The organism is Actinoplanes sp. NPDC000266 (genome assembly GCF_042899005.1).
In the GTDB taxonomy this organism is placed as follows: Bacteria; Actinomycetota; Actinomycetes; order Mycobacteriales; family Micromonosporaceae; genus Actinoplanes.
This window is the reverse complement of sequence record NZ_JBIAZI010000001.1, coordinates 113832-171502: the sequence shown is the minus strand read 5'-3', so window position 1 is coordinate 171502 and position 57671 is coordinate 113832. Positions and strand designations below refer to the sequence as shown.

The following is a 57671-nucleotide window of genomic DNA, read 5'->3' as shown; positions in this document are numbered from 1 at the left end:
GTCAACGCTGGATCATCGCTGACCCGAGAAGCCCTGGAGCTGAACCATGCTGTCCACCGACCCGCACGCGAAGCTGTTCGAGCGCGTCTACAGCCCGACGCTGAGCGGCCAAGGCCCCGCCCCGCTGGACGAGGCGATCACCGAGCCGTTCGTCGCCCACACCGCCGGGCACGCCCCGATCGGCGGGCCCGGCCGGCTCGCCGAGCACTGGGAGGCCGTCACCGAGGAGGCCGTTTGGGACGCCTTCTGGAGTTCACCGGCCGGCTGACCGCTCAGGTTCGGGGCTCCCCGCCCGATCAGGCATGCGATGTCCCGCGCTTTCCACGACCGTACGTGCCGCCGTTGGGTGATTTCGACCCTCCTCTGGCTGGCCGGATACGTCGCCCTGCTCGCCGCGACGCGGCACTCGGAAGCCGGGCGCCTGTTCGTCGGCGACATCGTCTACCTCGTGCCCATCGCGGCCGGTGTCTGTGCCGCCCTGATCGCCGCGCGTCGGCTCACGGGGCGGCACCGTACTTTCTGGTCTCTGCTGACGGTTGCCTTCACCGCCCAATTGCTGGGCGAATGCGTGTGGGCCGGCTACGACTATCTGTCCGGCAGCGACGCGCCCCAGCCGGTGGCCGCGGATTTCGGCTATCTGACGTCATCGGCGGTGACGCTGGTCGCCGTTCTGGTCGGGTTCGGCGGCGCCAGCGTGCTCCGGCGGCTGCGCGGCTTGGTCGACACCGCGATCATCCTGCTCGGCGTGGGCGCGGCCGCCTGGCACACCGTGATCCAGCCCCAGCTGTCGCCCGACCTCGGCCTCGCCGACTGGATCAGCCTCGCCTATCCGGTGCTCGACACCGCGATGATCTGCTGTGTGCTGATCATCGGCGCCGGCGGTCACACCCGCATTCCTTTGGCCGTACGCCTGGTCGGGCTGGCCTGTGGTCTCAACGCGCTCTGCGATCTCGCGTACACGTACGTCAGCATCAACGCCGAGTACGAGAGCGGAGGCTGGCTCGACGTCGCTTTCACGGTGGCCATCGCGTGCAACTTCGTCGCGGCGATCGTCGCGATCCGCCAGCCCGAGCCGCCCGCCGAGCCCCGCTCCTTCGACCACGGGCTGACGCTCACGCCGGTCCTGATGGCCAGCGCGGTGGTGTTCACCCTGCTGGCCTCGCAGAAGGCCCGTACCGGCAACGTCGACACCGCCACCCTGGTCATCAGCGGCGCGCTCTTCATCGGCGTGCTCTTCCGCCAGCACCTGTTCGCGGCCGATCGTGCGGCCCTGGCCGAGCAACTGCGCCAGGCCGTAAGGGAACAGCAGCGCCTGGCCGTGACCGACAGCCTCACCGGCCTGCACAACCGGCGGCACTTCACGGAGAAGCTGGCCGGCCTGCAGGCCGGCGGCGCGCTGCATCCGGCCGGCCTGTTCGTCGTCGACCTCGACCATTTCAAGACCATCAACGACACGTACGGGCACCTGCACGGCGACGTCGTGCTCCGCGAGGCCGCGGCGCGCCTCTCGGCCGCTCTGCGCCCGGCCGACCTGGTCGCCCGATGGGGTGGCGAGGAGTTCGTGGTCCTGTTGCCGCAGACGACCGAAGCCGAAGCCGCCGCCATCGCCGAACGGGTCCGGCAGCAGATCGCCGACCGGCCGGTGCTCCTGCCGACCGGCCCCGTGCCGATCACCGCCTCGATCGGCGTCGCCAACAGCCGGCACGGCGGCGATGACGACATGCTGGTCGAACGGGCCGACCAGGCCCTTTATGAGGCGAAACGGTCGGGGCGCAACCGCGTCGCGGTGGCTTCACACCATCACGTGAACGCCGCGAGGTGATCCGTCAGGAATCGGTGGAAGGTCCGCGCCGGCCGGCCCAGGATCGCGGGCACGTCGTCGGTGACCCAGTCGGAGTCGCCTTGAGCGAACAGGGTGATGGCCTGGGCGTTCATCGCGGCGATGTGCTCGGGAACCCCGACGTCGACCATGTCCTGCCGCTGCTCCTCGAAGGTGAGCGGGCGGTAGGTGATGGTCCGGCCGAGCACCCGGGAGAGCTCTTCGGCCGCTTCGGCGTAGGAGATGCTCGCCGGCCCGGTCGGCCAGTACGTCCGGCCCGCATGCGTCGCGGGCGAGGCGGCGACGGCCGCGGCGACGGCCGCGACGTCCCGGCTGTCGATCATGCCGATGCGCCCGTCGCCCGCGGCCGATCCGAAGCCGCTCGCCGCCCTGACCGCGGGACCGAGCAAGAGCAGATTCTGCATGTACGCGTTGTTCCGCAGCATTGTGTAGCCGAGCCCCGAGGCGATCAGCCGGGCCTCGATCTCCGCCTGACCGCGCCGCCGGGCGATGAGCGAGTCGGCCGACGCCTTGCTGGTGACCTTCACGACGTGGGGGACGCCGGCGCGGGCGGCGCTGTCGATGACGGCGATCTCCTGTGCGGGGATCGCCGGGCTCACGAGGATCACGGCCGAGACGTCCCGCACCGCCGCATCGATGCTGTCCCGGTCGTTCAGGTCGCCGGCGACGACGTCCACGCCGGCCCGCGCCAACGTTGAGGCCTTCTCCGGGTTGCGGACCAGGACGCGTGCCGGTGTTCCCTCTTGGGCCAGCAACCGCGCCGCCTCGGCGCCGACCTTGCCGGCGGTCGTCACGAGGATCATGCGAGCTTCGCCAGGATCTGCTCGGCCTCGGCGCTGGAGCGCAGCGACACTTCACGGCTCGCCTCGCCCGGCGAGCGGGACAGCGCGACGGTGACGGCGCCGATCTGCTCGGCGCTGACCCAGGCCGGTTCGCCCGGCACGACGCGGGTACGGACCGGGCCGAGCACCAGAGCGTGGATCCGCTGCCGGTCGCCGGCTTCGGCGGCGAGGACCCGCTGCATCATCAGCACGGCGGCCTGCTCCATGCTGACCAGCCCGCTGCCGGGGATCGGATGAACCGCGGACTCCCCCACGACGATCCCGTACGAGCCGCGGCCGCTCAGCCGCGGCAGGACGGCCCGGGCAACCGCCATGTGGGTCGTGGCCAGCCCGGTGAAGGCCGTGTTCCAGTCCATCGAGTCAACGTCCCACAGGCGCTTGCCGGCCCACCAGCCACCGATCGGGGCCACCACGTCGTCGATGCCGCCGAACCGCTCCTGCATGGTGGCGGCGAGGATCTCGGCGCCCTCGAAGGTCGAATAGTCGTGCGCGAACAGGTGCAGACGGTCGCCCGCCACATCGCCGAGCAGCGTGCGGAACTCGTCCGCGCGCTCCTCGGTCCGGGCCGGCACCACGACGACGGCCCCGGCCGCGAGATGAGCGCGCACCACGCCTTCGCCGACGGCGCCGGTTCCACCGGGAATGAGGACCCGACGGGTCTTTTCCTGCGTCATGACAACTCCTTGGTCGAACCAATGTTGGTAGGACCAACGTATAGCAGTTCCGTTGGCGACACCAACAAAGTGACTAGGATGACGTCATGACCGAATCCGGGCCGCCGGCCCTGCTCCGCAATCTGGCCAGCTGGCAGACCGGCCGCGTCTCGACCCTCGGCGCCCGCTTCACCGCCGCCCGGATGCCCCTCGAGGCGCGCTCCGACTTCGCGGTCCTGGCCGCCCTGCAGGAGTACGGCGAGCTCAGCCAGGCCGACCTGGGCCGCCACCTGGGCCTCGACCGCAACAACGTCAACGGCATCGTCACGCGCCTGGAGAACAACGGCCACATCGAACGCCGCACCGACCCGGCCGACCGGCGGCGCAACATCGTGGCCGCCACCGAAATAGGCCTGACCTACTTGAACGACCTGAACGCGCTGGCCCTGGAAGTACAGGACGAATTGCTCGCCGCCCTCGACCCCGCTGAGCGGCGCCAGCTGCGCGCCCTGCTGGAGAAGGTCCTCACCAGCCACCCGCCCCAGCCGGCCTGATCAGCGAACGTCCGCCCCGGCCGACGACGGCGCCAGAGCCGCGAAAGTGAGGTCGGTCAGGGCGTCGAGAGCCTCCCGCCCCTCCCCTTCGACCCAGCTGTCGACGGCCACCATCACGCAGCCGAGCGCCGCCACCACACGCGTCCGCAGGGCCAGCGAGGGCTCACCGCCGGAGCGCTCCGCCAACCGGTTCACCAGAGCTGGCCGCCAGCCCGCCTGCTTCTCGTGCAGGCGAGCCCAGAGCGCGGGCGTGGTCCACACGAGCCGGATCAACGCCAGCCCCTCACCGGGCTCACGCGCGAGCAGGGCGACGAACGGATCGACCGAACGCCGCAGCGCCGTCCATTCATCCTCCGCGACGGGCCGGGCGGCCAGGGCCGCGACCAGGGCGTCGCCTAGCGGGTCGAAGACGTACAGAACGACGTCCTCCTTGCTGCCGAAGTACCGCAAGAAGGTGCTGCGCGAGACGCCCGCCGCGGAGGCCAGGTCGTCGAACGTGACGCTGTCGAAGCCGGCCTCGACGAAGCGGGGCAGGGCGACACTCGCCAGCTCGTCCCGGATCGCGGCCCGTCCGATGGCACGCGTGCTCACACCCTTCATGCCTCCAGGATACGGAGATCGAACTCACTCGCCGATGTGAGCTTCGGCCTCTAACGTGATACTCAGTTTCACAAACGAAAGAGAGTGTCATGACGTACGACCTACCCGCGCTCCACGTCGTCGTTGCCGACGGAGTCGCCACTGTCACGATCGACAATCCGCCGCTGAACTTCTCCGACGGCGTGCTGCTTCCGTCGCTGCGCCGCTTCGTCGCCCGGGTGCGCGACGACGCCGACGTGCGCGTCATCGTGTTCGAGAGCGCCGACCCCGACTTCTTCGTCGCGCACGGGGACATGCGCTTCGTCACCGAGCCCGAGGTCTTGGCCGCCGCCGGCGCGGCCACCATCGCCGCCAACCCGGACGCCGCGTTTCCGCCGTCGCTGAACCTCATGCAGGTCGTGCACGAGGAGGTGCGCTCGCTCCCCCAGGTCACGATCGGCAAGCTCACCGGTCTCGCCCGCGGCGGCGGCAACGAGTTCCTCATGGCGCTCGACATGCGCTTCGCCGCGATCGGCCGGGCCGGTCAGGCGCAGCCCGAAGTGCAGCTGGGGATCATGCCCGGCGGTGGCGGCACGCAGTACCTGACCTCACTCGTCGGGCGCGCCCGTGCCCTGGAGCTCATTCTCGGCGCTCAGCTCGCCGACGCCGAGCTGGCCGAGCGGTACGGGCTGGTCAACCGCGCCCTCCCCGCCGACGATATCGACGAGTTCGTCGGCACCTTGGCGCGGCGCATCGGGGCGCTGCGGCCCGAGATCATCGCTGCGGTCAAGATCGCCGTGAGCGCGGCGGCGGCTCCCGTCACCCTCGAAGGGCTCGGCACCGAGAACGCGCAGCTGACGCCGCTGTTCAGTGCCGAAGCGGCCGCGCTCGCGCACAAGCTGCTCGCCGCCGGCATGCAGACCCGTGAGAGCGAACGCGATCTCGAAGGCTTCCTCGCCCGGTTCTGACCGCGCGGGCGGCGCGAGGCGCTGCACCCGTACCCCGAAGCCCTGCACCTGGTGACCGAGGTCGGCGCGGCCCGGGACGCGAAGGGCGGCTGGCCGCCGGCCCGCAACCACGAGAGCCTGCGCCGATCCGTACAGCAGAATCTCGAGCTCCAGCCGAGGCCCAGTCGCTCGCGGCCGATCGTCTGCGTGCAGAACGGGTACAACCTCGCCAGCATCGACCGCGCGGTGCGAAGCCGCTCGACCTCGGCGTCGGCGAGGGTCCGCTTCGTGGTGTCGCCGCGCCCGCGGCAAGGGCCGTTGAACACGTGTGGTGGTGCCATCACGCTCGGCGGGATCCTGATCAGCAGTAGCCCGCGGGCGGATCGGAGTGGGTGGGGATGGGGCGGCAGCGTACGTGGAGAGGGCGGCCGCAGCGCGACCTGATCGATCCGCTCCGGCAGGCCTTTCAGATCGACCGGTTACGGCGGGCGATCGGCCCCGTGCTGGACACGGGGCCGATCAAGGGTGTCACGGGCAGTTGACGTACGTCTCGCCGGCCGTGCAGATGTCGGTTCCGGGACCGCCGTCGATCTTGTCGGTGCCGGGCCCGCCGGTCAGCGTGTCGTTGCCGAGCCCGCCGTAGAGGGTGTCGTTGCCGGTGTCACCCTGCACGGTGTCGGTGCCCGAGCCGCCGTAGACGATGTCGTTGCCGCCGAAGGCGTTGACCGTGTCGTTGCCGCCGAGCAGGCAGATCACGTCCATACCGGCCCCGCCGGCCAGGAAGTTGTTGCCCGCGGTGCCGATGATCGTGCAGCCGTTGGCGTTGTTGACCGTCGTGTTCTGCACGGCGGTGTTGTTAGCCGCGGCCGGGTCGGCCTGGGCGCCGGTGACCTTCGCGGTGGCGATGGCGGTGCCGGTGGCCTGCGGCTCGACGGTCAGCGTGATGGTGGCCGTCGCGTTCTTGGCCAGGTTGCCGATCGTGCAGGTCGCGACCGGGCCGGCGATGGTGCAGGCGCCCTGGCTGCTGGTCGCCTCGAGGATCAGGGCCGCCGGTCCGGTCAGGGTCACCGTGGTGCTGACACCGGTGGCCGCGTCCGGGCCGAGGTTGGTGACCTTGCTGGTCGAGACGAACGTGCCGGCCAGAGCGACCGGGTCGGGCGAGTCGGTGGTGACCACGCTCAGGTCGGCCGCCGGCGGCGCCTTGATGGTCGTGCTCACGCTGCTGGTGTTGTTCGCCGTGGCCGGGTCGGCCTGGTCGGCCTCCACGGTGGCGGAGGCCTCGATGGTTCCGGCCGCCTCGGGCTTGATCGTCACCGTGATGGTGGTGTCGGCGTTGTCGGCCAGATCGCCGATCGGGCAGGTGACCGTGGCGCTGTTGATGGCGCAGGTGCCCCCGTCGCGGGTCGCGGACTGGATCGTCCGGTCAGCGCCGTCGATGGCGATCGTGGCCTTGACGCCGGTGGCGGCGTCCGGGCCGTTGTTCTTGACGACGGCCTTGTAGGTGTAGGGGGTGCCGATCTCGACCGGGTCGGCCGACTCGGTGGTGGTCACGCTCAGATCGGCCGAGGGCAGCGCCTTGACGGTGGTGCTCGCCGCGCTGGTGTTGTTCGCCGACGCCGGGTCGGCCTGGTCGCCTTCGACGGTCGTGGTCGCGGTGATCGTACCGGCGGCCTCGGGTTTGACTGTGACGGTGATCGTGGTGTCGGCGTCCTTGGCCAGGGCGCCGATCGGGCAGGTGACCGAGGCGCTGTTGATGGTGCAGGTGCCGCCGTCGCGGGTTGCGGACTGGATGGCGCGGTCGGCGCCTTCCAGCTCGATGATGGCCTTGACGCCGGTGGCGGCGTTCGGTCCGTTGTTCTTGACGACCGCTTCGTAGGTGTACGGGGTGCCGACCTCGACCGGGTCGGCCGAGTCGGTGGTGGTCACGGTCAGGTCGGCCGTGGGGGCCGGGTTGACGGTGGTGGTCACCTTGGCGGTGTTGTTCGCGGGGACCGGGTCGGTCGGGGTGGCCTTCACGGTGGCGGTCGCCTCGATCGTCCCGGCGGCCTGGGGTTTGACGTACATGGTGATGGTGGGTTTGGCGTTCGCGGCCAGGGTGGGCCAGGTGCAGTGCACATCACCCGGGGTGATGATCTCGCAGGAGCCGTTGAGGCCGGTCGACGCCAGCTCGATGGTGCGGGCGGCGCCGGTGTAGGTGACGGTGGCTTCGGGGTTGGTGGCGGCGTCCGGGCCGTAGTTGGTCACCGGCACGTCGACGACGTAGTTGGTGCCGGCCTCGGCCGGGCTCGGGGTGGCCGAGATGGTGAGACCCAGGTCGGCCCAGGGCGTGGTGACGGTCGCGACCGCCACGCCGAACGTGGTGTCGAGCCCGGTGTCGATCGGGGCGAAGCTGTTGGTCGCGGCGGTGAACACGCGTGAGTTGCTACCGAGACCGGCGAAGTAGACCCGCCCGCCGGACGCGGTCGACGCGGCGCGCAGGAAGCCGGGGCTGGCCAGAGTGGTTTTGGAGTTGTCGGAATTGATGATCGTCAGGCCGCCGTTGCCGTGCCCGATGTAGAGGGCCCCCGCGCTCATCAGCACCGCCTGGGGGTCGGTGGCGTCGGGGATCTGGCCTTCGACCTCCAGGGTGGAGGTCTTGATCATCGTCACCTGCCCGCTGGTCAGGCTGGTGACGTAGACACGGCTGCCGTCGAACTTGACCGCCGAGTAGGAGGGGTCCGCGACGGGGATCGCCTTGATCACCTCGTCGGTCACGGTGTCGATCACCGAGACCGTGTCGGAGCCCAGGTTGGGGACGTACGCGAAGCCGTGCGGCGCGATGTACACACCCATCGGCTGGCTCCCAACGGTGATCGTCTTGGAGACCGCGTCGGTGGCCGTGTTGATCACCGACACGGTGCCGCTGTTCGAGTTGGCGACGTACAGCTTCTGCCCGTCGTTGGCGAAGTCGACCTGTCGCGGGCCGTTGCCGACCGTGATCGTCTTGACGACGGTGTTGGTGGTCAGGTCGATCTTCGACAGCAGGTTCGTGGACCACTGCGAGACGTAGGCGGTCTTCGCGTCGGGCGCGATCGCGATGTTGAGCGGCCCGTCGCCGCCCGGAATGGTGCCGATGACACTGTTGTCGGTGGTGTCGACGACGCTGACCGTGCCCTGGCCGTTCTTCACGCCGGTGAAGTAGGCCAGGGTCCGGGTGACGGCGGCGGCCGGGCTGGCCGGCAGCACGGCGACGACAGCGCCCGCGAGCAGCACCGCCGCCGCGAACAAAGGCCGGGAACGGCCCGGCGCGGCAGATCGGGTAAATGACATGACGCTCCCCGTTTAGCATGATGGAACGCCCGAAATATACCCATAATTGGATAAAACACTCATTTCCGTACGGCATGTCGCGCGGCCCCTGCGCGGGAGAGTGATAGGCCGGCCGGGTCGGCCGAATCGTCAAAAGAGCGTATTCCGCAGCGTATTGTCGGGCCCGTTCCGAGCCTTCCGACATTCACCGAAGGTTGGTCGGCGATGTCCTTGCTCGATCGACTTCGGGCCCCGGATATGTCGCGGGTGGACAGCATGGGAATGCAAAACTGATTGCGCTGGAAGACCGCCTCTGGTGACACCGCTTCTCGCCCGCAACCCGCGGTCCTGCAGTCGATCAGGTGGTCGCATTCGACGGGCTGGAGCACATTGACGACGACAAGCAGGTCGTCTCCCGCGCGTTCTCCGGCCTGGCGCCAGCGCGCTGATCACCGTTCCGTGCGACATGAAATTGTGGTCGCCGACGCCGTGGCGGTCGGGCATGTGCGGTGGCCTGCGGATGGAGCGGATGTAGAACGATGATCACGACACGGGAACGGGGAGGATGTTGATGACCGGGAAGAGCACGTTCGGTGTGCTTCTGCGGCGGTTCCGCGCGTCCGCCGACCTGACCATCGAGCAACTGGCCGAGGCGTCCGGTGTCAGCGACCGGTCGATCAGCGACATGGAACGCGGCGTCAGCCGCCGCCCACGCCCGCGCACAGTGGAGGCGCTGGCCGACGGGCTGAATCTCGACGAGGCCGACCGCGAGGCGATGCTGACGTCGGCCCGGGAGGGTCGCAACGCCCCACCGGCGGCGCCGGCCAACCGCAGCCCGCTACCACGCCAGGTCGCCGACTTCACCGGCCGGGCCGCCGAGCTGACCCAGGTGACCGCGTGGGCCGACGGGACGAACGACCGATCCCCGGCACCGGTCGTGACGATCAGCGGCACCGCCGGCGTCGGCAAAACCACCTTCGCCGTCCGAGCCGCACAGGCCTGGCCGATCGAGGAACAACTCTTCGTCGACCTACGCGGCCTCGACACCAAACCCCTCACCCCACTGACCGTGCTGAGCCGCCTCATCCGGGCCGTGAACCCCGACATACGGGCCGTGCCCCGCGACGTGGACGAATCCTCCGCCCTGTGGCACAGCCTGATCCGCGGCCAACGCCTCATCATCGTGCTCGACAACGCGATCAGCGAAAGCCAAGTACGCCCAGCACTGCCACCACACGGCCCCGCCGTCGTCCTGGTAACCAGCCGCCGCTCACTGAGCGGCCTCGAAGACGTCCACCGGCTGCGCCTCGACCCCCTACCCGAGAGCGACGCCACGGCACTGCTCGGCGTCATCGTCGAACGCTCCGGCGCCTCCGAGGAACAACTGCGCCGCATCGCCGACCTGTGCGTACACATCCCCCTCGCCATCCGGATCGCCGGCAACCGCCTGGTCAGCCGGCCCGGCTGGACCGCCGACGACCTGATCGCCCGGCTCACCGCCCAGGAACGCCGCCTGGAAGCCCTCTCAGCAGGCGACCTCCAAATCAAGGCCGCCTTCGACCTCTCCTACCAGCAACTGTCCGGGGTGACACGGCGCCTGTTCCGGCGACTCGCCCTGATACCAGGCTCCTCCACCGGCGCCGAACTAGCGGCCGTGCTGGTCGAGGAGCCGCTGCTGGCCACCGAGGACGCCCTGGACGACCTGATCGACCTCAGCCTGCTCCAACAGCGCCCGGACGGCCGCTTCGAATTCCACGACCTCCTCCGGCTGTACGCCTCATCCGCCCTCGACCGCGAAGAAAGCACCACCGACCGGGCGACCGCGGCCCGCCGCCGCGACGACTGGCTGCTCGACACGGTCATCGTGGCCGGACGGCACTTCGAGCCGGACTACGGCCCCGGCAAAGCCGGCACCACCGAAGTACTCGAGCTGACCTCATCAGCCGAAGCCGCCGCCTGGCTACGCGCCGAGGCCGAGAACTGGCTGCCGGCCCTGCACGCCACAGCCGAGGCCGGCGAGGATCAGCGAGTCATCGACGTGGCCGAAGCGCTGCACTGGTTCGCCGACAGCTGGATCCGCTGGGCGGGCTGGGAGGAGGTCTACACCCTCTCGGCCCGGTCCGCCGATCGGCTCGGCGACGATCGTCTGCGCGCCATCCACCAGTCGCATCTGGCCTGGGTCTACAACGTGACCACCGAGGATTTCGCCCTGGCCGAGACCCACGCCCGCTCGGGCCTGGAGTTCGCCGTCCGTTCCGGCGACCGCCGGCAGATCGGCTGGGCCAACTACTACGTCAGCTGGACGCTGTGGAACCTGGGACGGCACTCCGAGCAGATCGGCTTCTCGCGGTCGGCGATCGCCGATCTGCGGGCCGTGTGCGACATCGAGGGAGTCCCGAACGCGCTGATCCAGCTCGGGATGGCCCTGATCGGCAGCGACGCGGGCGACGACGCGATTCCCGTCTTCGAGGAAGTCATCGCGGTGGTCGGCGATCCGGCGACGGCCCCGCCGGTCCACATCAGCCAGCTGGTGAAGCAGGCGGCGCTGTCGTACCTCACCGGGATCGACATGAAGGCCGGACGGTGGCCGGAGGCGTTGCGCCGAGCCGACGAATGGCTCGCCTCCACCGAGCCGCTTCCGAACTCCGGCGCCTACCGGCTCAGGGTCCTGGCCCGGCGGGCGCTGATCAACGTCGCCCTCGGTGACTTCGAGGCGGTACGGGCCGACCTCGCCGCGACGGAGCTGCTCCTGGGGTCGGTGAGCTGGATGCCCAGCCAGAACCGTGAGCACCGCGGATGGCTGGAGGAGGCGAAGCGCGCGCTGGCCGCTCACGACGCGACCCCATCGAGCAGGTAGCGGTTCAGACAGGGACCGTCCAATCACGACTTCCCGGCCCCGTTCCGGCCGCCCGCACTTCAAACCTCATCTAAATACTTAAGATCATCTCTGTTGGGTAACGAAGGAGATCGTTGCGGACAGCAACGACGCGTTCACCCTTAACGTATGTGCCGCCGGGCCAAGATCGACCGGCTTCACGGGGGAGGTCTGCGGCATCATGCTGTCCAAGAACGGTCAAGGTGTGGGACGGTGGCGACGGGCGATCGTCGCCGCGGCACTGGTTCTGACGGCGCCGGCGCTGACGAATGTGGTGGCCGGCCAGCCCGCTCTCGCGGGGCCGAGCGTGCCCGAGCCGCCGAAGCTCGAGCGGGTCAAGCTGGGCGAGGCGAAGAAGCAGGCGACGATCCGGGCTCGCCCCAAGGTCGCCCAGTTCGATCCGTCGCAGCGCGCGGCGCTGCCGGGGGCGCAGACCTCGACGGTTGAGTTGTCGGCCTCGGCCAAGAGCGCCGCCTCGACGTCACCGATCAAAGTCGGCCGCGCAGCGACGGGCGCCGCGCCGGATCGCGTACAGCTGAAGACCACCGACCCCAAGACGGCGGCCGCCGCGGGCGTACGGGGCGTCCTGTTCTCGATCACTCCCGAGGCCGGCGCCGGCGCGGTGCGGGTCGACGTGGACCCCTCGACCTTCGCGAACGCCTTCGGCGGCGGCTACGCCTCCCGGCTGCGGCTGGTGCGGTTGCCCGCGTGTGCGCTGACCACCCCCTCGCGTGCCGAGTGCCGGACGCAGACTCCGGTCAAGACCGCGCCGACCACGCCGCTTTCCGCCGAGGTGAGTGTTTCGGGCGTGACGGTGCTCGCCGCGGCGTCGGGCAGTGGTGACTACGCCGCGACCAGTTTGTCGCCGGGCGGCACGTGGTCGACCAGCGGCAACACGGGCGGGTTCACCTACAGCTACCCGATCGCCGTCCCTCCGGCGATCGGCAACCTCGCTCCCAGCGTCGATCTGGCCTACAGCTCGGCGAAGCAGGACGCGCGGACGGTCGGGACGAACAGCCAGTCGTCGTGGGTCGGTGACGGCTGGTCGATGGGAGAGAACTTCGTCGAGCGCACCTACCGCAGCTGTGACGACCTGGACGACTCGGGAGCGCCCGAGCACTCCGGTGACCTGTGCTGGTCCGGTCAGATTCTGACGTTGTCGCTGAACGGCTCGTCGACGACGGTCGTCTACGACGACAAGACCAAGACGTTCCACCCGCAGAACGACAGCTCCACGACCCAGATCGACAACCTCTTCGACGCCACGAACCGTACGAAGAACAAGGAGTACTTCCGGGTCACCCAGAACGGGATGCAGTACTACTTCGGTCTGAACCGGCTGCCCGGCTGGTCGGACGGCGCCGAGGAGACCAACTCGGTGCAGACGGTCCCGGTCTACAAGAGCCACGAGGCGTTCAGCACCTGCCCGGACGGGTCGTTCGCCGACACGGCCTGCAAGCTGGGCTACCGGTTCAACCTCGACTACGTGGTCGACCGCAACGGCAACGCGATGGCTTACTACTACAACGCGCCCGAAGTGGGTTACTACGGCGCGAACATGAAGGACACCGCGGTGGCCTACGACCGCGCCACCACCCTCGAGCGCGTCGACTACGGCCTGACTGCCTCGACGGTCTACTCGGCGCCCGCGCCCGAGCAGATCATCTTCACCACCGAAGAGCGGTGCTTCCCCGGGCAGCCGGCCGGCAACACCTGTGACGACGACCAGTTCACCGTCTCGCATCCCGAGTACTGGCCGGACACGCCGGTCGACCTGAACTGCAAGTCGGGCGAGGACTGCACCAACCACTCGCCGAGTTTCTGGTCCCGCAAGAGGCTGACGTCGATCCTCACGCGGGTGCGTGTGGGTGGGGCGGTGAAAGAGGTCGACCGCTACAACCTGAGCCACTCCCTGCCGGACAACGGCGATCACGCGCCCACGCTGTGGCTGCAGTCGGTCACCCGGACCGGCCTGGACAGGCTCGGTGGCGCTGCCGCGAACGAGGCCGGCGGAACGGTGTCGTTCTACCCGATCCAATACGCGAACCGGGTCGGGGTGCTGCCCGGCCTGCCCAAGATGTACTACAACCGCATCCGCACGGTGATCTCCGAGACCGGCGCCGAGACGGTCGTCGAATACTCCACGCCGACGTGCGCCGGCCTGCCGCCGGCGAACCCTTCGGGGGACAAGACGTTGGACAAGGCCGCACAGGCCTTCGCGTCGACCAACACCACCGGATGCTTCCCGGTCTACTGGGCGCCGGAATACCAGCCCGAACCGCTGATGGACTGGTTCTACACCCACCCCGTCACGTCGGTGACCACGTACGACAACGCCGGCAACCACATGCAGGACGGTTCTCAGCCGAAGATCGTCACCCGGTACGCGTACAAGGGAAAGCCCGGCTGGCACTACGACGACAACGAAGTGACCGAGAAGAAGAACCGGACGTGGGGACAGTTCCGCGGCTATCCCGAGGTCGAGGTGAGCACCGGTGATCCGAGCGTCTTCCACTACACGAACCAGCAGGAAGTTCACGACCAGAAGACGCTGAGCAAGACCTTCTACTTCCTGGGCATGGAGGGCGACACCATGCCGGACGGCAAGACCCGCGACGTTCCCGATCTGCGGAGCAGCGACGGCGCGGTGACCGTGGCCGACAAGCCCGAGTACACCGGACAGACCTTCGAGCAGGTCACCTATACCGGTGCCGCGGCCGACGCCACGATCGATTCGGCCACCGTCACCGTCCCGACGGTCATCGTGACCACCGCGTCGCGGGCCCGGGAGGGCCTACCGGCGCTGAAGTCGTCCATGATCGGGACGGCGCGAAGCCTGGTGCGCAAGAAGGTGTCGTACGGCTGGCGCCGGACGGAAACCGCGACCTTCTACGACACCACCGCGGGCCGGAGCACGACCGGAAAGCCGATCAAGACCGCCGACCGTGGCGAGACCGGGCGCGTGGGCAACGTCGCCAAGTGCACCTTCACCCGCTACCTCAGCAGCAGCATGTCATTGCCCGGCGGCAAGACCGCGCCGCTGGTGCTGCCGGCCGAGGTGATCACCACCGACCAGGACTGCACCGCCGCCAACGCGACACCGGGCGGCACGCTCCTGTCCGACGAGCGCACCTCCTTCGACGGCCTGGACTTCGGCTACAACGGTGACGGGCAGGCCACCCCGCCTCGGCCCTCGCGAGGAAACGCCACCCGCGTCCAGAAGGCGTCGGCGGCCGGCACGTTCCTGACCACGGCCGTGACGACGTACGACAGCTATGGCCGGGCCACCTCGGCGACGCGTACGCCGGACTCGCTGGCGCCCGACGGCACGAGCCTGGCGCAGAAGGTCATCACCAAGATGACACCCGCCAGTGGCGCGTTGCCCAGCACGGTAACCACGATCAAGCCGGTCAGGGCGGGCGTGAACTGCGAGACGGTCACGGTGTCCAGCAAGGACTGCCAGCTGTCCACCGTCACGATGGACCCGGCCCGGCAGCTGCCGATCGCCACGACCGACGAGGCCGGCCAGCTGACCTCGGTCACGTACGACGCCCTGGGTCGTACGACCGCGGTGTGGCTGCCGAACAAGAGCAAGGCCGCGGGTGCGCCCGCCAACATGATCTACACGTACAAGCCGGCCACGACCGGCCCGAGCGTGGTGACCACCAAAAAGCTGCTGGACAACGAAACGGCCAGTACGACACCGGTGTACGGCGTGACCAAGGTCCTGCACGACGCCATGCTCCGGCCCCTGGAGACCCAGGCGACCGGTGAGAACGGCACCAGCGTCGTCACGGACACGCAGTACGACTCGCACGGCCGGACCGTGCTGACCAACAACTCGTACGCGGTGGCCGGCGACCCGGTCGACCGGTTGCTCACCGACCAGTTGTCGCAGGTGTCGTTCCCGTCCACCACGGTCACCGACTACGACGCGATGGGTCAGGTCACCCAGACCACGGAGCACCACAGAGCCGTCGCGACCTGGTACACCCGGACGGCCAATGCCGGTGACAGGACGACCGTCGTCCCGCCGGCCGGGGGGATCGCGACCACGAAGCTGACCAACGCGCGGGGTCAGCTCACCGAACTCGTGCAGCACACCACCGCGCCCACGCTGAGCGGCAGCGCGGCCGGCGGTTTCACCGCGACGGGCGGGGCGGGCAACAGCACCAAGTACGAGTACAACGCGGCCGGTCAGCAGTCGGCCGTCATCGGCCCGGACAATGCCGTGTGGCGGGACACCTTCGACCTGCTCGGCCGCAAGACCGTGCACGAGGACCCGGACACCGGCACCAGCTACAGCAGCTACGACGACGCCGGCAACATCACCGCCACGAAGGACGCCCGCGGCATCCAGCTGACCTACAGCTACGACCTGCTCGGGCGCAAGCTGACCGCGGTCGACAAGACGGCGAGCAACTTCAAGTTCGCCTCGTGGACCTACGACACCCTGCGGATCGGCAAGCTCACCTCCTCCAGTCGCTACGTCAGCGGGGTCACCGGCGCTTACACGGTCGCCACCACCGGGTACACCGTGCTGGGCAACCCGCTCGGGCAGACCGTCTCGCTGCCGTCCGCCGAGCGGCCACTGCCGGTCTCGTACACGACGAAGCGCACCTACAGCCCGAACACCGAATATCAGACGTCGCAGGAGGATCCCCAGGTCGGCACGCTGCCCGGGGAGACCATCACCTACTCGCACAACCAGCTCGGCACGCCGACCAAGACGTCCGGCATCGACCTGTACGTCTCCGGGACCGTCTACACCGACTTCGGCCAGCCCTCACGGCTGACCATGGGCGCCTCCACGAACGAGGTGCAGGCGCTCTACGGCTACGAGGCACACACTCGGCGGCTCGCGTCCCGGTCGATCCACCGTACGCAGGGCATCGGTCCGATGATCGACGAAACCCACTACACGTACGACGACGCGGGCAACCCGCTGTCGGTCGTCAACAAGCAGTCCGAGACGGGCAACATCGTCACCGACGCGCAATGCTACCGCTACGACACGCTGGCTCGCCTGGTCGACGCCTGGACCGCGGCCGGTGCCTGCCCCGCGGAAACGGTGAAACAACCCGCGGCGGCGGAGCTCGCGGCCGGGGCCGGCGCCTACTGGCAGACGTTCGGCTACAACGCGATCGGCAGCCGGGAGAAGTCGACCGAGCACTCGGTGACCGGTGGCGCCGAAGCGATCACCGGTTACTCCCATGGCAAGACCGGTGGCGCTCAGCCGCATACCCTGACCGAGACCACAGGTGGCGCCGACCCGACCAAGTTCGTCTACGACAACACCGGCAACCTGCTCACGCGGACCGCGACCAGCGGGAACAACCAGACGCTGAAGTGGGACAACGAGGGGCACCTGTCTCAGGTCACCACGGTCGGGGCCAAGGCCGGAACGACGAAATACCTGTACGACGCCGACGGCGGCCAGCTGATCCGGCGTGACCCGGGCCGGACCAGCCTGTTCGTCGGCGACACCGAGATCGTCATCGACACCGCGGCCAATCCCGCGGTCACGCTCGGCGCGGTCCGCACCTATACCCACGGCAGCGTGGGCAAGGTCGCGGTGCGGTCGACCCTTCCGGGCGGCGGCACCCACTACCTGTTCTCCGACCCGCACGGCACCGGGAGCCTGGCGATCGACACCACCACCCAGGAGGTGTCCCGCCAGCAGTTCAAGCCGTACGGCGAGGACCGGGCCACCGCCAACCCGGCCCTGTGGCCGGACCTCACCCATGGTTACCTCGGCGCGCCGAAGAACCGGGCCACCGGCTACACCGATGTCGGCGCCCGCAAGTACGACCCCGTCCTGGGCCGGTTCATCAGCCCCGACCCGCTGCTGGTCACCACCGACCCCGCGCAGCTCGGCGGTTACACCTACGCCGGCGACAACCCGATCACCAACTCGGACCCGAGCGGTTTGCGAGTCGACGGTGACCGGACGGGCTGCGCCGCGGGCAACGGCGGCAAATGCAACGGGTACGTGGCCCCCGAGAAGAAGAAAAAGAAGGACAACGGCGGCGGTTCGGACCCGGTCAAGCCCAAGGAGAAGATCCCCGGTTTCTATCCCATCATCGTGGGGGGCGGGGGCGGCCCGACGTGGGATCCGCCGGCCTCGGGCGGCGGCGACTTCGAGCAGTACGTGCCGCACATCATGGACATGGCCAAGAGGACCGGCGTGGACCCGGAGTTCCTCCTGGCGAACTACATGATGGAGGCGCATCGTTGCACGGAGATCGCCGGCTGGACGGGTTGCCGGGTGATGCAGGCCATGCAGGCGGGCAACCCCGTAATCCCCGGACAGGGGAACGACGCGTCGATCGGCACCGCGAACTTCGACCGGGACACCTTCGATAAAACAGTGTCACCCGACTCGGGGGAACCGCGCCCCGAGCTAGCCGGCCGCGAGTGGACAGAATTGGTGTCCGACAAGATCCTGAACATCGATGCCATGGCCTACCGGCTCAAGGACCTCGGCGACGCACTGCCCGACGAGCAGAACTATCGTTCGGACTACACGCGGACCGAGCTGGCCAGAATGGGTTACCGGGCCGGGGTGGACAACATGAACCTGGTGGCGACCGGGCAGTACCCCATGGGCGACGAGAGCCGCAAGAACAACGAGATCTTCAGGACTCAGCTGACGCGGGCCCGGGTTTACATCAACTTCCACGAGGAGTACTACGAACCGAAGCAGGATTGTGGATGCGCGTGACGTTGCGACGTCTGACGGGCGCCGGGTCCGTTGTCCTGGCCGGGCTTCTCCTGGCGGCCGGCTGTGGTTCGCCGGACGTCAGAGCCAGCCGCGATCTCGCGGACGAGGTGAAGGTCGACGGCTACCGCCGGGCGGCGGACTACGCGAAGGGGAACACGTCGGAGGTCTCCTTCGTGGGGCCGGCCGGCGTGAACCTCGAGACCGCCGTGTCCGTCACCGGATGGTCGCCCGGGCGGGCCTGAGCTCGCAGGAGATGCAAGACCTCACGGCCGGGCAGCTGGACTACGTGAAGGTCTCATTCGTCTGCAACCCAGGCTAGGAGGCCGCTGAACAATCCCTGTCTCAGGCGCTGAGAAGCGCTTCGGTCAGTTCGCGGCGCGAGGTGATGCCGACCTTCGTGAAGATCTTCCGCAGGTGCCACTCGACCGTGCGCGGGCTGAGGAACAGCTCCGCGGCAATGTCCTGGTTGGTCCGCCCGGAGATCACCAGTCGCGTGATCGCGGCCTCCTGCGGGGTCAGGTCCTGACGCGCGCCTGTCGTCCGCCCGCGGACGGTCTCCCCCGTGGCCGCCAACTCCCGCCGGGCACGTTCGGCGAACACGTGCGCACCCATGGTCGCGAACGCTTCGTACGCCGCCCGCAACTCGACGCGTGCCTCGGCGCGCCGGTTCGCCCGGCGCAGCCATTCGCCGAACAGCAGCCGCGCCCGGTACCCCTGGGTCACGGTCTCCGTGACGGAGAGGCGCTCGATGGCCTCGCGGTAGCGCTCCTCGGCCTGCTCGGGTCGTCCGGTGAGCGCGTCAGCGAGGGCCTGGATGCCCAGCGCCGACGGCGTGATGGTGGCCGCCGTCCGCTCGGCGAGCTGGTCGCGTGCGTCGGCCGCCACGCCTGGCTCCCCCGCGCGTGCGGCCGCCTCGACCAGTTCGCGCAACGCCCAGTTGCCGAGGGCAAGCTCCGGGTACGCGATCACTTCTTGTGCTGCCGCCTTGGCGGCCGGATAGTTGCCCAGCCCGTTGTGGAGCACGGCGAGGCCGAAGTGGGCCTGCGCATGCAGCCGGCCGTCCTCACGGTCGGCCGCATCCCTGAGTTTGGCCTTGATGAGGTCGAGCGCCGACTGCTCAGGTCCGCTGTACGCCGCGAGGACGAGCCGGGACAATTGATCAACCGTGGCCCCGGAGGGCCGCGTCACGGTGTCGATCTTTTTCATCAGGTTCGCCGCGTCGGCGAGGCGGCCCCCGTCGATGAGACTGTTCGCCCAGACGGCCAGGGCGTCGGGAAGCAGGGAGAGCGCGCCGAATTCGAGCGCGGAGCGGACCGCCGCCTCGCTCATCCGGTACGCCACGTCCAACCGGAACACGTCGTAGGCCACGGCTGCGGCCAGCCAGATGTGGCCGACGTCGGCGGAGCCCATGGCGTCCAGGGCCCCGCGAAGCCGGGGCACGGCCGCCACCCGCCCGTCGAGGACCCAGGAGATGAGGCCGGCCAGCAGCAGATCGGGGAAATCACCCCCGGCCGGTACGACGTCGCGGGCGGCCTCGGCGACCACCCGCGGGTGGTCGCCGCCGAACCGGCCGGCGCACATGGCCGCACTGATCGCCAGGAGGAAAGTATCGCGCGCGGCGATCGGATCGAGTTTCCCCAGCCGACGCGCGGCGGCCAGCAACGGCGGTCCGGCGGCCCGCTCATTGTGGTGAAGCATGAAGGCGACCTGCGCTCGCAGGCGCTCGACGTGGGCCTGCCGCAGCGGGTCGAGCGGGCTCATCTCGGCGGCGCCCAACAGGTCCGGCACCATCGCGTACGACCCCGCGCCGGCGCCGGCGCGGGCGCCGGCCGCGACCACCAGTAGCCGGCCGCGGCGGTTCAGATCCGAGGTGAGCTCCGCAGCACGTTCGAGCAGGGCGGCGGCCGCCGGCCAGCCGCCACGAGCCAGCGCCCGACCGACCGAGCCTTCCAAGGCGGCGGCGATCTCGTCGTCCGGACTCAGCGCCGCATGTGCACGGTGCCACGCTCGGCGGTCCGGATCCTGGGCCTGGTCGGTCACCATGGCGAGCGCGTCATGAACCGCGCGCAGCTCGGCGGCTGTTCCGCACCGCCACGCGGCCGAGCGCACCAGCGGATGCGGAAACCGTACCCGCGCCCCGAACTGGATCAGCCGGTCGGCCACCGCGGGCTCGACCGCAGCCGGGCCCACCCCCAACCGCTCCAGGACCCGCCAGAGCACTATCGCGTCGCCGACCGGCTCGACGGCAGCCGCCAACAGCACCGTGCGGGTCTCGGCGGGCAGCGCTGCGATCCGCCGCTGGAAACCCTCCTCAACCCGGCTCATCAGCGGCCGCGAGCCGCGACCGCTGAACCCGAACACCAGCTCAGCCGGCGACAACACCTGCGGCAGCTCGATCAGAGCGCCGAGGTTGCCGCGCGCCTCGGCCACGATCCGATCCCGTACGCGCGGATCGACCGGCCCGGTCAGCACCGAATCCAGCAACGCGCGGGCATCCGCGTCCGGCAGACCCCGCACCCGCAACTCCGGCAGACCGGCGAGGTGACCGTCGCCCCCGGGGCTGCGGGCGGCGAAGACCAGCGCGACCGATTCCGTGGACAATCGCCGCGCCACAAAACCCAGGATCACGGCTGACGCGGCGTCGATCCAGTGCGCGTCATCGACAATGCAGACCAGTGGCTGCTCCGAGGCGGCTTCGGCGAGCAGCCGCAGTACGGCCAGCCCGACCAGCAGCCGCTCCGGTGGCTGGCCGGCGCTCAGTCCGAACGCCGTGGATACCGCGGCACGCTGCGGCGCCTCCAACGTGTCGAGGCCGCCCATCAGGGGCGCGCACAGTTGTTGCAACGCGGAGTACGCCAGCTTCGACTCGGACTCGACTCCGACCGTTCGCAGCACGCGGGCGGACGAGGCGCGCTCGGCGAGGTGATCGAGCAATGTGGTCTTGCCGATGCCGGCCTCGCCACGCACGACGAGCGTCCGGCTCTGCCCACGCCGCGCGTCGCGCAGCACATGATCGAGCGTCTCCTGCTCCGGCCGCAACAGCAATATCGTCACGGCAAACGACGCTAGAAAACCGCCTCGTCTATTCTAGTGAAAATTTTGTGAAACGAGCTGCTCGGCTTGCTCAGGATTGGTGTGGGCCGAGTTCCGCCAGAACGGCCCGGATCGCCTCCGGTTCGGTGACAAAGCCTTCGAAGTCGGACATGTAGTCGAAGGAATCGACTGTCGTGCGCAATTCGAGAGCCTTCTCGAAGGCTCGGCGCGCGTCCTCGACGCGGCCCAGCCCCCGGTAGACATGGGCACGAGTCAGGAGGTCGAACAGTTCTTGGAGAAGCTTGGTACCTACGCCCAGTTCGGCTCGGGCGGCGGCCACTTTGTCGAGACGATCCAGGGCCGTCTCGTACTGCCCGGCGCCGGCGAGTCCGTAGGCTTCGTTCGCGAGAACGGCGGGCACGTAGTGCGACATGTTCGCTCGCTCGGCGAGGCGGACCGCTTCGCTACTGGCGCCGGCTGCCTCATCGAGGCGGCCGAGCCGGGACATGCTGACGATCGAATCCATCAACGCTTGCAGCAGCGCGTTGGTGTCCGCCGCGGAGCGCGCAGCGGCGATCGCCAGCTCAAGGAACTCGACCTCGTCAGCCCATTGCTTCTGCAGTCCCACCAGTCGGCTGAGGTTGCGCAGGGTGCGGGACTCACCCGCTACGTTGCCCCGCTTCCGGAAGATGGTCAACGCGCGGTCCAGCCAAGTGCGCGCGTCCTGGTAGCCGGCAAGCCAGGGATCGCCGGCGTACCGCATCAGCTCGGCCGTCATGATCGACTCGTCGCCGGACTCGACGGCCGCGAGGATCTCGGTGATGAAAGGGAGCGCTGCCGTCTCGTATGCCGACGCCTGAGCCATCCGCCGCCAGTCCAGGACGATGGCGGCTGCCGCGGGTACGTCGGCGCGCGTGAGCGCGAGTCGCACCACCGCCTCCAAGGCCTGCCGTTCTTGTTCGTACCAGTGATCCGCGGCGGCCGTGTCGGGGAAATGCTCGAGGCTGAGGCCGTCGGCGACACCCGGCAGCGCGACGAAGGGTTCCCCGCCGAAGGTCAGAAACGCTTTCCGGGTGGCGGCGACGTAGTGACTGATCAAGCGCGCGGTTGCCGTCTCGCGCTCATCGCCGGTCAGCAATTCATTGGCATAGATGCGGATGAGATCGTGCATCTGGTATCGCGAGTCTCTGGGTTCGCTGACAAGGCTGGCGGTGATCAGTTCGTCGAGGGCACGGCGGGCGTCACGGAGGGCGATCCCGGCGATGCTGGCCACGGTATGCAGCCCGATCTCGGTGCCAGGGTGCACGGCGAGGAGGCGGAAGACGCGCGCGGCCGGTTGGCCGAGCGTGTTGTAGGAGGCGGCGAAGATTTCCCGGAGGTCGCTGCTCGCCTCGCTCCCGGACAGCGTGTCCAGTGCGTGGGAGGGGTCCGCCAGACGGGCCTGGATCCCGTGCAACGGAGAGCTTGCCGAGCGCAGCGCCCGGGCTGCGACCAGAGCCAGCGCCAGGGGTAGTCCGGCGCAGGCGGCAACGATCCGCCCGGTCGGTATCGGCTCGGCGTCGACGCGGGCAGCGCCGATGCGGTCGGCCAGCAACTGGTGCGCGGACTCGTTGGAGAGCGGCGCCAGCGGCACCGGGTACGCGCCCTCGGCGAACACCAGACCGGACATCGCGGTACGGCTTGTGACGATGCACGCGCCTCCTTCGCCCGCCGGCAGCAGAGGCCGGGCGTGGTCGCTGTCGCGCACATTGTCCAGCACTACGAGGATCCGCCGGCCGGCCGTCAGGCTGCGATACAGGCCAACCCGCGCCTCCGGCTCGGCCGGAATCGACGACCCGCCGAGCGCGGACAGGAACCCCCGGATGACGTCGTCGGTATCCAGCACTCGGCCGGCCGGGTCGAAGCCACGCAGATCCACGAACAGTTGACCGTCCGGGAACTGGTCCGCGAGTCGATGCGCGACGTGGACGGCGAGCGTTGTCTTCCCGATCCCGGCCATCCCGGAGATCGCGCAGACGGGCGAACCGGCCCCGGCGGGCCGGCCGCCACCGAGATGTGCCAGAACCGCCGCGACCTCGCCTTCCCGGCCGGCCAGGGCCACCCGGACGATGGGCAGCTGGGCGGGCACGGGCACGGCCGCCGGCCCGGGCGGCGGTGGGCCCGCTTCGGGCTGCTCACCGAGGGCTTCCCGCTGCACCGCGCGCAGCTCGGCTCCTGGTTCGACACCCAGCTCGTCCACCATTCTCCGGCGAAGCGCCGCATAGGTGTCCAGGGCCTCCGCACGCCGCCCGACCGCGGCCATCAGCCGGATCAACCGGGCCTGCAGCGGCTCATCGTAGGGTCGCTCCGCCGCGACCTGTGTCAGCACGCGCAGCACCGCACGACGGTCCTCCGCCGAGCCGTGGGCCACGGCCAGGTCGGCGGCGCGAAGCACCACGTACGCACGCTGCTCCAGCAGTACGGCGAAGGGCGACGGGCCGGCCGGCTCGATCTCGATGACACTTCCCGGAGGTTCAGCGACGAGATCGACGGCCTCGACCATTGCCTCCAGGGAACCGTCGGCGACCAGCCGCCGTAGCCGCAACACATCCGACTCGTCCGCAGCCAGCCGCAGCCGATAACCCGGCCCCGAGGGCAGTACGAAGGATCCGGGCTCTCGCGCTCCCAGGTCCGGCTCCAGCAGCCGGCGCACCTCGCCGACCAGGCGATGCACGATGTTCACCGCGGTCGGCGGCGGGTCCTCATCCCACACCGCGGCAACGATCTGGGCCATGGTGACCGGCTCGCCACCCGCGGCAACGAGCAGGGCCAGCAGCAGACGACGATGCGGACGCCCGGCGTCCAGCTCGGCATCGCCGCGCCACACCCGCGGCCCGCCGAAGAGCACAAACCGCAAACGCCCCTGGTCAGCAGGGTTGACGCCGGACACATCATGGAGACTAAGCACCGCACGTCCAGCCGGCTTGGATACCCCGTCACCTGCCTCATCAGGTGGGACACGTGGGCCTTGCCGTGCAGGGCGCTTTCAGCTCCGTGTCCGGCGCCCGAACCGCCGCGAGAGGCGGTCTCCGCCGGGCCCAGCATGGGATCGCCGTCGAGCAGCGGCTCGGGCAACCAGTCGCCGGCCGAGCGTTCGCGCCGCGTCATCGCCGACCGGAGCCGGTCGAGGGACACGTTGGTGACCACCTTGGTGAGCCACGCCTCGGGCATCTGGATGTGCTCGCGGTCGGCGGCCTGCCAGCGCAGGAACGTGTCCTGCACGGCGTCCTCGGCGTCCGCGGGTGGCGAGGGTGACCCGCAGATGGCGGGCGAGGTGACCGGCTGCGGAGGTGCCGCATGGTCGCGCTCCCGTCTGTTCAGGTGTACTCCGAACGGGGCAGGGACTCATCGCATCCGAATGTCAGTAGTGTGCCATTGCCATCGCGGCACTAATGATCATGGCAGAACTTTGACATCTCCTCTTCGTGGATTTTCCAGTTTTTCCAGGGCTTTCACGCACTGTCCGATCTAGAGGCTACAGAGTTGGAACATCCGGGAAATGTCAAAGTAATGACTCGCCGCCAGTCTTCTCTCACCTGCAGTAGCCGGCGGCGCGGGGACGGGGAGCTCGGGACGCCTGCGGCTTGCTGGACATCCACATCCGCTCGATTCGGCCCTTCAGCAGGACGGAGCTCTCACATATGTCCACCACCAGCAAGCGGCTGCGTGCGCTCGCGGCAATCGGCGCCATCGGGACGACCATGACCCTCGTGCTCGCCGGCTGCGGCGCCCGCGCCGGCGACGAGACGCCCACCGGCGGGTCGTCCGCGGCGGGCAGCTGCGTCGACACCTCCGGCTCCACCGTCAAGCTCGGCTTCCTCAACTCCCTCACCGGTGGGATGGCGATCTCCGAGAAGACCGTCTCCAATGTGCTGCACATGGCCGCCGACGAGATCAACGCCGACGGCGGCATCCTCGGCAAGAAGATCCAGTACGTCCAGGAGGACGGCGCCACCGACTGGCCCACCTTCGCGGAGAAGACCGAGAAGCTGCTCACCCAGGACTGCGTCGCCGCGATCTTCGGCGGCTGGACCTCGTCCTCCCGCAAGGCCGTGAAGCCGGTCGTCGAGAAGCTCAACGGCCTCTTCTTCTACCCGGTGCAGTACGAGGGCCTCGAGTCGTCGCCGAACATCTACTACACCGGCGCGACCACCAACCAGCAGATCATCCCGGCCATGGACTTCCTCGCCTCCAAGGGAGTGAAGACGCTGTTCCTCGCCGGCAGCGACTACGTCTTCCCCCGCACCGCGAACGCGATCATCAAGCTGTACGCGGCCAAGCTCGGCATCAAGATCGTCGGTGAGGAGTACGTGCCCCTCGACAAGGACGACTGGACCAGCCAGGTGGCGAAGATCGTGGCGGCCAAGCCCGACTTCATCTTCAACACCATCAACGGCTCGTCGAACGTCGGCTTCGTCAAGGCGTACTACGACGCCGGCCTCACCCCCGCGAAGACGCCGATCATCTCGGTGTCGATCGCCGAGGAGGAGGCCCCGGCCATGGGGCACGAGGTCACCGGCAACTACGCGTCCTGGAACTACTTCCAGTCGCTGAAGACCGACACCAACCCGAAGTTCATCCAGAGCTGGAAGGCCTACCCCAACAGCAGCGGCGTTACCTCCGACCCGATGGAGGCCGCCTACATCTCGCTGTACCTGTACAAGGCCCTCGTCGAGGCGGCCGGCTCGTTCGACGTGGACGCGGTGAACGCCGCGGCGAAGAAGAACACCATCACGTTCGACGCGCCCGAGGGCAAGGTCACGCTCGACGGCGACAACCACCACATCTCCAAGCCGGGCCACATCGGCCGGATCAACGCCGACAACCAGTTCGACATCGTCTGGGCCTCCGACAAGTTCATCGAGCCCGACCCGTACCTCGAGGCGTACGACTGGTTCCCGGCCGACATCCGCAAGCAGCTCACCGACGCGGCGGGCTGACCGCACGTGGACGCGCTGACCGCACCACTGCTGAACGGGAGTGCCCAGGGCGCGCTGCTCCTGCTCGCCGCGCTGGGCCTCTCGCTCACCTTCGGCCAGATGGGCGTGATCAACATGGCCCACGGCGAGTTCCTCATGATCGGCGCTTTCGCCGCCTACCTCGTCCAGCATGTCATCACCGCCAGCGACCTGTCGATCCCGGTCGCGCTGCCGGTGGCGTTCGTCGTCGCCGGCCTGTTCGGCCTCCTGCTGGAGGTCACCATCATCCGCTGGATGTACCGCAGGCCGCTGGACACCCTGCTCGTCACGGTCGGGGTCGGCCTGATCCTGCAGCAGGCGGCACTGCAGATCTTCCCGTCACAGGGCGTCCCGGTGGAGAAGCCGGGCTGGCTCGACGGGCAGCTGCACATCCTCGGCTACGACTGGCCGCTGCGGCAGTTGTTCACCATCCTGCTCGCGACCGCCTGCGTCGCCGCGCTGGCGGCCTGGCTCAAGTACACCTCGTTCGGCCGCCGCATCCGGGCGACCGTGCACAACCGGGACCTCGCCGAGACCACGGGGATCTCCACACGTACGGTCGACCGCCTCACCTTCTTCGTCGGGTCGGGCCTGGCCGGGGTGGCCGGCGTGGCCGCGTCGCTCATCGGCGGCACGAACTCCCAGATGGGCGCGCAGTACATCATCCCGGCTTTCCTCGTCGTCGCCGCCGGGGGCATCGGCCAGCTCAAGGGCACCATCATCGCCGCGTGGGCGGTGGGCGTCGCCCTCTCGTTCTTCGCCTACTGGACAACCGGCAGCTTCGCGCAGGTGCTCGCCTTCATCCTCGTGATCGTCTTTCTGCAGGTGCGGCCGCAGGGACTGTTCACGGTGCGAACCAGGAGTCTCGCATGACCAAACCGAAGCCATGGCTCTCCCTCAGCGGCATCGGGGTGTTCGCGGTCCTGCTCCTCGCGGTCGCTCCCCTCGTGCTCACCGATCACTGGCTCAACAACCTCGGCAAGTACTGCTGCTGGGCCATCGTCGCCGTCGGCATCGGCCTCGCGTGGGGCCGGGGCGGGATGCTCGTGATGGGGCAGGGGGTGTTCTTCGCCCTCGGCGCCTACTCGATGGCCATGCATCTCACGCTGGAGACCGCCGGTGACCGGGTCCCCGGGTTCATGGTGCTCTACGACCCGCTCGCGCCGCTCCCGTTGTTCTGGGAACCGTTCCGCAGTACGGCGTTCACCCTGCTGGCGATCGTGCTGCTCCCGGTGATCGTGGGCGGCGCCCTCGGCTACGCGCTGTTCCGACGCGGCGTGAAGGGCGCGTACTTCGCGATCCTGTCCCAGGCTCTCGCGGTCGCGTTGGCCACCCTGATCAGCTCCACGATCCGCGAGACCGGCGGTGACACGGGGCTCAGCGATTTCAAGTACTTCTTCGGATTCGTGCTGAACGACCCGGCGAACAGGGTCATGGTGTACGTCATCACGGCCGCACTGCTCATCGTGTGCATGCTCGCGGTGTGGCAGCTCTACCGCAGCCGTTTCGGTGAGCTGCTGGTCGCCACCCGGGACGCCGAGGAGCGCGTGCGCTTCCTCGGGTACAACCCGGCCAACGTCAAGCTCGTCGCCTTCGTCGTCTCCGCGCTGATGGCGAGCATTGGGGGCGCGATGTTCGTGCCCATCGTCGGCATCATCACTCCGGCCGAGATCGGCGCCGCCGCCTCGATTTTCATGATCGCGGGCGTCGCCTTCGGCGGCCGCGCCTCGCTCTTCGGCCCCGCGCTCGGCGCGATGGCGGTCGGGTGGGGACAGTCGAGCCTCGGCTCGACCTGGCCCGACGGCTGGACGTACATCCTCGGCCTGCTGTTCATCGTCGTCATCCTCTTCCTGCCGAAGGGGCTGTCGTCGCTGCCCGCCAGGTTCGCGGCGGCGCGCCGCCGTGAGCCGGCCGAACGGCCCGCCGTGGTGGCCGCTCCCGCCGAGCTCGAGAAGGTGGCGTCATGACCGGGGCCCCGCTCGTCGTCACGGATCTCCACGTCGAGTTCTCGGGCTTCGTCGCGGTCGGCGGCGTCAGTTTCGACGCGCACCCCGGCGAGGTCCGGTTCCTCATCGGCCCGAACGGCGCGGGCAAGACGACCTGCATCGACGCCATCACCGGGCTGGTCAAGGGCACCGGGTCGGCCCGGCTCGGCGAGACCGAGCTGCTCGGCCAGCAGGTGCACAGGATCGTCCGTCTCGGGGTCGGCCGCACGTTCCAGACCGCGAGCGTCTTCGACGAGCTCTCGGTGCTGCAGAACCTCGACATCGCCGCCGGGCGCCACCGCCACTCGGCCGCACTGCTGCGGGCCCGGCGTGGCGTCGGCGCCTCGATCGAGGAGGCGCTGGAGGAGACCGGCCTCGCCGGCGAGCTCGCCACACCGGCCGGCATCCTGTCGCACGGCCAGAAGCAGTGGCTGGAGATCGCGATGCTGCTCGTGCAGGACGCGAGGGTGCTGCTGCTCGACGAGCCCGTCGCCGGCATGAGCCACGACGAGCGCACCGCGACCGGCGAGCTTCTGCAGCGCGTAGCGGCGAAGCGCATCGTGCTCGTCGTCGAGCACGACATGGACTTCATGCGCCGCTTCGCCACCCGCGTGACGGTGCTGCACCAGGGCAAGGTGCTCTCGCAGGGCACGGTGGCCGAGGTTCAGGCCGATCCGAAGGTGCAGGAGGTCTACCTCGGCACCGCCGGAGCCGCCACCACGGCCGCCATGGCGGTCGTGGCGCAGAAGGAGGACTGACATGCTCGAGCTCACCGACATCGAGGCCGGCTACGGGCGCACCCGGGTGCTGCACGGCGTGACAGTGCCGTCCGGCAAGGTGGTGGCCGTGCTCGGCCACAACGGCGCCGGGAAGACAACCCTGCTGCGTCTCGCCATCGGTCTCATCAAGCCGTCGAAGGGCCGCGTGCTGTTCGACGGCGAGGACATCACGCCGCTCGCCCCCAACCAGCGCGTCGCTCGCGGCATGGCCTACGTGCCGCAGGGTCAGCAGTCGTTCGGCCAGCTCACGACACTGGAAAATCTCCAGCTCGCGGCCGGCGGGCGCCGGCGGGGCAGGGCCCTCATCGACGCGCAGCTGGCTCGCTTCCCCGCGCTGGCGCAGTTCGCCGCCCGGAAGGCGGGCCTGCTCTCCGGCGGGCAGCGTCAGCAGCTCTCGATCGCCCGTGCCCTGATCACCGAGCCGAAGCTGCTCATCCTCGACGAGCCGACCGAAGGCATCCAGCCGACGATCGTCGCCGAGATCGAGCAGACCATCGTGCAGCTGGCCGGCGAGGGCATCAACGTGCTGCTCGTCGAGCAGCACATCGGCTTCGCGCTCGAGGCCGCCGAGCACTACGTCGTGCTCGCCTCGGGCCACGTCACCCAGACCGGCGAGGGCGGCAAGGCAGCGACCTCCACCGTGCGGGCCGCCATGGCGATCTGAGCCGGCGTGACTCACATCGGCAATGTCGTCGTAACACCGGAAAGCGACTATGCCCTGTGTCGACGGACAACGCGCGCGCGGCCGCGGAGGACAGCCTGGAGGACTACGCCTTCCGCTATGTGCCGCGCACCTTCCGGCGCTGGAGCGCGGGCTCCGTCGGCGCGACGGCCCTCGGATCCATCGCGTTCCTCGCCGATTTCTCGATCGGCGCGAGCATCGGCATCGACCACGGCACCGCCAACGCCGTGCTCGGCATCCTGTTCGCGTCGGTCATCATCCTTCTGGTGGGCGTGCCCGTCGCCTACTACGCCGCCCGCTTCAACATCGACCTCGATCTCATCGCCCGTGGCTCGGGATTCGGCTACTACGGCTCGATGATCACGACCGTGATCTTCGCGGGCTTCACCTGCATCTTCTTCGCCCTGGAGGGCGCCATCATGGCGCAAGGGCTGCAGGTGGCGACGGAGATGCCGCTGTGGCTCGGTTACCTGATCTCGACCGTCGTCGTGATCCCGATCGTCATCTACGGCATGCGGGCGCTGGAACGCCTGCAGTTCTGGACGACGCCCTTGTGGCTCGCCCTCGCCCTGCTGCCGCTGATGTGGATCCTCGTCTCCGACCCCGAGGCGGTGCGCGCCTTCACGTCGTTCACCGGCAACTCCGACGGCTCGATCAGCTTCGGCGCCGTCGTCTCGAGCGCGGCCGTGTGCTTCGCCCTCACCCCGCAACTGGCGGAGCAGATCGACTACATCCGCGCCATGCCGCCGCGTACGCCGGCGAACGCCCGCTCGTGGTGGACGTCGTTCGTGTTCTCCGGCCCGGGCTGGGTCGTCTTCAGCGGCACCAAACAGGTGATCGGGGTGTTCCTCGCCGTCTACCTCCTCGTGAAGGTCGAACCCGCTCTCGGGCACCACGCGACCGAACCGGTGAAGCAGTTCGTCGGGATGTACCAGGCCCTCCTCCCCAACTGGCTGGCGATCGTCCTCGCCGTCGTGCTCATCGTGATCGCCCAGGTGAAGATCAACGTGACGAACGCGTACTCGGGCTCACTCGCATGGTCGAACGTCTTCACCCGGGTGGCGAAGCACTACCCGGGTCGTACGATCTTCGTGCTTTTCAACCTCGTGATGGCGTACGGCCTCATGATGTTGGACGTCTTCGCCCTCATCTCCTTCGTGCTGAGCCTGTACGCGAACGTCGTCATGGCCTGGCTCGTGACGATCGCCACCGATATCGCGATCAACAAGCGGGTGCTGCACCTCTCGCCGCGCTTCCCCGAGTTCCGGCGCGGCATGCTGCACGACTGGAACCCGGTGGGGCTCGTATCGGTGGGGCTCGCCTCGGCGCTGTCGCTGCTCGCGTTCGCCGGCCTGCTCGGCGCCGCTGTCAAGCCGTTCTCGGTGCTCATCGCGATCGGCGTCGCGATCGTCACCACGCCGGTCATGGCCCTTGCCACGCGGGGGCGCTACTACCTGCGCCGCCGCTCCGACGGCATCGACTCCCCTCTGTTCGACGACGACGGCAACCCGTCGGGCGAGCGGCTCCGCTGCCATGTCACCGGGTACACGTTCGAACGGCCGGATATGCTGGCCTCGGCTGAGAGAGGACCGCGCGGTGAGGTTCAGTACGTCTCGTCGCTGGCGCTGACTCTCGACGATTCCGATCGCTACGTGCTCCCACCGGAAGTCGCCAGGAGGCGGACGTAATGGACGAGTCGGTCGATACCGCGACCGCCATCCTCGCGAGCGCCGCGGTGCTGCTGCGTGAGCGCACGTTCGACGACATCTCCTATCGTGCCCTCGCCGACGAGGTCGGCATCTCGGAGCGCACGATCTACCGCCAGTACCCCACGCGCGCGCATCTGCTCGCCGCGCTCTCGAACTGGATCGAGCAGAGCTGCTTCCCACTGCCGCCGTTCGTCACCGTGTCCGATTTCCGCGCCGCCGTGCACGAGCGCTTCCGCGCCTTCGACGCGTCGCCCGCGTACGCCTACGTCGGCGCACGGGCCGCCGCCATCTCGCCGACGCTGGACGCCGAGCCCGCCTACATCACGCGGGCGATCGAGGCGATGCTCGACGTGGCGGCGCCGACGCTCAACCCGCGGGATCGGCGGCGGGTCGCGGCGTCCCTGCGCTACTTCTCGTCGGCGATGTACTGGTCGCGGCTGCGCACGGGCTTCGACATGGACGCCGGCGAGATCTGCGACGCGTTCGACCGCGCCGTGGGCGCTGTGCTCGCCAGGCTGTTCGACGCGGCGTGGGCGCAACCGTGACCGGGTCGGCGGCCGGGCCGGCGCTGACCGGCACGCAAGCGGCGATCCTCGCCGCGTACGCCGATCTGATCGAGGAGCTCGGCAGCGACGACGTGTCGAACCGGGTCATCGCGCGGCGGGCCGGCATCGCCGAGCGCACGGTGTTCCGCAACTACCCCACGCGCGTCGACCTGCTGCTGGCGACCGCGACCTGGATCGAGGCCACGGTGTTCGCCCGCGAGGAGTCGCGCTCGATCTTCGACATCCCTCTCGCGATCCGGGACGCGATGCAGCGCTACGACGCGCGGCCGGAGCTGGCGCACGTCGTCGCCGAGACGGCGATGCGGGGCGTGAGCGGCGCGGCGCCGTCACCCGGCCGGGCGCAGCTCGAGCGGCTGCTGGAAACCGAGGTGCCCTCCCTCGACGCGCCGCAACGCAGGGCGGTCATCGCGGCGCTGTCGCACCTCGACTCCGCCGGCACCTGGGTGACGTTCCGCCGCGAGTTCGGTATGGACCAGCGAGACATCGCCGACGCCGCCGCGTGGGCGGCGGAGGCGGTGCTCGACAGCATCCGTAACCGCGTCGCCCCATGATCCTCGAACGGGCCGGATCACGGAGCGAGGTCAGCGCCGGGAGGGGCGCCACACCACGCTGACGTAGAAGAGGCGGGGGTCGTTGCCCGCGCCGTATTCGTGGTAGAGGGAGACGCTGCCTGAGCCGGTGGGGTGGCGGATCAGGTCCCGGGTCATGCCGGTGGCCTCCATGAGGGCGTCCCGGGTTGTTACCGGCTCCAAGTCGCAACCGAAAGCCCGCAGCGCTTCGAGATATTCGGTGAATGGGCGTGAGCGGCGCCAGGCCGCGTGCTGCCAGGTGTCTGACTTGGACTGCTGAGCCAGCACCAGAACGGCTTCGGCGGGAACAGGGAAATCGTCGGGGAAAACGGGTGGAAGACCGAGCGATTCCAGGAAGGTAACGTCGGTCAGGATGTGCGCGTTCGCGTCGTATTCGTAAGGCGGCGCGGGTAGGCGGAGCGGCTCCAGGCGGCCGGACACCCCGCTGGCGTCGAGGACAGCCAAGGCCGCCGAGACCACCCGCGCCGCCTGATCGGCGTGGTCCTGCAGATCCAGGTGGAGGGTCGGGCCGTCGTCCCTCAGAAGGGCTTCTACCCAGTTGGGTAAGGGTTCGGTGGGCTCGTCGGGGTGGCGGATGGCTCGAACGGCGCCGGCTGCGGCCCGGAGAGCGGCCATGGCCGTCTCGTCGTCGGGACTGTCGCGGATCACCAGCACCGCCTGGCTGGGGCGTTCGGCGACGTAGGCGGCCAGGGCAGGCTCGTCTCGTTGCAGCATGGCCGGGATCGTCGCACACGGCGCTGACGTCGGTAGACGGAAAGAAGAGCTTCGATACGCTTCATAGGAGCGCGAGATCTTTCACATTCGGTGTGGATGGCCAAGGCCCGTTGTACTTTCCCGTCGCTGCGTCAAAGCCAGAAGACCAGGAAAATCTGCGCGTCTTGGCTGCGGCTAGGAGTCGTCACGGCGAGCAGATCGGCATGCGCGAGCACCTCGCGCTCGGGGGTCGCACCTGGCTTCATCGTCACCGACATGAACGCGGCCGTCGCGGATCCCGGTCGGCCGGTCGCGCCGCCCGAAGACGTCGCGAACACGTTATCGTCCCTGGTCAGCCGAAGTTTGGAGTTCGTCTCGCGGCAGGTCATCTACGTCGTCGGCGGCCCCGGGCTGACATTTGGCCGGTTGCTGGGAGGGTTTACAAAAGAACTGGAGTCCGAGGTTGACCTGCTCCTCCTGTCACGTCCCCTAGGCGCCTGGGGACGAGAGAGCTTCAGGAGACAAGGAGACAAGGTGAGCCGACGACGCCCCCCGAGCGATGGTGACTCAGACCGCTCGCTCGGGGAGCAGCCGCCGAACACGCCTCGCTGGAGACGGGCCGGCAACGTTGTGATCTGGGTAGCCCAGGCCACAACGGCTGCGATCGCCCTCTACAAGGCGATCTTCGGAGAGGGGCCTGACCTTTAGTCAGGCCGGCTTCGGGAGTAGCTCTGGTCAGCTCTTGCGGGGCGGCCAGGGCAACTCTCGCCTCCGAACATGAGGATGCCACAACCCGCCAAGTGCGATCTTCGCTGCGTTACCGCCTGCCTCGCGCGGGCGGTGACAAGTTCGCCTGCAACGACAAGGCGGCCGGTAGTCGTTAGGACAGTCCGCGAGATCTGGCAGCTGACCAACTTCATCTTCATGCTCTACCCGTGGGAATGGTTCTGGGCCGCGCTTGCCGCGCGCACGTTGCCGGCCCAGCTCGGCGTCAGGGTTGCGGAGGCGCATCGCGCGGGCGACCAGGCCACGCAGTTCGAGCTGAGCCGCGCGGGAGGCTGCCCTCGCTGGGGCGCCTCCCGCGCGGCTGAGGTCAGGCCAGTTTGTCGTCGCCGATGTGTGGGGTGGTGCTGCGGTTCACGTCGACCGTGGCGCGGGCGGCGATGCGGCCGTCCGGGGTCACGGCGGCCACGTGCAGGCGGCCCGCGGGCCACCCGTCGGGCAGGGTCGCGTCGACCGTGACGGCGGGGCCCAGCTCGTACGGCTTGGCCTCCACCTCGGGGCCCTCGACCGGGGGCAGCTGCGGGGCCGTCGAGAAGACCGGGCCCCACGCCCACGTCAGGCGGCCGGCGAACAGGTTCGGGCCGTGGTGGGAGACGTGCGCGCCGAACGATGCCGCCGGGCCGAGGATGTCGCGGCTCGGGGCCACCGGCAGCACGTCGAGCACCAGTGTGGTGACGGCGTTCGCGTCGACGGGGGAAGCTCCGCCCAGATCCTTCGGATGGCGGTCGAAGGTGAGAAGGCCGGCCGACTCGTGCTCGATGTCGTACAGCTCGGTGTAGACGTAGCCGGACAGACGGTCGTGCCGGCGCAGCTCCTGGGTCTGCCAGCGCAGGTGCCAGCCGCGTTCGACGCTGGTGAAGCCGCCGCCGTACTCGCTGTTGAGGTTGGGCAGGCCGCGCAGCGGCTGCGACGGCACGGCGAGCGCCTTGTCGACCACGAAGTCCGGCCCCAGCTTCACCGGGAAGTCGTCGCGCTCACCGCCGGCCAGGCCGGCCAGCGTGCGGGCCCAGCCGATCGCGCTCTCGTCGTAGTAGTGCCAGTCCAGCAGATCGGTGCGGACGTGCGTCCACCCCGAGTTGTCGACGATGGGCCGGCTCCGGTCGAGAAAGGCGAGCTTCTCGTACGCCGCGACGACTGCATCCTGTTTGGCTTCGTCACCGGGGATGTCCCAGTCGAGGCCCCACTCCTCGTTGTACAGCCCCCAGATCACGATGGCCGGCGAATTGCCGTCGCGGTGGACCATCGGCTCGATCTGCGCCTCGAACGCGGCCGTCGACGCCGCCGTGAACGTGCCGGTCGACGCGGGCTCGCACCACAACAGCATGCCCAGCACGTCGGCGTGATGGATGAAGCGCGGGTCCTCCAGCTTCAGGTGTTTCCGTACGAGGGTGTAGCCGAGCTCCCGGGCCAGCTCGAGGTCGCGGACCATGGCGGCGTCGCTGGGCGGGGTGATGCCGGTCTCGGGCCAGTAGCCCTGGTCGAGCACGCCCTTGACGTACAGGCGCTCGCCGTTGAGCAGGATCTCCTCGCCGCGCACCTCGACCTTGCGCAGCCCGGTGTAGCCGTCGACGCGGTCGACGCCGCCGGCGGTCTCGAGCTCGGCGTGGACGTGGTAGAGGTGCGGGTCGGCCGGGCTCCACAGCCTCGGATCCGCGATCTCCAGCACTGTTTCGGCGGTGCCCGGGTCGACGAGGGTGGTGGAGACGAAGGCGTCGGACCCGGGAGTGGTGAGAGCGACCCTCAGCGTTGCGCCGACGGCATGGGGGCCTTCGGCCTTCACCCGTACGACAATGCCGTCCAGGCTGTCGGTGGGGCGCAGCGACAGCGCTGTCAGGTGGGTCGCGGGACGCGATTCCAGCCAGACCGACTGCCAGATTCCCGAGGACGGGGTGAAGCAGACGCCGTCGTAGTCCGTACGGGGAACGCTTCTCTGTTTGCCGTGGGCGATCTCGCGTTTGTCGGCGGGCGCGTCCACCCGTACGACCAATTCGTTGCCGGCGGAGGAAAGCGCGTCGGTGATGTCGGCCTCGAACGGCGTGTAACCGCCCTCGTGCCGTACGACCTCGGTGCCGTTGACCCACACCGTCGTCAGATGGTGGGCGGCCCCGAAATGCAGGACGACCCGCTGACCGTCCCATGCGGCCGGGACGTCCAGGGAGCGCCGGTACCACCCGACCTGTTGCCAGTTCTCGGCGATGCCGGAGGCGCGGGTCTCCCACGCGTACGGCACCGTGATGCGGCGGTCGTAGACGGGCTCGGTGAAGGAGAAGTCCCATTCGCCGTTCAGGCTGAGCCAGCTGTGCGAGCGGTCGAAGTGCGGCCGCGGATATTCTGTCATTTCCTTGCTCCTCAAGCTTTTCAGCCCTTGACGCTGCCGGCGAGGATGCCGTTGATGAAGTGGCGTTGCAGTGCGATGAAGACGAGCAGCAGCGGAATCATCGCGATGCTGCTGGCCGCGAGAAGTTCGCTCCAGACGGTGGTGAAATCGGCGCCGATCCGGTTGCCGGTGATGTTCTGTGCGAGCGTCGACAGCACCACCTGCAACGTCTGATGCTTCTCGTCGTTGACGGCGACGACCGGCCAGACGAAGTCGTTGTAGACGTTCATCATCGTGAGCACGGCCAGCCCGGCCAGGCCGGGCCGGATCACCGGCACGACGATGCGGCGGAACACCCCGAATTCCGTTGCGCCGTCGACTCTTCCGGCGTCCAGCAGCTCGTCGGGAATGGCCGCGATGACCTGCCGCATCCAGAAGATGGCGAACGCGTCGACGCTGCCCGGCAGGATCAGCGCCTTGTACGTGTTGACCCAGCCCAGCGAGCTCATCTCGAGCAGCAACGGAATGATGAGCACGAGGGTGGGCAGCATCAGGGTCAGCAGCACGATGCCGAACAGGACGTCCTTGCCGGCGAACTTGAACTTGGCGAACGCGTATCCGGCCAGAGGGCAGAAGACCAGTGTCATGCCGCCCTTGACGGCGAGCACCAGCGCCGTGTTGGCGAAGCCGGTGCCGATCGGCACGTCGGCGAACATGCTGCGGTAGCCGTCGAGGGTGATCTCCCCCAGGCTGAAACCGAGCGGGTCGCTGATGATTTTCGCGGCCGGCCGGACGGAGGAGCTGATCGCCCACCAGATCGGGTAGAGGAACAGCAGCGTCATGACGGTCAACAGCGCGTACGTGCCGATGCCGGGTCTTTTGTCATTCATCGTGTGCTCGCAGGAGCCGGACGGAGACGAGGGAGAGCGCGAACACGAGAATCACCAGCAGGAACGAGTTGGCCGCTCCGGTGCCGAGGTCGGAGGCCGTGATGTGGTCGTAGAGGTAGAGCCCGGCGGTCGTGGTGGATCCGTACGGGCCGCCCTGGGTCACCACGAACGGCTCGGCGAACATCTGGAACACCGCGAGCGTCTGGATGACCAGCAGGAAAGACAGGCTGCGCCGCATCAAGGGCACGGTCATCGACCAGAACTGCCGCCAGCGCGACGCGCCGTCGAGGTCGGCCGCCTCGTACACGTGCGAGGGAATGGATTGGAGCCCGGCCAGCAGGATGATGATGGCGAAGCCCGTGGTCTTCCACAGGAACAGCAGCGCCAGCGTCGGCTTGGACCAGGCGGTGCTGGTCAGCCAGCCCACATCGGGCAGCCCGGCCAGGTTGAGCACGTGGTTGACCAGGCCGTAATCGCGGTCGAAGACGACGATCCAGACCTGGGCCATGGCCACCAGCGGAGTCACGAACGGGGCGATGAACGCGACCCGGAACAGGCCGCGCAGGCGCAGCTTCGCGTTGGACAGCAACACCGCGGCGCCGAGGCCGGCGATGAGCTGGAGCGGCACGACGAGCAACCACATCACCGAGCTGTTGCCGAGCGACGCCCAGAACTCCGGGCTGGTCAACAGGTAGGTGTAGTTGTCCAGGCCGATCCAGCGGGCCTCGCCGGCCCCGGTCCATCTGGTGAAGCTCAACCTCAGGGCGTACGCCAGCGGATAGGCCCCGAAGGCGGCGAACACCAGGAAGAAGGGCAGGACGAAGACGTACGGCGTGAGCCGGCTCCTCGGTCCTTGTCTCATGGAAACGATCATGTGCTCAGGCCCGGTCCACCAGGTTCCGCTGAATCTGCCTGGTCGACTCGGCGATCACGTCGTCCGGCGACATCTGCCCCTGGATCAGGCGCTGCAGGTTGTTGCCGAGGTAGTCGACGGACTTGGCCCACCAGGCCGGGATGGGCGCGGCGGCCGGGATCGTCCGGCTGGCATCGACGGCCACCTTCCACAGGTCCTGCCCGCCGAGCGCCTCGACCGGCTGGAAGAGCGGCTTCTGAGCGTCGAGGGCGGGCAGGTACGCCGGGACCGAGGTGTTGAGCCCTCCCGGATAGGTGCCGCTGGGGCCGTACACGGCTTTGATGCCCTCGTCGCTGACGGTCATGTATTCGTACAGCCGCCAGGCCAGCTCGGGGTTCTTGGCCTTGGCCGGGATGACGAAGCTGCTGCCGCCCATCGCGCCGCTGCGCGCGCCGCCCGGGGTCCAGGCCGGCAGCGGCGCCGCGCGCCACTTGCCCTTGGTCCTGCTCAGCAGTTGCTGCGGCGCGAAGTCGAACCAGATCGCCCATGGCACGAACGCCTGCGTGCCGTCCTCGAGCGCGGCGATGTCGGCCGGCTTGAGGTACGGGGTGTGGGTGACCAGCTTGTCGTCCACGGCCGACTTGATCCAGGTGAGGATGCGCCGGTACTCCTCGGAGTCGAGGCGCAGCTTTCCCTGCTCGTCGCTGAGACTGGTGCCCTGCTGGTTGGCCAGCATTTCGAGCCACAGCTGGCCCAGGAACGGGTCGGCGTCGAGGTGGATCGGCTTGGCCTTGGCATTACGGTCGCGCAGCTTGCGCGAGGCGGTCAGCAGGTCGTCGTAGGTGGCCAGGGCGGCCGGGTCGACGCCGGCGTCCCGCAACAGGTCCTCGCGATAGAAGAGCAGGCCCGGGTTGAGGTCCCAGGGCACGCCGTAGACCTTGCCGTCGACGGTGTTCACCGACAGTTTCTGCGGCGCGATCTTGTCGCGGTAGGGGGCGATCAGCGTGGTCAGGTCGTACAGGTGCTCGGCCTGACCGGCGATCTTGGCGTCGTCCCAGAACGAGCCGTCGGGCACGCCGGCGCCGGAGATGAGCGTGTTGGCCAGCTTGGCGTCGATGTCGACGGCCTGGTGGTCGACGGTGACGCCCGGGTTGGCCGCGGTGAACTTCTTGATGGCGGCGTCGAAGACCTTGAACAGGTCGCCGGAGCGGCTCCAGATCGTCAGGCTGCCGGTCAGCGGGCCGCCGGACGACGAGGCGGTCAGCGGCTGACTCTCGGTGGTGCTGTCGCCACCGCCGCAGGCGGCGAGGGCGGTCAGAGCTCCGGCGGCGGCGGCCCCGGTCAGCAGGGTTCGGCGGGTTGTCATATCTGCTCCTTCGAGCCGGCGGCAGCGCCACGCCGTGGTGCTTGGCGGTTCTGCCGTTAACGTCTCTGCAACGATGCAGACATCGTGCATGCTGCTCTGCAACGATGCAAGACCTAAGATGGGCGCGTTGCATTAGGCTGTCGGTCGGCCGATCCGGGAGCTCAACATGGGGAGGGTGGAATGCGCGAGGCCACGTTGCGCGATGTGGCGACCAGGGCCGGGGTGTCGATCCGCACGGTGTCCAACGTCGTCAATGGCTACGCCCCCGTGTCGGACGCGCTGCGGGCGAAGGTCGAGACGGCGCTGACCGAGCTCGACTACCGGCCCAACCTGATCGCGCGCAACCTCAAGCAGGGGCGCAGCGGCATGCTCTGCCTGGTCGTGCCGGAACTCGACGTGCCCTATTTCGCCGAGCTGGCCCGGGCGGTCATCGCGGCCGGCCGCAAGCACGGCTACGCGGTCATGGTCGACCAGACCGACGCCGATCCCGTGCGGGAGAGGGAACTGCTCACCCGCAACTCCCGGCTCACCCTGTTCGACGGCCTGATCCTCAGCCCGCTCACCCTCAGCGCCCAGGAACTGCGCGAACGAGGCAACAAGACTCCGGTCGTACTGCTCGGCGAGCACATTTTCGACGGCAGCTTCTCGCACGTGGCGATCGACAACGTGGCGGCGGCCCGCGACGCCACGTCACACCTGATCTCCCTCGGCCGCACCCGCATCGCGGCGATCGGAGACCAGCCTTACCGTACGGGCGAGACCGCGCAGCTTCGCTCGGCGGGCTATCGGCAGGCGCTGGAACGAGCCGGCATCCCGTACGATCCAGCCCTCGTGCGGCCGACCGAGCGCTTCCACCGCCGGCTCGGCGCCACCGCCGCCACCTCGCTGATGGCGCTGGACTCCCCGCCCGACGCGATCTTCTGCTACAACGACCTGCTCGCGCTGGGCGCTATCCGCGGGCTGCTCACGGCCGGGGTGCGGGTGCCCGGCGACGTGGCCGTGATCGGCATCGACGGCATCGAGGAGGGCGAATTCTCGACGCCGAGTCTGAGCACGATCGTCCCCGACAAACAGGCGATAGCCACACTGGCCGTCGAGAGCCTGGTCTCTCTGATCGAGGGGGGCGCCGCTCCGGCCCCGGCCGAGGTGCGGGCGGCCCACACGCTTCTGCCCCGCGAGAGCACGATCGGCGCCCAGTCGCCGGCGGGGTAGCGGCCGCTTGCGGTGGAGTGTGACCATCGGCTATGAACAGGAATCGGATCATGGTCGTCGCGGGGGCGATCACGGCGTTCCTTGCCGGCACGCCCGCCGTTGCCAGTGCCGCGCCCACAGCCCAGCCTCAAGGTCGCATTCTCTTCGTCCGTACGGTGGACTCGCCGCACGGCAGCGGCGAGGTCCAGAGCGTTCTGCCCGACGGCAGCGCGCTCGCCGGCCTCAATCTCAACGTCAGTTGGGCTTCGTCGCCCGACTACTCCCCCGACGGCCGGCGGATCGCCTTCGTCATGCTGGGACCGGACGATCTCATGGCGTCCGTCTACACGGCCGCCGCGGACGGCACCGGAGCGCAACGGCTCACTCAGGCGCCGTGCGGTCCCGGACACCCCCGCTGGTCGCCGGACGGCACCAGCGTCGGGTTCGAGACCTGCGGTGACATCTTCAAGACCGACCTCAACGGGAACAAAACGCCGATCACCGGTGACAGCTGGGGCACCAATCTGTCCTTCTCCTGGGGTCCGCAGGGCAAGCGGATCGCTACCGCGAGCGTGGAAGCCCCCGGCTTGCACGTGTGGAAGGCGGACGGTTCCGCCAGCCGCCAGGTGAGCGATCTGCCGGCCGCCTACGACGTCGACTGGAACCCCAGGAACGGCAAGCTGGCCGTCTCCTCCGGCGACGACCTGTGGCTGGTCGACGCCGCGACCGGCGCGAAGAAGCGGCTCACCGACACACCGGCCGTGGCGGAGGGCAGCGTCGTATGGTCGCCGGACGGCAAGTGGCTGGCCTACAGCGAGAGCCAGGTGCACGAGTCGACCGACCCGGACACCGGCGAGAGCGTCCGTGAGGTGACCGACCCGCAGATCTACATCGTCAACGCGGCCGGCAGACAGCGGCACGCGGTCGGCGTGCCCGGCGTCCCGACGAGCTGGCGCGCACAGGCCTGAGCGCCACGGGGCTGGGAATCGTGCGGTGACGGTCTAGAGTGGACGCGTGCTGGGAGTAGTCGCGGTCGCGCTTGGCGGGCCTGAGGTGTTGCAGGTGACTGAGCTGCCCGACCCCGAGGCGGGGCCGGGGCAGGTGGTCGTCCGGGTCCGCGCCGTCTGTGTGCACCCGGCCGACGTGGCCGCCACCACCGGGGAGATCCCTCGTGGGCCGGATGTGCCGCCGTTCTCGCCCGGCTGGGACATCGCCGGCGAGGTGGTGTCGGTCGGGCCCGACACGCCGGATTTCGGTGTCGGCGATCGGGTCGCCGGGATGATCCCGTGGTATTCGACCCGGGGTGTGCCCGGCGGCTATGCCGAGTTCGTGGCCGCCGACACCGGCTGGCTGGTGCGGTTGCCGGACGAGCTCGACTTCGTGTCCGCGGCCACGGTGCCGCTCAACGCCCAGACCGCACACCAGGGGCTGTCACTGGTGTCGTTGGCCATGCTTCCGGCCGGGAGCAGCATTCTGGTCACCGGCGCCAGCGGCGGTGTCGGCGGCTTCGCCACCCAGCTCGCCGTTCAGAGCGGCTACCGCGTGCTGGCGCAGGCCGGCCATTCCGACGAGCAATGGGTGCGCGATCTCGGCGCCCACGAGGTCGTTCCCCGTTCCACCGACCTGACCACGGTGGGGCCGGTGGCCGCGGTGTTCGACGCGGCCGCCATCGGCGAGGCGGCGGCCGCCGCCGTCGAGGATCGGGGCATCGTGGTCGCGACCCGCCCCACGCCGCCCCTCGTACCGGCCCGTGGTGTGCGCCAGGAGCTGCAGCTCATCCGGCTCGACCGCGAGCTGTTGGACGACCTGGTGGGGCAGGTGGCGGCCGGGCGTCTGCGCACGCGCGTGGCGGATACGATGCCGCTGGCCGAAGCGGCCGACGCCCACCGGCGGGTGTTGGCCGGTGGGCTGCAAGGAAAGCTCGTGTTGACAGTGGGCTGACGGCGGTCAGCCCATGCGATGGTCGAGGTACGGATCGGCCTCGGCCCGGATCGTGAGACAGGTCGTGGGGATCGTGTCGACCATCGTGCCGGCGCCGTTCGGGCATCGGTAGCGGACCAGGGCCGCCCATTCGCAGGCGCTCTCGACCACTCCCGCCCGGCGGGCGCCGCTGCGGTGCACCCACACCGGGTCGCCCGGCCGGCACGCCGCCGCGGGTTCCGGGGCGACCGGGCCGTACGTCTCGGTGTGGTCGCCGTTCTCGGTGGCCACGACCCAGGTGATGCCCGCCTTGCCGGTGGCGTTCGCGTGTCGCTTGGCGCTGAACATCGCCCGGTCCGCGCGGCGCAACAGGTCGAAAAGGTCGTCGGCGCGCCCGGCCGGCACGACGCCGATCGAGGCGGTGACGGACAGGGTGTGCCCGCGCACGTCCATCGGAGGGGCGATCGCCGCGCTCAGCGAACCGGCCACCCCGTGCCACCACGACGGCGGCACGCCGGCGTGCGGAGCGCGCGGCAGGGCGGCGAACTCGTCACCGCCGAGCCGGGCCACCAGATGGTCGCCGAGGCAGGCGGTCATGCGCTGGGCGATGACGCAGAGGACCTCGTCACCGGCATCGTGCCCGTACGTGTCGTTGATCGGCTTGAAGCCGTTGAGATCGAGGATCACGACGGCCGACGAGCGATCGTCGCCGTGCAGCAGCTCCGGCGCGAGAGCGTTGAACAGCCGGCGGTTGGCCAGTCCGGTGAGCTCGTCGTGGCCGGCCATCCATCGCAGTGTGGCGCGCTCCTGCTCCAGCTGCTGGACGTGCGCCGCGAGCTGGTCGATGCGAGCTTGAAGGCGGGCGAGGTCGGGCCCACCGCCCGTTTCGGCGGCTACGGGATCGAGGATCCGCATCGGCCGTCCTCTCAAGACTGCGGCGGCGAGGGACCGCCAGGCGCCACAGTGGAATCATGACAGCCGGTCGGGACCCGTGCAAGATTTCACGAGGACAGCTCTCACGGTGACATGATGCGTGCGAAGCCACTTTCGGCTACTCTCAGTGCCGTCACTTTCGTGGTGAAAGAGCCGTGCTTACCCGTGAGATGCCGATCGTGCACTTCAGGCGAACATCGGGTGACACGTTGGCCACCGAATTGGTGGCGCGTCGGTTACGTAAAGTAATCGACTGTAGAAAGAGGGGCACTGATGAGCAGCGACACCGGCTGGATCATTTCCAGCAGGTCGACGGGCAACGGCGGCAGTTGCGTCGAGGCCCGCCGCCAGAGTGGCCAGATCGAGGTCCGCAACAGCAACGCCCGCGAAGCCGGCACCGTGGTGTTCACGACCGAGGAGTGGGACTCTTTCCTGTTCGGCGCCAAGCGCGGCGAGTTCGACCAGCTCCTGAACGACTGATCACAGCGGGCGGCCTACCTCGACGGGAATGAGAATTCTCCGACCGGTACGGACGCCTTGCTGATGAGATCGAAGACCCGCCGGTATTCGTCGACCTCGACCTGCTCCTCCAGATAGAGCGCACCGACGTGGGATTCGAGGTAGACCACGTCCGGGTCGTCCGGGTCGTCGAACTCCAGGATCCGGAAGGCGCCGGCCATCGCCGCGTGCGCCCCGACCGAGAACGGCAGCACCCGGATGTCGACCGTGTCCTGTCTGGACAGCCGCCGCAACTGCTCGATCTGACCCTTCATCACCTGTTCGCCGCCGACCGGCCGGGTCAGCGCTCCCTCGCCGAGCACCGTCACGAGGCGGATCGGCGGGTTGCGGGCGAAGAGTGTCCGCTGCCGCTGCAGGCGGAGATTGATGTGGCGCTCGGCGATCTCCGAGTCGGCCGGTTGCTCGGCCCCGAAGACGGCTTGCGCGTACTCCGGGGTCTGCAGCTCGCCCGGAACGATCTCGCCGTCGTACCCGAACATGCGGGACGCGGACGCTTCGAGCCCGACGTACAGCTTGAACCACTCGGGGATCACCGGGCTGGCGTCCCACCACTCCTGCTGTGACGTGCCCAGCGCGAGGTCGGCCAGCGCGTCGGTGATGCTCTGGTCCGCACCGTAGAGCCAGCAGAGCGCGCGCACGTTGGCCCCGGTGACCGGCACCTTGCCCGTCTCGATGCGGTGCAGCGTCGGCTCCGAGATGCCCAGACGTGCTTCCACCACATCGCGCCGGCTCATCCCGGAGGCCGTACGCAGCCGCGTCAATCGCCGGCCCAGCGCCCGCCGCACGACGCGTTGGCCTGTGACCGGCACGCCCTACCTCCGCCTTGCCAACCCAAGTGGACGGTGCTTAACGTACCCGCAACGCCGCGTTGTCAAAAGGCAACCCGTCGTCGCTGTCCGAACGAACGAGCGGATCAGGCCGAGGCGTACGCCCTCATGATGGTCTGATCGATGGAGCTGCCGCCGTCACCGTCGCTGTGACCCGCAAGGACAGGAAGCCGCCGGCCGGCGGCTTCGGCAGGGTGTCCCGCAGATCCTTCGAGACCTTGGCCGTCTGCCAGGTGGCGCCGTCGTCGACCGACGAGCGGACGATGAAGGACGTGATGCGCTGCGGCCTCAGCGCGCGGGAATGCCGCACGGTGAAGGTCGCCGGAGCGCCGGTGGCCCTGATCGCCGCCCGTCCGGGTCGCAACGGCGCGGGATCGCACCGCTGTGGCCGGACGGCTGGGCCCGGACGCCACCGCAGCCGGGCACGGACGGATCAACGGTGACGACGTCGCCGGTGAGCAGCGTGACCGTGGGGGTGCCGGTCGACGGCGATCAGCCCGGCGGCGAGGGCGTGACGGAACCTTCTGCGCATGTGGCTCCCGTTCCTCTCCACGCCGGCCCTGATTCCGGCTATACCGACGACAACGCGCAGGACACCGCCGACTTCAAACCGGCGTCCTCTACTTCAGCTGGGCCGAGGAGGCGGAGTCGTTGGAGAGGGGGGTCTCATAGGAGTTGTAGAGATCCTCCGACTGGCCGGGCTTGAGCTCGATCCACTTCCCGCCCCAGGTGCCGTGCTCGTGGACGCGCAGGGTGAAGGACGTCAGGTTCCTGATCGAGGACACGCTGTCGTTGAGGTTCTGGCCGTTGGTGTACCGGAAGTTGCGGAAGTCATTGACTTTCGCGCCCTTGTAGGCGAAACCGGCGATAACGGCGACCGTGCCCCGGTAGTTCTGGTCGTGGTAGAAGCAGACCTCGCCGGTCCGGCAGTCGTACACGGCCTCGGCCGGGGAGGACGCCACGGCAGTGGTGGCCGCGACGGCCAGGAGGGATCCGAGGGCGCCCTTGAGGGCGGTGCTTTTCTTCACGTCAATCTCCGAACCGTGATCTTTCCTTTTTCTGCGACGTTAACGATCGACTGTTGACGATTTCTTTCCCGCGACTGAACGGGTGCGGAGGCGGCGCGCCGAGACGCCGGCCCACGCGTTCCGCGTTCTCGGCCCGATGCTGACGCTGGTAGAGGCGGTGGGCCGAGCGCCAGTACCGCTCGGCTTCCGCCGTTTCGCCGAGGGCGGCATGGTTGTCGCCGAGGCACTCACGCACGTCGGCCTCCATGTAGGTGAAGTCGAGCTCGGCGAAGATCGCCAGCGCCTGGTGGTAGTAGGCCAGCGCCTGGCGATGCCTCCCCAGCCCGGACGCCACGAAGCCGAGGCTGTCCAGGATCCCCGCCTCCGCGTTGCGGCTGGTCTCGCGGCGCGCCAGGTCGAGAGCCTCGTCGAGGAAGGGCCGGGCCGGCTCGTACTGACCGAGCCGGGCGTGACACCAGCCGGCGCCGTTGAGCGCGTCGGACAGGTTGGCCTCGTCACCGGTCGCGCGGACGAGCCGCAGCCCTTCGATCGCGTGCTCGAGCGCCGGCTGGAGGTTCCCGGCCAGGTCGTGGACCCGGGAGAGAGCACGGTGAACCTGGGCCCGCGCGGGCCGGTGGTCATCGCCGGCCGCCAGCGTCAGCGCTCGGTCCAGCTGGTCGAGCGCTTCGCCGTAGCGCGAGGCGTGGGCCAGGGCGTGGGCCGAGAGACGCAGCGCCAGGCTCTCCCCCGCGGGGTCGTCGACGTGCCGGATCGCGGTGAGCCCGATCTCCCACGCCGTCACGTGGTCGAGCACGTGGCCGCGCCAGCGCTGATAGGTGTCCAGCGCCCAGGCGAACTGCCAGGTTCTCGGCCACCAGGACCGCCGGAAAGCGAGCTCCTGGGCGGCGAGCAGTCCGGCGTACTCGGCGTCCATCCAGCTCAGAACGGCGGCCTCGTCGTCGAAGGTGAGGGGACGGACATCGGCGGACATCGGCCCGAAGTCCAGTCCGGGCCGGCTGGGATTGAGGATCCGGTCTCCGGCGACCGCGGTCAGCAGCGCGAAGTCCAGGAGCCGGCGCAGGCCCGCGTCGCGCTCCCCGGCACTGAGGTCCGTCTCCGCCCGCTCGGTCAGATAGAGGCGGACCAGATCGTGCAGGCGCCATCGTCCACCCGGATATTCGCCGAGAAGCGAGTAGCGCTGCAGGGTCTGCAGCGCCCGGCCGGCTTCCCGCTCGGTCAGCCCGCAGAGAACGGCGACCGACTGGACGCTGACGTCCGCCCCCGGGGCCAGAGCGGTGAACAGCAGGATCCGTGCCTCAGAGGGAGTGAGTGCGCCGTAGGACCAGGACAGGACGGCGCGAAGGCCGGCCTCCGGCGGATCGTCCTCCAGAGCGGCGAGCCGGGTCCCGGCGTCGCCGAGTTCGCGGGCGACCGCGGGCAGCGCGAACCGCGGCCGCACGGCGGTGCGGGAGGCGGCGATCCCCAGAGCCAGCGGCAACCCACCGCACGCGCCGATCACCGCGGTCACCGCAGCGGCGTGCTCGGCCAGCCGCTGCTCGCCCAGCCGCGCGGTCAGCAACCCGCGGGCGCCGGCGTCGTCGAGGACGTCCAGGCCCACCGGCTCCGCCCCATGGCTCACGATCAGGCCCGTCAGCGTGTTGCGGCTGGTGATCAGCACCGTGCAGGCCGGCGATCCGGGCAGGAGCGGGGCCACCTGCTCGCTGCTCCGGGCGTTGTCGAGGACCACCAGGAGGCGTTTGCCCGCCGTCAGGGAGCGGTAGAGAGCCGCACGCGCGTCGACGTCGGCGGGCGTCGACTTGGGCGGGACACCGAGGGCGCTCAGGAATCCCCCCAGCGCGTCGCCCGGGTTGAGCGATCGGCCGCTCGGATCGAAGCCGCGCAGGTTGACGAAGAGCTGCCCGTCCGGGAACCGCTCACGATGAAGGTGAGACCAGCGCAGCGCCAGCCAGGTCTTGCCGATCCCACCCGTGCCGTGGATGACACAGACGGCCGGTCCGGGCCGCCCCTCGCGGGACCGTCGTGAGACGGCGGTCAGGGAGGCGAGCTCACGCTCCCGGCCGATGAACACGGGAACGTCCGGTTGAAGCTGGGCCGGACGGGACAGCACCGGGTCCGGCCGGACGATCGCGACGTCCTCGCCGCGCAGAATCGATTCGTGCAGCCGGCGCAGGTCGGCGTGGGGTTCGGCGCCCAGCTCAGCGCTCAGCCGGGCCCTCAGACCGGCGAAGACCCAGAGCGATTCCGCGGTACGCCCACTCGCGTGCAGCGCCGTCATCAGCGCGCCGGTGACCGGCTCGTCCAGCGGGTGGGCCAGCGTCAGATCACGCAGCGCCTCGATCGCCACCGAGGCCCGGCCGGCCCGGACACAGGCTTGCGACCACCGCACGGTCGCCGCGGCGTACTCACGGTGCCACGCCTGCCGGACCTGGGCCGCCCAGTGGCCGGGCAACCCGGTGAGCGGCTCACCCCGCCACAGAGCCCGGGCCTCCTCGAGCAGTGACATGCGGTCGTCGTCGCCGAGAGAGGGGCGTTCGGCACGGTCGGCCAGAGCCCGGAAGCGGCGGTAGTCGACCTGCTGGACATCGAGGTCGAGCCGGTAGCCGCCACAGTCGTGGATCAGCGGTGGCCGACCACCGTCACCGCACTCGAGCAGAGGGCGCAGCCGGGCGATATGTGAGTGCAACGCGCGCCGGGCGCCGTCGGGCGGCTCGTCCCACACCCGGTCGATCAGGGTCTCCGCGGTGACCGTCCGCCCCGCGTCGACCGCGAGCGCGGCGAGAACCTGCCGCCGCTGTGGCGGCCCGGCGTCCAGGATCTCCTCATCGAGCCGGATCGTGACCGGGCCCAGCAACAGGATGTCCATCCCCGTACCACCACCGTCGGCAAGGCGCCGTCGCTGTCGCTGTCAGCGCTCTGAGTGCGCCATCGTATCGAGCGACAACAATTCGACAACCACGCGCCGGGCGGACGCGCGCACGCTCACGGGCATGGGGAATGTGCACATCGGCCTGCTCGGTGACGTGACAGTGTGGACGGCGGACGGGACGCTGGAGATCCCGAGTCATCAGCAGCGGATGACCTTGAGTTGTCTCGCGTTGAACGCCGGCCAGATGGTCAGCACCCAGCACATCGTCAAGGCGCTCTGGGACGACGAACCTCCGCCGTCGGCCCGGACCACGGTCCGCGGATATATCCGCCGGCTCCGCTCCACGCTCCGATCCGGCGCCGTCCCGCCCTTCGACGTGATCGCTTCCTGTCCGGGCGGCTACCGCCTCCGCGCCGACCCGACCGATGTCGACCTGAGCGCCTTCCGCCTGTGGCGGGCCGAGGCGGCGGCGACGTCGAGCCGTACCCGGGAAGCGTCTCTGCTGGACCAATGCCTGGCTCTCTGGCGCGGCCGGCCGCTCGCCGGGCTGGACGGCGCGCCGTGGGTGGATCTGACCGCCACCGCGCTGGAGGAGGACATCCTGCAGACCGCCGAGCGGCGATGCGACCTGCTGATGGCCGACCGCGAATTCGGGTCGGCCGTCGCCTACACCCAGCGGCTCATCGCCCACCATCCCCTGCGCGAGAGCCTGTGGCGCCGGCTCCTGGAAAGCCTGCACGAGGCGGGCCGGACGGCCGAGGCGCTGGTGCTCTACCAGTCCATGCGCCGGCAGCTGATCGACGCCCTCGGTGTCGAGCCGTCGGCCGAGACACGCGAGGTCCACCGGCTGCTCCTCCGGGCGGACCAGCCCCGGACCACAGCCGGACCACGGCGCTCACACACGCCGGTGTGAGGCTCTTCTCAGGCAGGAAAGCCCCTGATCCGGAAAGGAACTCGCGATGCGTAGAGCCGTATCCGCAGGAATCACCGCGATCGCGCTGGGAGGTGCGCTGCTGGTGGGAGGCGGCAGCCCCGCCGCCGCGGCAACACCCGTCAGCGCGGCCAAACCGGTCGTCCAGGTCGCTCCGGACGGCGCCGTGCGCCAGTACTACGACTGGTACTGGACCCGCGCCAACTGCAACGCGGCCGGTTCGGCCATGCTGGTGCGCCACATCATCTACGGCTACGAGTGCACCCTGAGCGGCTACCTGACGTGGTACCTGTACGTCAGCTACTGACCGATTCCCCGTCACGCACTCAGCACACGGCCGAGGTCGGAAACGATCTCGGCCGTCAGAGGCGGGCCCCGAGCGTTTTGATCATGAGGCTGGCGATGACCGCCTGCCCCATGGTGGCGAAGTGGATCCGGTCGTCGCTGAGCAGGTTCGGGCGATCGTTGAGCGGGTGGTCCCAGCAGTCGGCGACGGCCGCGCCATGCTCGGCGGCCAGGGTGCGGGTGATGTCGTTCAGGCGGGCGACCCGGTCGCTGAAGTCGGGGAACGCGGGGATCACGAAGGCGCGCCCGAGGGTGAACACGCTCAGCTGAGCCCCGGTTCCCGCCGCCCATTCGTACATCGCGCGCAGGTCGCTCTCGATCCGGCCCCAGTCGGGGCGGCGCCGGATGATGTCGTTGGCGCCGCTGTTGAGGTGCAGGAGGTCCGGGCCGAACGCGGCGATCGGCCCGGTCTGCTCGGCGAGCGCCTGCGCGGTCGTCACGCCGACCCGGGCGGTGTTGAGACAGGCGAGGCCGGGCTGGGCCCGCCGCAGGGCTCGGTGGACCCGGTCGGCCCAGCCGAGGCTGTCATATCCGGGGGTCGGGTCTCCGACACCGAGCGACAGGCTGTCGCCGAAGACGGCGAAGCGCCGCCACGGGGCGCCGGTGAGGAGTTCCGCGGCCGCGTCCGGCGAGAGAACGTCGGGGTCGGTGGTTTCTGCGGTCATCATCGCGTCACCTGTCCTGGTTGCCGGTTTGCCGGATGAACAGCGCGGTCACCGCGCTGATGAGCACCACCGCGGTCACAAAGGTCCAGCCGTGGCGGAAGGCGCGGGCCTCCTCGGCGCCGAGGATGGCCACCAGGCCGGCGATGCCGAGGGCGTATCCCGTCTGCCGGGCCGTGTTGACGACCCCGCTCCCGGTGGCCGCGTCGACCGGGGCGAGGTCGGTGGTCGCGGTCGCGATGAGGGTGGGCATGGCGATACCGATGCCGGCCCCGATGGTCATCCAGCCCGGGAGGATGTCACCGGCGTACTGGCCGCCGCCCTGGATCGTCAGCAGCAGCGACCCGGCTCCGAACAATGCCAGGCCGGCCGAGACGACATGTCCGGGCGCCGCGCCGGCGGCCCAGCGCTGGGTCAGGGCCGCGACCAGCGGCACCATCAACGGCCCGGGCAACAGGGCCAGGCCGGCCTGGAGCGGGCCGTAGCCGGCCACGGTCCCCATCCACAGCGACACGCTCAGGAAGACGGCGCCGAAGGCGGCGGTGAAGGTCAGGATCGTCAGGTTGGCGACGCGGAAACTCGGCACCCGGAACAGCTCCGGCGGTATTACCGGCGCCGGATGCGTACGGACCCGGTGGATCAGCAGCGCCAGGGCAGCGAGGGCGACAACGGCGGTCGACAGCAGCCGGCCGCTCCCCCACGAGCCGGTCATCACCAAGCCCAGCGAGACGGCGCCGACGGTCACCGCGATGGCGATCGCGCCCACCGGATCGGGCATGCGCGGGCGAGAGGATGGCAGGCCGTCGGGGAGCAGACGGACCGCCGGCACGAACGCGATCAGGCCGACGGGCAGGTTGAGCAGGAACGCCCACCGCCACGACACCTCGGTCAGCAGACCTCCGATCACCGGGCCGAGCGCACCCGCGAAGGAGGACGTGACGGCCCAGATCCGCACGGCGCCCGCACGACGGGTCGCGGGGAGCACGCTCAGGATCAGCCCGAGACTGGCCGGGGTCAGCACGGCGGCGCCGACGGCCTGGACGGCCCGGGCGCCGATGAGGGTCCACAGTGAACGCCACGTTCACGATGAACAGGTCCAGCATCGTCATGAACGCGGCCGCGCACAGCAGCGCGGTGGTCCGGGTGGCGGCGGTGGGCGCGACCTCCGTGCTCATGACCCTCCCCAGTCGGTTGTGTTTTCCAACTAACCCCAGTCAGTTTGAAAGCACAACCCACTTCGGCGAGAATGGCACCATGCCGGCCGCACCCGCCGAACGAACACCCAGGGACTGCACGATCGCCGACGCCCTCGAGATCGTCGGCGATCGCTGGACGCTGCTGATCGTGCGCGAACTGTTCTACGCCCAGCAGCGCTTCACCGCGATCGTGCAGAACACCGGGGCGCCGCGGGACATCGCGGCGGCCCGGCTCCGCAAGCTCGTCGAGCACGACGTGGTCGCCCGCGAGCAGTACAGCGAGCGGCCACCACGGTACGAGTACCGGCTCACCGCGGCCGGCCGCGACCTGGCACCGGTGCTGCTCACCCTCAAACGCTGGGGCCACGAGCACGTACGGCACGGCGACGACCCGGTGCGCTTCGACCACACCTGCGGACACGAGTTCGTCGCCGAGGTGCACTGCACCGCCTGCGGCGACGCTCTCGAGCGAGGAAAGCTGACCCTCAAGTCCGAGGGGTAGCGTCCGGGCGGTGCCAGCGCAGCCAGGCGGCCTGGCCGCCGTCGACCAGCAGGTCGGTGCCGGTGATGTAGAGCGAGCCCGGCCCGGTCAGGAAGGCCACCGCTTCGGCGATCTCGGCCGGCGTTCCGGTGCGGCCGATGCCGCACGCCTCCAGCATGCCCATCATGTGGTCGCCGGACGCCGACGCCGCCTCGGCCCGGGACATCGGGGTGGTGATGACGCCGGGGCTGACCGTGTTGACGCGGGCGCCGAGCCGGTTCCAGGCCGGGGCGGCGGCCTGCACCCGGACCTGGTTGGCGCGCTTGGCGAGGATGTAGGCGGCCGTACGGTCGTCCGGCGCCGCCTTGACCACGTCCAGCGCCAACAACTGGTCCGTGGGTGCCGTCGCCAAGGCCCTCTCCTGCTCCGGGCTCAGCGACGCGTAGTGCCCGGCCATGCTGGCGATGCAGACCAGCGACGTGCCGCGGGTTGCCACCGCCTGGAAGGCGTCGATGACGTGGGCCGTGCCGGCCAGGTCGACCGCCATGATCTTGTCCACCGTGGAGGTCGCGGCGGACACCCCGGCGGTGTGCACCACCGCCGTGATCGGGCCGGCGGCGGCCGCGGTCTCGGCCAGCGCGGCCACCGCGGCCGGGTCGGCCACGTCGGTCAGGTGCCCGCGTGCGTCGTACCCCTCCACCCGCAACGCGGCGACGGCGGGATCAAGCGTCTCCGGGAAGGCGTCGGCCAGCAGCACGGTACGCCCGCTTCCCAGGCGCCGGGCTATGGCCAGTCCCATGCCACCGGCCCCGGTCACCACGATCGTCATGACAGCACTCCTTCGGTGGCGATGGCTTGACGCCACGGGCGGATCATCTTGGGGGGCATGCCCACGGCCAGGGCGCCGACGAGGCGGTCGCCACGGCGGTACGCGGCCAGGAACCGCCGCTGTTCGAGGTCGCCCTCGACCACCTCGACCGTGTCGTGGCCGCGCAGGTGGCCGTAGGCGTGGATCTTCATGTCGTACTGGTCGGACCAGAAGTACGGGACCGGCGCGAAGGGCCGGCCGGCGCCGAGCAGGTTGCGGGCCGCGGCCATGCCCTGCTCGGCGGCGTTGGTGCGGTGCTCGATGCGCATCGACTCCCCGAACAGCGGGTTGTGCCAGCGGGCCACGTCTCCCGCTCCGTAGACGCCGGGCGCGGCCGCGCAGAACTCGTCGCACACCAGCCCGTCGCCGACCTCGAGGCCCGACAGCCACTCGGTGTTCGGTGCCGAGCCGATGGCTACCAGCACCTCGTCGGCGGCGATCAGGGTGCCGTCGGCGAGAAGCACCCCGCGCTCGGTCACCGACGAGACCGTCACGCCCGTACGCAGGTCGACGCCGTGCTCCCGGTGCGCCTCCGACAGCACCCGGCCGATCGGCTCGCCCACGGCATGGGCGAGCGGCACCGGCGCCGGCTCCAGCAGCACCACGTCGCATCCGAGGCCCCGGGCGACCGCGGCCGCCTCGGCGCCGAGGAAACCCGCGCCGACCACGGCCAGACGGACACCGGGCCGCAGATGGCGCCGGAGCGCGAGCGCGTCGTTCACCGTCCGCAGAACGTGCACTTCTCTCCCCGGGAGTCTTCGAGGGCGTACACCCGTCGCGATAATCAGCCCGTCATAGGGAACGCACGTGCCGCCGGCCAGCCGCACGACCCGCTCCTCGATGTCCAACCCTTCGGCGCGTACGCCGAGCCGCAGATCCAGGCGCAGCGCGGTCAGCTGGTCCAGGGTTCGCAGCGCCAGCCGGCCGGGCTCCCACTCGGAGGCGAGGATCTGTTTGGACAGCGGCGGACGGTCGTACGGGACCTCGATCTCCTCACCGATCAGGGTGAGCGAACCCTCGAAGCCCTCGCGGCGCAGGGTTTCCACCGCCGCGAGACCGGCGGCCGAGGCGCCGGCGACAACGATCCGGTTCACGCCTCGACCACGCGGATCGCGGCGGCGGGACAGACCGCCGCGGCCTCGCGCACCGCGTCGTGCTGATCGGGACCGGGCGCATCGTCGAGCACGATCGCGACACCGTCGTCGTCGCGCTGGTCGAAGACGTCCGGGGCCACCATGGCGCACTGTCCGGCGGCGACGCATTTGGGCTCGTCGAACTCGATCCTCATGACGGCTCCCCTCACCACGTGACCGGCAGCGACTTGAGGCCGTAGGCCACACCTTCCATGGCGAACTCGACCTCCTCGAACGGCACCGCGAGCGCGAGCCCCGGGAGACGGCGATAGAGGGTGCCGTACGCCACCTGGAGCTCCACACGGGCGAGGGACTGCCCGAGGCACTGGTGGGCGCCGTAGCCGAAGGCGTGGTGCGAACGGGCCGGCCGCGTCAGGTCGAGCCGGTCCGGCTCTCCGAACTCGGCCGGGTCGTAGTTGGCCCCGGCCAGCTCGAAGATGACGCCGTCGCCGGCCTTGATGACCGTGCCGCGCACGTCGATGTCCTCGACCGCGATCCGGCGGATGCCACTGTGCACGATGGTCAGATAGCGCAGCAGCTCCTCGACCGCGTTCGCGACGAAGCGCGGATCGTCGCTGTTGTCGCGCAGCAGCGCCAGCTGGTCCGGGTTCCGCAGCAGGGCGAGGGTGCCCAGCGAGATCATGCTGGCGCTGGTCTCGTGGCCGGCGATGAGGATGGCGCTGCCCATGGTGACGGCCTCGGCGTGGGTCATCTCGCCCGCCTTGACCCGCGCGCCCATCTCGGAGAGCACGTCGTCGGCCGGCTCGGCCATCTTCCTCACCAGCAGCTCGGCCAGGTAGTCACCCAGGCCCCGGCTGGACTGCGACGCGTCGTCCGGGTCGGTGTCGTGGCTGATCGCGCGGCGGCTGGCGCCCTGGAAGAACTCGTGGTCCTCGTACGGCACACCGAGAATCTGAGTGATCACGAGCGTCGGCACCGGCAGGCCGATCCTCGCCACGAGGTCGGCCGGCTTCGGGCCGGCCAGGAACTCGTCGATCAGGCCGTCGATGACCTCCTGGATCCGCGGGCGCAGCGTCTCGACCCGCTTGACCATGAACGGGGCGTTGACCGTGCGCCGCAGGCGGGTGTGCTCCGGCGGATCGGTGTTGGTGATCAGCTCGGGGAGGTGCGGGGCCATCGCCGCCCGCGCCTTGGTCATGTGCGGATAGCCGGGCTTCTTCTCGTCGATGCTCAGTCGTGGATCGTTGAGGAGCGCCCGCTGATCGGCGTGCCGGGTGACGAACCACGGCGTACTGCCGTCCCAGATCCGGACCTTGCCGATCGTTTCCGTGACTCGCGCCGCGGGGGCCGGAGCGAAGGGGCAGCGCGACTCCCGCTGCATCGGGTAATACGGGGCTTCTGGCATAAAGCCATGCAAACAAACGCGCCTGACGACACCCGGACGGTCACCTGACAGGAACCTGACGTGGCCCAGCTCACATATCGGCCGGCTCGCCGAGCCAGTATCCGAAGCCGCGGCGCGTGTGGATCAGGGCCGGGCCGGTCTCGTCGACCTTCTGCCGCAGGCGGGACACCAGGCGCTCCATGGCGTTGTCGCCGCGGGACTCACCCCAGATCTGCCACGCCAGCTGGTCCTTGGTGAGCACCCGTCCCTCGTTGAGCAGCAGATGCCGCAACAGCCGGTATTCGGCCGGGGTCACGTCCAGCGTCTGCCGGCCCCGGGACGCCCGGTAGGCCGTGTCGTCCAGAACCAGGTCGCCGTAGTGCAGCGCGCCACGCCGGGAACGCAGCAGCACCTGGGCGCGGGCCAGCAGCTCGGTGACACGGCAGGGCTTGGTGACGTAGTCCTCCACCCGGTCACCCACCTCGGGAAGGATCTCGTCGAGGGCGTCGCAGTCGGCCACGCAGAGAACGGGCGGCCGCGCGGCCGGGCTGAGCCGGCAATCGGCCAGCTCGACCAGGTCGGGCGTGCCCAGATCGACAATCACGAGGTCGAAGTGCTCCTCGGTCACGAGCGCGACGGCGGTGCCGCCACGGGGAACCGACGCGACCGCCGAGCCGGCCGCGCCCAGCCCCGTGGTCATCGCGTCCCGCGGCCCGGCGTCAGGCGCGACAACGAGCAGCCGGCGGCCCCACAGCCCGGAGGATCGCCGACCCACGTGACCACCCCCTTCCGCCCGAACGTACCGCAAGCGCGGTACGCGCTTTCACCGCGCTGGGTTGACGCTTCCGTACGTGCGAAACGGGACGCTGATCAGGTCAGTCTCCCCTGTTCGAAGGGTTGTTCCCGTGTCTGCTCTCGCACGTTGGTGCTCCCGGTGGCGCTTCGCCGTCGCCGGTGGCTGGATCGTGACGCTCGTCGTCCTGGCCGCGCTGGCCGCCGGGCTGGGAACGGCCTTCACCGACTCCACCGATCTGCCCGACAGTGAGTCCTCCACCGCGTACGCCCTGCTCGGCGAGCAGGGCGGCCCCTCCACCACCAGCGGCACCATCGTGTGGCACAGCACCGGCGTCTCGATCTCCGATCCGGCCGTACGCCAGAGCGTCACCACCATGCTCGCCGAGATCAAGGCCCAGCCCGGCGTCGAAGCGGTCACCCAGGGCCAGACCAACACCGGCGAGAACACCGCGTACGCCCGGGTGACGCTCACCGATGACGCCGACGCCGAAGCGATCGCCGAGAAGGCCCGGGGCTTCGACTCGGCGGCCCTCGACGTCGAGGCGGGCGGTCAGGCCTTCACCACCCAGCCCGAGGCCTCGCACGGCACCGAGGCCGTCGGCATCCTGGCCGCCCTGGTCATCCTGCTGCTGATGTTCCGCTCGGGCTGGGCCGCCGCCCTGCCGATCCTCACCGGCCTGGTCGGCGTCGGAACCTCCCTGCTGATCGTCGTCCTCGGCGCGCACGTGGTCGACCTGCCCGCCACCAGCCTCACCATGGGCGCCCTGATCGGCCTGGGCGTCGGCATCGACTACGCGCTGTTCATCGTCAACCGGCACCGCAAGGGCCTGATGAGCGGCCTGAGCGTCCGGGACTCGATCGCCCAGGCCGTCAACACCTCCGGCCGCGCGGTCGTCTTCGCCGGCGCCACCGTCATCGTGGCGCTGCTGAGCATCTTCGTGGTCGACCTCGGCCTGCTCACCAGCATGGGCCGGGCCGCCGCGGTCAGTGTCCTGTGCACCATCCTCGCCGCCATCACCCTGCTGCCCGCCCTGCTCGCCATCCTCGGCACCCGGGTGCTGTCCAAGCGCCACCGCGGGGCTTTGG

At 69.5% G+C, this 57671-nt stretch carries 46 protein-coding genes and 2 pseudogenes (1 of these 48 only partly in view); 24 read left to right on the top strand and 24 right to left on the bottom strand.

Annotated features, from left to right (window positions below; all coding sequences use genetic code 11):
• Positions 1 to 46: 46 nt before the first annotated feature.
• Both ACFY36_RS00770 and ACFY36_RS00765 read left to right on the top strand, forming a co-directional pair.
• Positions 47 to 268 (top strand): hypothetical protein, encoded by a 222-nt coding sequence (locus tag ACFY36_RS00770; RefSeq protein WP_499743774.1) that lies wholly within the window; start codon positions 47 to 49, stop codon positions 266 to 268.
• Between the two features lie 78 nt (positions 269 to 346).
• A complete protein-coding gene (locus tag ACFY36_RS00765; protein WP_499743773.1) occupies positions 347 to 1822 on the top strand; it encodes a GGDEF domain-containing protein in 1476 nt (491 codons plus the stop codon).
• Here the strand turns inward: ACFY36_RS00765 and ACFY36_RS00760 are convergent.
• Together ACFY36_RS00760 and ACFY36_RS00755 are read right to left on the bottom strand one after the other, a co-directional pair.
• Positions 1801 to 2643, bottom strand: coding sequence for an NmrA family NAD(P)-binding protein (locus tag ACFY36_RS00760; RefSeq protein ID WP_499743772.1), 843 nt, complete (start codon positions 2641 to 2643; stop codon positions 1801 to 1803). The genes ACFY36_RS00765 and ACFY36_RS00760 overlap by 22 nt on opposite strands.
• On the bottom strand, positions 2640 to 3356 hold the full coding sequence (locus ACFY36_RS00755; RefSeq protein ID WP_499743771.1) for an SDR family oxidoreductase: 717 nt from the start codon (positions 3354 to 3356) through the stop codon (positions 2640 to 2642). Before ACFY36_RS00755 ends, ACFY36_RS00760 begins: the two co-directional genes overlap by 4 nt.
• 86 nt (positions 3357 to 3442) lie before the next feature.
• Here ACFY36_RS00755 and ACFY36_RS00750 point away from each other — a divergent pair, with 86 nt between their 5' ends.
• Complete coding sequence (locus ACFY36_RS00750; RefSeq protein ID WP_499743770.1) at positions 3443 to 3889, top strand: MarR family winged helix-turn-helix transcriptional regulator; 447 nt, start codon at positions 3443 to 3445, stop codon at positions 3887 to 3889.
• Here the strand turns inward: ACFY36_RS00750 and ACFY36_RS00745 are convergent, their stop codons facing one another.
• Entirely contained in the window at positions 3890 to 4489 is a 600-nt protein-coding gene (locus tag ACFY36_RS00745; protein ID WP_499743769.1) for a TetR family transcriptional regulator, read from the bottom strand. It abuts the gene before it with no gap.
• An 89-nt stretch (positions 4490 to 4578) separates the two neighbouring features.
• On the opposite strand from ACFY36_RS00745, the gene ACFY36_RS00740 reads away from it, so the two are divergent.
• Positions 4579 to 5436, top strand: coding sequence for an enoyl-CoA hydratase/isomerase family protein (locus ACFY36_RS00740; RefSeq protein WP_499743768.1), 858 nt, complete (start codon positions 4579 to 4581; stop codon positions 5434 to 5436).
• Positions 5437 to 5943: 507 nt separating this feature from the next.
• On the opposite strand, the gene ACFY36_RS00735 is transcribed toward ACFY36_RS00740, so the two are convergent.
• Positions 5944 to 8724, bottom strand: coding sequence for a CARDB domain-containing protein (locus ACFY36_RS00735; RefSeq protein ID WP_499743767.1), 2781 nt, complete (start codon positions 8722 to 8724; stop codon positions 5944 to 5946).
• A gap of 550 nt (positions 8725 to 9274) precedes the next feature.
• Here ACFY36_RS00735 and ACFY36_RS00730 point away from each other — a divergent pair.
• From ACFY36_RS00730 to ACFY36_RS00720, 3 genes are all read left to right on the top strand, one after another.
• Complete coding sequence (locus tag ACFY36_RS00730; protein ID WP_499743766.1) at positions 9275 to 11560, top strand: helix-turn-helix domain-containing protein; 2286 nt, start codon at positions 9275 to 9277, stop codon at positions 11558 to 11560.
• A gap of 223 nt (positions 11561 to 11783) precedes the next feature.
• Positions 11784 to 18302 carry an RHS repeat domain-containing protein gene (locus ACFY36_RS00725; protein ID WP_499743765.1) on the top strand — a complete coding sequence of 2173 codons (6519 nt, stop codon included), beginning with the start codon at positions 11784 to 11786 and terminating at the stop codon, positions 18300 to 18302.
• Complete coding sequence (locus ACFY36_RS00720; RefSeq protein ID WP_499743764.1) at positions 18299 to 18544, top strand: hypothetical protein; 246 nt, start codon at positions 18299 to 18301, stop codon at positions 18542 to 18544. Before ACFY36_RS00725 ends, ACFY36_RS00720 begins: the two co-directional genes overlap by 4 nt.
• Positions 18545 to 18644: 100 nt before the next feature.
• Here the strand turns inward: ACFY36_RS00720 and ACFY36_RS00715 are convergent, their stop codons facing one another.
• From ACFY36_RS00715 to ACFY36_RS00705, 3 genes and pseudogenes are all read right to left on the bottom strand, one after another.
• Positions 18645 to 21356, bottom strand: a complete 2712-nt coding sequence (locus ACFY36_RS00715; protein WP_499743763.1) for an AAA family ATPase — start codon at positions 21354 to 21356, stop codon at positions 18645 to 18647.
• A gap of 70 nt (positions 21357 to 21426) precedes the next feature.
• On the bottom strand, positions 21427 to 24264 hold the full coding sequence (locus ACFY36_RS00710) for an AfsR/SARP family transcriptional regulator (RefSeq protein WP_499743762.1): 2838 nt from the start codon (positions 24262 to 24264) through the stop codon (positions 21427 to 21429).
• Positions 24265 to 24397: 133 nt separating this feature from the next.
• Positions 24398 to 24614 (bottom strand): annotated as a pseudogene (locus tag ACFY36_RS00705) (sigma factor); the annotation flags it as partial.
• A 401-nt stretch (positions 24615 to 25015) separates the two neighbouring features.
• Between ACFY36_RS00705 and urtA the strand changes: the two are divergent.
• The 8 genes from urtA to ACFY36_RS00665 are packed head-to-tail and all read left to right on the top strand — an operon-like array spanning position 25016 to position 32604.
• Positions 25016 to 26314 carry an urea ABC transporter substrate-binding protein gene (gene urtA, locus ACFY36_RS00700; protein ID WP_499743761.1) on the top strand — a complete coding sequence of 433 codons (1299 nt, stop codon included), beginning with the start codon at positions 25016 to 25018 and terminating at the stop codon, positions 26312 to 26314.
• A 6-nt stretch (positions 26315 to 26320) separates the two neighbouring features.
• Entirely contained in the window at positions 26321 to 27205 is an 885-nt protein-coding gene (urtB, locus tag ACFY36_RS00695; RefSeq protein ID WP_499743760.1) for an urea ABC transporter permease subunit UrtB, read from the top strand.
• Positions 27202 to 28299, top strand: coding sequence for an urea ABC transporter permease subunit UrtC (gene urtC, locus ACFY36_RS00690; protein WP_499743759.1), 1098 nt, complete (start codon positions 27202 to 27204; stop codon positions 28297 to 28299). The genes urtB and urtC overlap by 4 nt, the downstream gene beginning before the upstream one ends.
• Positions 28296 to 29075, top strand: coding sequence for an urea ABC transporter ATP-binding protein UrtD (gene urtD, locus ACFY36_RS00685; protein ID WP_499743758.1), 780 nt, complete (start codon positions 28296 to 28298; stop codon positions 29073 to 29075). The genes urtC and urtD overlap by 4 nt, the downstream gene beginning before the upstream one ends.
• A gap of 1 nt (position 29076) precedes the next feature.
• Positions 29077 to 29760: an ATP-binding cassette domain-containing protein gene (locus ACFY36_RS00680; RefSeq protein WP_499743757.1), complete on the top strand. Its 684-nt coding sequence runs from the start codon at positions 29077 to 29079 to the stop codon at positions 29758 to 29760.
• A gap of 56 nt (positions 29761 to 29816) precedes the next feature.
• A complete protein-coding gene (locus tag ACFY36_RS00675) occupies positions 29817 to 31466 on the top strand; it encodes a purine-cytosine permease family protein (protein ID WP_499743756.1) in 1650 nt (549 codons plus the stop codon).
• Entirely contained in the window at positions 31466 to 32032 is a 567-nt protein-coding gene (locus ACFY36_RS00670) for a TetR/AcrR family transcriptional regulator (RefSeq protein WP_499743755.1), read from the top strand. The genes ACFY36_RS00675 and ACFY36_RS00670 overlap by 1 nt, the downstream gene beginning before the upstream one ends.
• On the top strand, positions 32017 to 32604 hold the full coding sequence (locus ACFY36_RS00665; RefSeq protein WP_499743754.1) for a TetR/AcrR family transcriptional regulator: 588 nt from the start codon (positions 32017 to 32019) through the stop codon (positions 32602 to 32604). Before ACFY36_RS00670 ends, ACFY36_RS00665 begins: the two co-directional genes overlap by 16 nt.
• A gap of 30 nt (positions 32605 to 32634) precedes the next feature.
• On the opposite strand, the gene ACFY36_RS00660 is transcribed toward ACFY36_RS00665, so the two are convergent.
• Positions 32635 to 33357 (bottom strand): hypothetical protein, encoded by a 723-nt coding sequence (locus ACFY36_RS00660; RefSeq protein ID WP_499743753.1) that lies wholly within the window; start codon positions 33355 to 33357, stop codon positions 32635 to 32637.
• Positions 33358 to 33579: 222 nt separating this feature from the next.
• Between ACFY36_RS00660 and ACFY36_RS00655 the strand changes: the two are divergent.
• Positions 33580 to 33744 (top strand): annotated as a pseudogene (locus tag ACFY36_RS00655) (beta-ketoacyl-ACP reductase); the annotation flags it as partial.
• Between the two features lie 685 nt (positions 33745 to 34429).
• Here the strand turns inward: ACFY36_RS00655 and ACFY36_RS00650 are convergent.
• From ACFY36_RS00650 to ACFY36_RS00635, 4 genes are read right to left on the bottom strand one after another with little or no spacing between them, the layout of a single operon-like run.
• Positions 34430 to 36457 (bottom strand): glycoside hydrolase family 2 protein, encoded by a 2028-nt coding sequence (locus ACFY36_RS00650; protein WP_499743752.1) that lies wholly within the window; start codon positions 36455 to 36457, stop codon positions 34430 to 34432.
• A 20-nt stretch (positions 36458 to 36477) separates the two neighbouring features.
• On the bottom strand, positions 36478 to 37326 hold the full coding sequence (locus ACFY36_RS00645; RefSeq protein ID WP_499743751.1) for a carbohydrate ABC transporter permease: 849 nt from the start codon (positions 37324 to 37326) through the stop codon (positions 36478 to 36480).
• Positions 37319 to 38188, bottom strand: a complete 870-nt coding sequence (locus ACFY36_RS00640; protein ID WP_499743750.1) for a carbohydrate ABC transporter permease — start codon at positions 38186 to 38188, stop codon at positions 37319 to 37321. Before ACFY36_RS00640 ends, ACFY36_RS00645 begins: the two co-directional genes overlap by 8 nt.
• Positions 38189 to 38204: 16 nt before the next feature.
• The gene (locus ACFY36_RS00635) at positions 38205 to 39545 is read right to left on the bottom strand and encodes an ABC transporter substrate-binding protein (RefSeq protein WP_499743749.1); all 1341 of its coding nucleotides are present in this window, start codon (positions 39543 to 39545) and stop codon (positions 38205 to 38207) included.
• 180 nt (positions 39546 to 39725) lie between these two features.
• Between ACFY36_RS00635 and ACFY36_RS00630 the strand changes: the two genes are divergently transcribed.
• From ACFY36_RS00630 to ACFY36_RS00620, 3 genes are all read left to right on the top strand, one after another.
• Positions 39726 to 40757, top strand: coding sequence for a LacI family DNA-binding transcriptional regulator (locus ACFY36_RS00630; RefSeq protein WP_499743748.1), 1032 nt, complete (start codon positions 39726 to 39728; stop codon positions 40755 to 40757).
• A gap of 50 nt (positions 40758 to 40807) precedes the next feature.
• Positions 40808 to 41704 (top strand): TolB family protein, encoded by an 897-nt coding sequence (locus ACFY36_RS00625; RefSeq protein ID WP_499743747.1) that lies wholly within the window; start codon positions 40808 to 40810, stop codon positions 41702 to 41704.
• Positions 41705 to 41798: 94 nt separating this feature from the next.
• Positions 41799 to 42677 carry an NADP-dependent oxidoreductase gene (locus ACFY36_RS00620; protein WP_499743746.1) on the top strand — a complete coding sequence of 293 codons (879 nt, stop codon included), beginning with the start codon at positions 41799 to 41801 and terminating at the stop codon, positions 42675 to 42677.
• Between the two features lie 6 nt (positions 42678 to 42683).
• Here the strand turns inward: ACFY36_RS00620 and ACFY36_RS00615 are convergent, their stop codons facing one another.
• On the bottom strand, positions 42684 to 43571 hold the full coding sequence (locus ACFY36_RS00615) for a diguanylate cyclase domain-containing protein (RefSeq protein WP_499743745.1): 888 nt from the start codon (positions 43569 to 43571) through the stop codon (positions 42684 to 42686).
• Positions 43572 to 43862: 291 nt separating this feature from the next.
• Here ACFY36_RS00615 and ACFY36_RS00610 point away from each other — a divergent pair, with 291 nt between their 5' ends.
• A complete protein-coding gene (locus tag ACFY36_RS00610; protein WP_499743744.1) occupies positions 43863 to 44069 on the top strand; it encodes a DUF397 domain-containing protein in 207 nt (68 codons plus the stop codon).
• Positions 44070 to 44083: 14 nt separating this feature from the next.
• Here ACFY36_RS00610 and ACFY36_RS00605 read toward each other — a convergent pair whose 3' ends face one another.
• From ACFY36_RS00605 to ACFY36_RS00590, 4 genes are all read right to left on the bottom strand, one after another.
• Complete coding sequence (locus tag ACFY36_RS00605; protein ID WP_499743743.1) at positions 44084 to 44917, bottom strand: helix-turn-helix domain-containing protein; 834 nt, start codon at positions 44915 to 44917, stop codon at positions 44084 to 44086.
• A 124-nt stretch (positions 44918 to 45041) separates the two neighbouring features.
• Positions 45042 to 45299 carry a hypothetical protein gene (locus ACFY36_RS00600; protein ID WP_499743742.1) on the bottom strand — a complete coding sequence of 86 codons (258 nt, stop codon included), beginning with the start codon at positions 45297 to 45299 and terminating at the stop codon, positions 45042 to 45044.
• Between the two features lie 256 nt (positions 45300 to 45555).
• The gene (locus ACFY36_RS00595) at positions 45556 to 45963 is read right to left on the bottom strand and encodes a peptidase inhibitor family I36 protein (protein WP_499743741.1); all 408 of its coding nucleotides are present in this window, start codon (positions 45961 to 45963) and stop codon (positions 45556 to 45558) included.
• Position 45964: 1 nt separating this feature from the next.
• Complete coding sequence (locus tag ACFY36_RS00590) at positions 45965 to 48826, bottom strand: AfsR/SARP family transcriptional regulator (protein ID WP_499743740.1); 2862 nt, start codon at positions 48824 to 48826, stop codon at positions 45965 to 45967.
• A 124-nt stretch (positions 48827 to 48950) separates the two neighbouring features.
• On the opposite strand from ACFY36_RS00590, the gene ACFY36_RS00585 reads away from it, so the two are divergent.
• On the top strand, positions 48951 to 49742 hold the full coding sequence (locus tag ACFY36_RS00585; RefSeq protein WP_499743739.1) for an AfsR/SARP family transcriptional regulator: 792 nt from the start codon (positions 48951 to 48953) through the stop codon (positions 49740 to 49742).
• A gap of 46 nt (positions 49743 to 49788) precedes the next feature.
• Entirely contained in the window at positions 49789 to 50067 is a 279-nt protein-coding gene (locus tag ACFY36_RS00580; RefSeq protein WP_499743738.1) for a hypothetical protein, read from the top strand.
• A gap of 55 nt (positions 50068 to 50122) precedes the next feature.
• On the opposite strand, the gene ACFY36_RS00575 is transcribed toward ACFY36_RS00580, so the two are convergent.
• A complete protein-coding gene (locus ACFY36_RS00575; RefSeq protein ID WP_499743737.1) occupies positions 50123 to 50773 on the bottom strand; it encodes an SGNH/GDSL hydrolase family protein in 651 nt (216 codons plus the stop codon).
• Between the two features lie 4 nt (positions 50774 to 50777).
• Positions 50778 to 51836 (bottom strand): MFS transporter, encoded by a 1059-nt coding sequence (locus ACFY36_RS00570; RefSeq protein WP_499744837.1) that lies wholly within the window; start codon positions 51834 to 51836, stop codon positions 50778 to 50780.
• Positions 51837 to 52021: 185 nt separating this feature from the next.
• On the opposite strand from ACFY36_RS00570, the gene ACFY36_RS00565 reads away from it, so the two are divergent.
• A complete protein-coding gene (locus ACFY36_RS00565) occupies positions 52022 to 52465 on the top strand; it encodes a winged helix-turn-helix transcriptional regulator (RefSeq protein WP_499743736.1) in 444 nt (147 codons plus the stop codon).
• Here the strand turns inward: ACFY36_RS00565 and ACFY36_RS00560 are convergent.
• The 5 genes from ACFY36_RS00560 to ACFY36_RS00540 all read right to left on the bottom strand — a co-directional run bounded on the left by ACFY36_RS00560 (position 52449) and on the right by ACFY36_RS00540 (position 56565).
• A complete protein-coding gene (locus ACFY36_RS00560; RefSeq protein ID WP_499743735.1) occupies positions 52449 to 53273 on the bottom strand; it encodes an SDR family oxidoreductase in 825 nt (274 codons plus the stop codon). The two genes, ACFY36_RS00565 and ACFY36_RS00560, sit on opposite strands and share 17 nt — an antisense overlap.
• Positions 53270 to 54406 carry an NAD(P)/FAD-dependent oxidoreductase gene (locus ACFY36_RS00555; RefSeq protein ID WP_499743734.1) on the bottom strand — a complete coding sequence of 379 codons (1137 nt, stop codon included), beginning with the start codon at positions 54404 to 54406 and terminating at the stop codon, positions 53270 to 53272. Before ACFY36_RS00555 ends, ACFY36_RS00560 begins: the two co-directional genes overlap by 4 nt.
• Positions 54403 to 54600: a ferredoxin gene (locus ACFY36_RS00550; protein ID WP_499743733.1), complete on the bottom strand. Its 198-nt coding sequence runs from the start codon at positions 54598 to 54600 to the stop codon at positions 54403 to 54405. The genes ACFY36_RS00555 and ACFY36_RS00550 overlap by 4 nt, the downstream gene beginning before the upstream one ends.
• An 11-nt stretch (positions 54601 to 54611) precedes the next feature.
• Positions 54612 to 55811 (bottom strand): cytochrome P450, encoded by a 1200-nt coding sequence (locus ACFY36_RS00545; protein WP_499743732.1) that lies wholly within the window; start codon positions 55809 to 55811, stop codon positions 54612 to 54614.
• A 70-nt stretch (positions 55812 to 55881) separates the two neighbouring features.
• Positions 55882 to 56565, bottom strand: a complete 684-nt coding sequence (locus ACFY36_RS00540; RefSeq protein ID WP_499743731.1) for a response regulator transcription factor — start codon at positions 56563 to 56565, stop codon at positions 55882 to 55884.
• Positions 56566 to 56695: 130 nt separating this feature from the next.
• Here ACFY36_RS00540 and ACFY36_RS00535 point away from each other — a divergent pair, with 130 nt between their 5' ends.
• Positions 56696 to 57671: the 5' end (the start) of an MMPL family transporter gene (locus ACFY36_RS00535; protein WP_499743730.1), read on the top strand. 1157 nt of this gene lie beyond the right edge of the window; 976 of the gene's 2133 nt are visible here — the first part of the coding sequence; its start codon is at positions 56696 to 56698; its stop codon lies off the right edge, out of view.

What these genes read in the sequence shown, in the direction of transcription:
- ACFY36_RS00770 (WP_499743774.1), top strand. Translation starts at nt 47, where the DNA reads ATGCTGTCCACCGACCCGCACGCGAAGCTGTTCGAGCGCGTCTACAGC.
- ACFY36_RS00760 (WP_499743772.1), bottom strand. Translation starts at nt 2,643, where the DNA reads ATGATCCTCGTGACGACCGCCGGCAAGGTCGGCGCCGAGGCGGCGCGG.
- ACFY36_RS00755 (WP_499743771.1), bottom strand. Translation starts at nt 3,356, where the DNA reads ATGACGCAGGAAAAGACCCGTCGGGTCCTCATTCCCGGTGGAACCGGC.
- ACFY36_RS00750 (WP_499743770.1), top strand. Translation starts at nt 3,443, where the DNA reads ATGACCGAATCCGGGCCGCCGGCCCTGCTCCGCAATCTGGCCAGCTGG.
- ACFY36_RS00745 (WP_499743769.1), bottom strand. Translation starts at nt 4,489, where the DNA reads ATGAAGGGTGTGAGCACGCGTGCCATCGGACGGGCCGCGATCCGGGAC.
- ACFY36_RS00740 (WP_499743768.1), top strand. Translation starts at nt 4,579, where the DNA reads ATGACGTACGACCTACCCGCGCTCCACGTCGTCGTTGCCGACGGAGTC.
- ACFY36_RS00735 (WP_499743767.1), bottom strand. Translation starts at nt 8,724, where the DNA reads ATGTCATTTACCCGATCTGCCGCGCCGGGCCGTTCCCGGCCTTTGTTC.
- ACFY36_RS00730 (WP_499743766.1), top strand. Translation starts at nt 9,275, where the DNA reads ATGACCGGGAAGAGCACGTTCGGTGTGCTTCTGCGGCGGTTCCGCGCG.
- urtA (WP_499743761.1), top strand. Translation starts at nt 25,016, where the DNA reads ATGTCCACCACCAGCAAGCGGCTGCGTGCGCTCGCGGCAATCGGCGCC.
- urtC (WP_499743759.1), top strand. Translation starts at nt 27,202, where the DNA reads ATGACCAAACCGAAGCCATGGCTCTCCCTCAGCGGCATCGGGGTGTTC.
- urtD (WP_499743758.1), top strand. Translation starts at nt 28,296, where the DNA reads ATGACCGGGGCCCCGCTCGTCGTCACGGATCTCCACGTCGAGTTCTCG.
- ACFY36_RS00680 (WP_499743757.1), top strand. Translation starts at nt 29,077, where the DNA reads ATGCTCGAGCTCACCGACATCGAGGCCGGCTACGGGCGCACCCGGGTG.
- ACFY36_RS00670 (WP_499743755.1), top strand. Translation starts at nt 31,466, where the DNA reads ATGGACGAGTCGGTCGATACCGCGACCGCCATCCTCGCGAGCGCCGCG.
- ACFY36_RS00660 (WP_499743753.1), bottom strand. Translation starts at nt 33,357, where the DNA reads ATGCTGCAACGAGACGAGCCTGCCCTGGCCGCCTACGTCGCCGAACGC.
- ACFY36_RS00650 (WP_499743752.1), bottom strand. Translation starts at nt 36,457, where the DNA reads ATGACAGAATATCCGCGGCCGCACTTCGACCGCTCGCACAGCTGGCTC.
- ACFY36_RS00645 (WP_499743751.1), bottom strand. Translation starts at nt 37,326, where the DNA reads ATGAATGACAAAAGACCCGGCATCGGCACGTACGCGCTGTTGACCGTC.
- ACFY36_RS00640 (WP_499743750.1), bottom strand. Translation starts at nt 38,188, where the DNA reads ATGAGACAAGGACCGAGGAGCCGGCTCACGCCGTACGTCTTCGTCCTG.
- ACFY36_RS00635 (WP_499743749.1), bottom strand. Translation starts at nt 39,545, where the DNA reads ATGACAACCCGCCGAACCCTGCTGACCGGGGCCGCCGCCGCCGGAGCT.
- ACFY36_RS00630 (WP_499743748.1), top strand. Translation starts at nt 39,726, where the DNA reads ATGCGCGAGGCCACGTTGCGCGATGTGGCGACCAGGGCCGGGGTGTCG.
- ACFY36_RS00625 (WP_499743747.1), top strand. Translation starts at nt 40,808, where the DNA reads ATGGTCGTCGCGGGGGCGATCACGGCGTTCCTTGCCGGCACGCCCGCC.
- ACFY36_RS00615 (WP_499743745.1), bottom strand. Translation starts at nt 43,571, where the DNA reads ATGCGGATCCTCGATCCCGTAGCCGCCGAAACGGGCGGTGGGCCCGAC.
- ACFY36_RS00610 (WP_499743744.1), top strand. Translation starts at nt 43,863, where the DNA reads ATGAGCAGCGACACCGGCTGGATCATTTCCAGCAGGTCGACGGGCAAC.
- ACFY36_RS00590 (WP_499743740.1), bottom strand. Translation starts at nt 48,826, where the DNA reads ATGGACATCCTGTTGCTGGGCCCGGTCACGATCCGGCTCGATGAGGAG.
- ACFY36_RS00585 (WP_499743739.1), top strand. Translation starts at nt 48,951, where the DNA reads ATGGGGAATGTGCACATCGGCCTGCTCGGTGACGTGACAGTGTGGACG.
- ACFY36_RS00580 (WP_499743738.1), top strand. Translation starts at nt 49,789, where the DNA reads ATGCGTAGAGCCGTATCCGCAGGAATCACCGCGATCGCGCTGGGAGGT.
- ACFY36_RS00575 (WP_499743737.1), bottom strand. Translation starts at nt 50,773, where the DNA reads ATGATGACCGCAGAAACCACCGACCCCGACGTTCTCTCGCCGGACGCG.
- ACFY36_RS00565 (WP_499743736.1), top strand. Translation starts at nt 52,022, where the DNA reads ATGCCGGCCGCACCCGCCGAACGAACACCCAGGGACTGCACGATCGCC.
- ACFY36_RS00560 (WP_499743735.1), bottom strand. Translation starts at nt 53,273, where the DNA reads ATGACGATCGTGGTGACCGGGGCCGGTGGCATGGGACTGGCCATAGCC.
- ACFY36_RS00550 (WP_499743733.1), bottom strand. Translation starts at nt 54,600, where the DNA reads ATGAGGATCGAGTTCGACGAGCCCAAATGCGTCGCCGCCGGACAGTGC.
- ACFY36_RS00545 (WP_499743732.1), bottom strand. Translation starts at nt 55,811, where the DNA reads ATGCCAGAAGCCCCGTATTACCCGATGCAGCGGGAGTCGCGCTGCCCC.